The sequence below is a fragment of the Streptomyces sp. NPDC090077 genome, from assembly GCF_044747545.1.
Taxonomy (GTDB): domain Bacteria; phylum Actinomycetota; class Actinomycetes; order Streptomycetales; family Streptomycetaceae; genus Streptomyces.
Genome location: NZ_JBIVEG010000037.1, coordinates 1 through 57,186, shown reverse-complemented (window position 1 = coordinate 57,186; position 57,186 = coordinate 1). Strand labels below are relative to the sequence as shown.

Here is a 57,186-nt window from a genome sequence, read left to right as displayed (position 1 = left end):
GGTCAGGCCGACGATGGTGCCGGAGCGGTGCGCGTTCAGCGGCTGCTCCATCTTCATCGCCTCCAGGACGACGATCAGGTCGCCCTCGTTGACCTGCTGGCCCTCCTCGACCGCGACCTTGACGATCGTGCCCTGCATCGGGGACGCGAGGGTGTCGCCGGAGGCGGCCGGGCCGGACTTCTTGGCGGCGCGGCGCTTCGGCTTGGCGCCGCCCGCGGCGGCCGTGCGGGCCAGGGTCATGCCCAGCGAGGACGGGAGGGAGACCTCCAGGCGCTTGCCGCCGACCTCGACGACGACCGTCTCGCGGCCCGGCTCGTCCTCGGTCTCCTCGGCCGCCGGAGCGGCGAACGGCTTGATCTCGTTGACGAACTCCGTCTCGATCCAGCGGGTGTGGACCTTGAACGGGGTGCCGTCGGTCGGGGCGAAGGCCGGGTCGGAGACGACCGCGCGGTGGAAGGGGATGGCGGTGGCCATGCCCTCCACGTTGAACTCCGCCAGGGCGCGCGCGGCGCGCTGGAGGGCCTGCTCGCGGGTGGCGCCGGTGACGATCAGCTTGGCGAGCAGCGAGTCCCAGGCGGGGCCGATGACCGAGCCGGTCTCCACGCCCGCGTCCAGGCGGACGCCGGGGCCGGTCGGCGGGGCGAAGAGGGTGACGGTGCCGGGGGCGGGCAGGAAGCCGCGGCCCGGGTCCTCGCCGTTGATGCGGAACTCGAAGGAGTGGCCGCGCAGCTCGGGGTCGCCGTAGCCGAGCTCCTCGCCGTCGGCGATGCGGAACATCTCGCGGACCAGGTCGATGCCGGCGACCTCCTCGGTCACCGGGTGCTCGACCTGGAGGCGGGTGTTGACCTCGAGGAAGGAGATGGTGCCGTCGGTGCCGACGAGGAACTCGACGGTGCCCGCGCCGACGTAGCCGGCCTCCTTGAGGATGGCCTTGGACGCGGCGTAGAGCTCGGCGTTCTGGGCTTCCGTCAGGTAGGGGGCCGGGGCCTCCTCGACGAGCTTCTGGTGGCGGCGCTGCAGCGAGCAGTCACGGGTCGAGACGACGACCACGTTGCCGTGCGAGTCCGCGAGGCACTGGGTCTCGACGTGGCGCGGCCGGTCGAGGTAGCGCTCGACGAAGCACTCGCCGCGGCCGAAGGCGGCCACGGCCTCGCGCACGGCGGACTCGTACAGCTCCGGCACCTCTTCGAGGGTGCGGGCGACCTTCAGGCCGCGGCCGCCACCGCCGAAGGCCGCCTTGATGGCGATCGGCAGGCCGTGCTCCTTGGCGAACGCGACGACCTCGTCGGCTCCGGAGACCGGGTCGGGGGTGCCCGCGACGAGCGGGGCCCCGGCGCGCTGGGCGATGTGGCGGGCGGCCACCTTGTCGCCGAGGTCGCGGATGGCCTGCGGCGGCGGGCCGATCCAGGTCAGGCCGGCGTCGAGCACGGCCTGGGCGAAGTCGGCGTTCTCGGAGAGGAAGCCGTATCCGGGGTGGATGGCGTCCGCTCCGGAGTCCGCGGCGGCCTGCAGGACCTTCGCGATGTCGAGGTAGCTGGCTGCCGGGGTGTCACCGCCCAACGCGAAAGCTTCGTCTGCCGCGCGGACGTGCAGGGCGTCCCGGTCCGGATCGGCGTAGACGGCTACGCTCGCGATCCCGGCATCCCGGCAGGCCCGAGCAACGCGGACAGCGATTTCGCCACGGTTGGCGATGAGCACCTTGCGCACGATGGCTCCCTCCTTGAAACAAGCTGAGTTTAGGGACTGCCGACACGGCCTTACGACCCTTCCCCGGTGGTGACCTTGCCCACACGGAGCGTGATTCGAGTGGCCCTTGAGTGCGGTGGCCCTTGTGTCGCCCCAGGTCAGGGTGATCCCCGACTGCACAGTAACCCCGTTGGGAGGGCGAGGTCTCTGTTCGGCGGGTCAGCGGCCCCCGCCGATTCTTTGTGGAGTCCCTACGAACGGCCTATGCATTCTTTGAGTGAGAGCCGTCACGGCCGCCCGCGCGCCGCTTTCCCGTAACGAAGCGGGTCCGGACTCTTGTCCGAAGGTTTACTCGTTAGTAGCCTCCCAGGCGTCGAACACGCTTGTGGCGTGGGAGGGATGGGGGCGTCGTGCTGCGCAGACTCGTGGCGGGGCTGGCCGCGATCGCACTCGTCGCGGAGGCCGCCGTGCTCGTACTCGTCCACGTCGTGCTGGGCCGGGCGACCGAAGCCCAGTCGATGTCCATCGCGGGCGCCGATCCGGATGTCATGGCCATGGCTACCTATGGGATGGGTGCCGCGCTGGGCGCCTTCCTCCTGCTGTGCGCCGTCCTGGCCGCCGTCGCCGCCCTGCGCGACCACCCGCCGGGCCGTGCCGCCCGCGTCCTGCTCGTCGCCGCCGCCGTCACCCACGGGGTGCTCGGCGCCCTCGCCGCGGCACTCGTCGGCTGGGGCGCCTTCGCGGCGACGATGGTGATCCTGTGTCTGCTGGTGCTGACCCTGATGCTCCACGCCCGGCCGGCGGCCGGGCCGGACGGGCGGTCCGGTGGGCGCCTCAGGCCCACAAGTCCGTGATGGACACGTCCAGTTCGCCCAGCAGTGAGCGCAGCAGCGGCAGCGACAGGCCGATCACGTTGCCCGGGTCCCCGTCGATGCCGTCGATGAACGGCGCCGACAGGCCGTCCAGGGTGAACGCCCCGGCCACGTGCAGCGGTTCGCCGCTGGCCACGTACGCCGCCACCTCCGCGTCCGTCGGCTCGCCGAAGCGGACCGTCGTGGAGGCCGTCGCCGAGACCTGACGGCCGGTGGCCGTGTCGATCACGCAGTGGCCCGTACGGAGCACCCCGGCGCGCCCGCGCATCGACGTCCAGCGGGCCGTGGCGTCGGCCGCGTCGGCCGGCTTGCCGAGCGCCTCGCCGTCCAGCTCCAGCACGGAGTCGCAGCCGATCACCAGGGCGCCCGCGGCCTCCTCCAGGCCCGCCACCACGCCCGCCTTGGCCTCGGCCAGGGCCAGCGCCAGGCCGGCCGGTTCGTCGTGGTCCAGGGTGTCCTCGTCGAACCCGCTGACGATCACGTGCGGGGCCATCCCGGCCTGCCGCAGCAGGTTCAGCCGGGCGGGCGAGGCGGAGGCGAGGACGAGCGTGCGTGCGGTCATGGGGGCCATCGTAGGGCCGCCGCCGAGGACCCCTCTAGAACGGGGGCACGCCGAGGACGTACACCGCGACCACCATCGCCAGTACGAGGACCACGAGCATCCGCCGCAGCATCGCCTGGGCGTCGCGCATGTCCTTCGGGGGCTCGTCCTTCGGGTCTGACCAGAGCATGCTCCGATCCTGGACCCGGTACGCCGGTGGCGCCTGAGTACGGGTACTCAGGCGCCACCGTCCGTTCGCGCCATCTTCCGGAACGCGGGGCTCAGCCCCGTCCGGGCCAGTACGTACGGCCCCACGCGCGCGGCCCGGGCAGCATCTGGCGCCGCCGGGCCACCCGGCTCGGCGAAGCCCACTCGTCCGGGACCCGGGGCGCGCCCGACGGGGCCGAGGCCAGCGCCGCCGCGCGCGCTTGGACCACCGCCAGTGCGGCGGCCAGCTCCTCGGGGGTCGGGTTGCCCTTGACGACCTTGATCACCACAGAGTCCTCCTGGAAGGCCTAGAGGGGGATGTTGCCGTGCTTCTTCGGGGGCAGCGACTCCCGCTTCGTACGCAGCTGGCGCAGTCCCTTCACCACCTGGGCGCGGGTCTCGGACGGCATGACCACCGCGTCGACGTAACCGCGCTCGGCGGCCGTGTAGGGGTTGAGCAGGGTGTCCTCGTACTCCGTGATGAGCCGTGCCCTGGTCTCCTCCACCTCCTCCGGAGCGGCCTCCGCGATGGTGCGCCGGTGCAGGATGTTCACCGCGCCCTGCGCGCCCATGACGGCGATCTGGGCGGTCGGCCAGGCCAGGTTCAGGTCCGCGCCGAGGTGCTTGGAGCCCATGACGTCGTAGGCGCCGCCGAAGGCCTTGCGCGTGATGACGGTGATGAGGGGGACGGTGGCCTCGGCGTACGCGTAGATCAGCTTCGCTCCGCGCCGGATGATTCCGTTGTACTCCTGGTCGGTGCCGGGCAGGAAGCCCGGGACGTCGACGAACGTCAGCACCGGGATGTTGAAGGCGTCGCACGTGCGGACGAACCGCGCGGCCTTCTCGGAGGCGTTGATGTCCAGGCAGCCGGCGAACTGCATCGGCTGGTTGGCGACGACGCCCACCGGGTGCCCCTCGACGCGGCCGAAGCCGGTGAGGATGTTCGGGGCGAACAGGGACTGGGTCTCCAGGAACTCCGCGTCGTCGAGCACGTGCTCAATCACAGTGTGCATGTCGTACGGCTGGTTCGCACTGTCCGGGATCAGGACGTCGAGCTCCAGGTCGGCGTCCGAGACCTCGGTGTCCGCCTCCTCCGGGAAGGAGGGCGGCTCGGAGAGGTTGTTCGACGGCAGGTACGCCAGCAGTGACTTGACGTACTCGATCGCGTCCTTCTCGTCACCGGCCATGTGGTGGGCGACGCCGGAGGTGCTGTTGTGGGTGCGGGCGCCGCCCAGCTCCTCGAAGCCGACGTCCTCGCCGGTGACCGTCTTGATGACGTCCGGGCCGGTGATGAACATGTGCGAGGTCTGGTCGACCATGACCGTGAAGTCGGTGATGGCGGGGGAGTACACGGCGCCGCCGGCACAGGGCCCCACGACCAGGCTGATCTGCGGGATCACGCCCGAGGCGTGGACGTTGCGGCGGAAGATCTCGCCGTACATGCCGAGGGCGCTCACGCCCTCCTGGATGCGGGCGCCGCCGGAGTCGTTGATGCCGACGACCGGGCAGCCGGTCTTCAGGGCGAAGTCCATCACCTTGATGATCTTCTGCCCGTAGACCTCGCCGAGGGCCCCGCCGAAGACGGTGAAGTCCTGTGAGAACACGGCCACCGGGCGCCCGTCCACCGTGCCGTAGCCGGTGACGACGCCGTCGCCGTAGGGACGGGTCTTCTCCAGCCCGAAGTTGGTCGACCGGTGCCGGGCGAACTCGTCCAGCTCTACGAAGGACCCCTCGTCCAGCAGCAACGCCACACGCTCACGTGCCGTCAGCTTGCCCTTGGCGTGCTGCTTCTCGACGGCACGCTCGGAACCGGCGTGCGTGGCTTCCTCGACGCGGCGCCGCAGGTCCGCGAGCTTGCCCGCGGTCGTGTGCATGTCGATCGGCTCTGAGGGTTGGGACATCGGGGTCGCGGCTCCCTGTGTGGTGTCAACTGCCTGGTCAATTGATTGACTGCTGCTGGCTACTGGTGCGTAGCGTATCGGCGGGCATGGCGCTCGGCAGTGCGGCGTTTGACACACCTACATTGGGTTGCATGACTCCACAAGATGCTTCAGCCGGAGCGGGCGCGGGCCGCTGGTCGAGCCTGGACCGCCCGCCCCTGAACGCCTCCGCGCTCACGAAGGCGCTCGTCACGCCGGACGGTCTGTGGACCTCCCTGGAGGTCGTCGCCGCCACCGGGTCCACCAACAGCGATCTCGCGGCCCGGGCCGCGGAGCTGCCCGAGGGCGCCGTGCTGGTCGCCGAGGAGCAGACGGCCGGACGCGGGCGGCTGGACCGCAGCTGGGTCGCGCCGGCCCGGTCGGGGCTGTTCTTCTCCGTGCTGTTCAAGCCGGGCGCGGGCGTGCCGCAGGAGCGGTGGGGGTGGCTGCCGCTGCTGGCCGGTGTGGCCGCGGCGGCCGGGCTGTCGCGGGGCGCGGGCGTGGACACCGCGCTCAAGTGGCCGAACGACCTGCTGGTGAACGTGGACGGGGAGGAGCGCAAGGCGGGCGGCATCCTCGCGGAGCGGGTCGCGGACGGGGTCGTCCTCGGGATCGGCCTCAACGTCACCCTGACGGAGGACGAGCTCCCCGTGCCGGCGGCCGGGTCGCTGCTCCTGGCCAAGGCGGCGGTGACCGACCGGGAGCCGCTGCTGAAGGCCGTGCTGCGGTCGCTGGAGGAGTGGTACGGGCGCTGGCGCGACGCGGCCGGCGACCCGGCGGACAGCGGCCTCCAGGAGGCGTACGCGGCCGGCTGCGCGACGCTGGGCCGCCACGTCCGCGCGGACCTGCCGGGCGGGCGCGAACTCACCGGAACGGCCGAAGCGCTCGACGCGGACGGGCGGCTGGTCATCCGCACGGCCGACGACGCCCGCGAGGCGGTGGGCGCCGGGGACGTGGTGCACCTGAGGTCGGTGAGGTAGCACCGGAGGTCCGGGGGCCCACCCCCGGACCTGCACGGCGTTTCCCGCACGTGCGGGGCCGGAACTGGGGGAGTGAGCTACGGCACACCTGCCGTATGGTTTAGGCGATCCCGGTCCTCCCGGTGATCACCCGGTTCGGCAGCGCGCACGGAATGGACAGGAGGCGGCCCTTGACCGTCGACGATTCTCAGTCCAGCGCGTCCGCGTCGCCGTCGGGCGCCGCGTCCGGGTCCGCGTCCGCGTCCGGGTCCGGTTCCGGCGGGAACCCGGGCACCCCGATCGGGCGGGACCAGCACACGCCCTTCCACGAGGTCGACCACGCGGCACAGCCCACGGCCGACCCGCTCGCCATCCGGCTGGAGCAGCTGATCCTGGGCGCCGAGCGGCGCTACACGCCGTTCCAGGCGGCCCGCAGCGCGGGTGTGTCCATGGAGCTGGCCTCGCGGTTCTGGCGGGCCATGGGCTTCGCCGACATCGGCCAGGCCAAGGCCCTGACCGAGGCCGACGTCCTGGCGCTGCGGCGCCTGGCCGGCCTGGTGGAGGCGGGGCTGCTGAGCGAGCCCATGGCGGTGCAGGTGGCCCGGTCCACCGGGCAGACCACCGCCCGGCTGGCCGAATGGCAGATCGATTCCTTCCTGGAAGGGCTGACGGAGCCGCCCGAGCCGGGCATGACCCGCACGGAGGTCACGTACCCGCTGGTCGAGCTGCTGCTGCCGGAGCTGGAGGAGTTCCTCGTCTACGTCTGGCGCCGCCAGCTGGCGGCGGCCACCGGCCGGGTGGTGCAGGTCGCCGACGACGAGGAGATGGTCGACCGGCGCCTCGCGGTGGGCTTCGCGGACCTGGTGGGCTTCACCCGGCTGACGCGGCGGCTGGAGGAGGAGGAACTCGGCGAGCTCGTCGAGGCCTTCGAGACGACGGCGGCCGACCTGGTGGCCGCGCACGGCGGCCGGCTGATCAAGACGCTGGGCGACGAGGTGCTGTACTGCGCCGACGACGCGGCGACCGCGGCCGAGATCGCGCTGCGGCTGATCGAGACCATGGAGGCGGACCCGCAGATGCCGGAGCTGCGCGTCGGCATCGCGTTCGGGACGGTGACGACCCGGATGGGCGACGTCTTCGGGACCACGGTGAACCTGGCCAGCCGGCTGACCTCCATAGCCCCGAAGGACGCGGTGCTGGTCGACGGCGCCATGGCCGAGGAGCTCAGCCGGACGGGCGCCGCGCCGAAGTCCGAGAAGGACGCCGAGAACGAGGAGGGCGGCGGCACGTACCGCTTCGCGCTCCAGCCGATGTGGCAGCGGCCGGTGCGCGGCCTGGGAGTCGTCGAGCCCTGGTCGCTGACGCGGAGGACACCTAAGATCCCCGGGTAACGATCGTTAACCGGGAGGGTGGCAGCATGTCTGAGCAGCGCTTCGGAGAGTTCGTGGCGGTGCGGCGGCACGGCGACGGCGACGTGGTCGCCGAGCTCGTACTGGACCGGCCGAAGGCGATGAACGCCGTCTCCACCGAGATGGCGCGCTCGATCTCCGCCGCGTGCGACGCGCTCGCCGCGGACCCCGGCGTACGGGTCGTCGTCCTGACCTCCACCCACGAGCGCGCGTTCTGCGTCGGCGCGGACCTCAAGGAGCGCAACTCCTTCTCGGACGCCGAGCTGGTGCGCCAGCGGCCCACCACCCGGGGGGCCTACGGGGGCGTGCTGGAGCTGCCGATGCCGACCGTCGCGGCGGTCCACGGCTTCGCGCTGGGCGGCGGCTTCGAGCTGGCGCTGGCCTGCGACGTGATCGTGGCCGACGAGACGGCCGTGGTCGGCCTGCCCGAGGTGTCGGTCGGCGTGATCCCGGGCGGCGGCGGTACGCAGCTGCTGCCGCGGCGCGTCGGTGCGGCACGGGCGGCCGAGCTCATCTTCACCGCCCGCCGGGTGGAGGCGGCCGAGGCGCTGTCCCTGGGCCTGGTCGACGAGGTCGCCGCGGCGGGCGGGGACCGGGAGCGGGCCCTGGAGCTGGCCCTGACGATGGCGGCGAACTCGCCCGTCGGGCTGCGCGCCGCCAAGCGGGCGCTGCGGCTGGGGCACGGGATGGACCTGGCGGCGGGGCTGGAGATCGAGGACGCGGCCTGGCGGACGGTGGCCTTCTCCGGGGACCGGGCGGAGGGCGTGGCGGCCTTCAACGAGAAGCGCAAGCCGAACTGGCCCGGGCAGTAGGAGCGGGCCGCCGGGGTGGCGGCCGGTCACCCCAAACACGCCCAACCATCACCTAATCGGATAAAACTCCCTAGTCTGGGGTGATGGGAGTTGACGGGCGGCTGCGGGCCGTCGTGGCACTCGCGCAGGCCATGGCGGCGGCCGGCACGCCGCGGGACAGCGTCCGGGCGGCCGCGCGCGGGGCCAGGCTGGCGATGGACGGCTCGTTCGCCGCGATCTCGGCCTGGGAGCGTGAGCGCGGGCTGCTGCGGGTCCTGGTGAACGAGGGCGAGCGGCGGGCCGGGGAGGAGGAGTTCCCCGAGGACGAGTCCTACCCCGTGCACGACTTCCCCGAGATCACCGAGTTCCTGCACGAGCGCTGGGTGGGCGGCGGCGGCCCGCACGCCTGGGTCGAGAGCGCCGTCGGCGACCGCCCCGGGCGGCGCGGGGACGCCCTGCGACGGCGCGGGCGCGGCACGTGCGTGGTCGCGCCGGTCGTGCTCAGCGGGCGGGCCTGGGGCGAGCTGTACGTGGCCCGGGACGAGGGGCTGCCGGACTTCGACGAGGGCGACGCGGAGTTCGCCGCGGTGCTGGCGGCGGTGGTGGCGGCCGGGCTCGCGCAGAACGAACGCCTGGAGGAGGCCCGGCGCCTGGCCTTCACGGACCCGCTGACCGGCCTGGCCAACCGCCGGGCCGTGGACATGCGGCTGGACGAGGCGCTGGAGGAGCACCGCCGCACCGGGACGGTGGTCAGCCTCGTGGTGTGCGACCTGAACGGCCTCAAGCGGGTCAACGACACCCTGGGCCACGCGACGGGCGACCGCCTGCTGGAGCGCTTCGGATCGGTGCTGAGCCTGTGCGGGGCGATGCTCCCGGGGGCGCTGGTGGCGCGGCTGGGCGGGGACGAGTTCTGCCTGGTCAGCGCGGGCCCGTCGGCGGACGAGGTGGTCCGGGTCACCGGCGAGGTGTGCGTACGGGCCGCCGAACTGGAGCTGGGCGAGGGCGTGGCGTGCGGGGTCGCCTCCACGGGGGACCCGATCGGGCCGGTGAAGTCCTCGCGGCGCCTCTTCCGCCTCGCGGACGCGGCCCAGTACAAGGCGAAGGCGGCCCGGTCGAAGGAACCGGTGGTAGCCGGCCGCGACACGGCGGTGGTCCGCCTGGCCGACGCCGCAGCCGCCCGCGAGGGCAAGGGCGAGCGCCGGCGGTTCCGGGGGCGGCAGTAGGGGCCGCGCGGGCGCGCCATCTCCCCCGCGAGGGGGTGGGGCGGGTCGGCGGCTGCCCACCCGCCTCCCGGGGTGCGGGTGGGTGCGTACGTGGCACCGCGCCGCGGTGGGGTGACCTGTGGGCGGGGTGGGTCCCGGGCGGTGTCCGGCCTCGCCGGGTCGGGGTATGGGGAGCGCGGGGCGTCACGGCGGGGGCGTGCCGTCGGTGTCCGAGTGCGGCGGGGGTCTGGTTCCGGGGCGGGGGGCGGCAGGGGCGGTAGCCCCTCGGGCGGTCTCAGGGAGGGTTGGGGGCTTCCCGTCAGTCCCATCGTCCTTCCGGTTCGTGCCGGCCTGTCAAGGGCGCTCCCTGCGGTCGCGTCGCTACGCGATCGCCTTCGGCGACCCTTGACCGACCGACCCGAACCGGAAAGCCGAAAGACTGCCGGGAAACCCCCAAAGAAACGGCACGGTCCAGAGGAACAGGGACGGGCCTCTCAGCGATGAGGCGGCAGGGCCGGGCCCGGCCCGCCTGCCATCCGGGCCCGTCCAGCCCTCGCCCAGGGCCAGGGGCGCCGCTACCTGCACCAAAAGTCGATCAGAGCCCGCTACGGAGCACCCAAGCGCGACAGATCGCTACGCGCTCCTCATCTCTCAGCGTCCGGCGACCGCCCTGGGCTGCTACCTACACCAAAAGTCGATCAGAGCAGGCCAGGGATCCGACAGGCGCAACAGATCGCTACGCGCTCCTCTCCTCTCGGCGTCCGGCGGTCCGTCATGGGCTGGTCGCAGGCCGTACGGAAGACCTGCGCGCGCTGTATGTCCTTTGTGCTGGGGTGTGTTGGAGTCGGATAGCCCTTCTGGGCCCAAGGAGGCCGCCGGACGCCGAGACGAGAGGGATACGTAGCGGTCTGATGCGCATGTCGGGTCCCTGCGCTGCTCTGATCGACTTTTGGTGCAGGTATCGGCCCAAGGCGGTCGTCGGGCGCTCAAATCCGAGGAGCGCGTAGCGATCTGACGCGCCCTTCGGCTTCCTGGGCTGATCTGGTCGGCCTCTGGTGCGGGTATCAGCCACAGGCGGTCGCCGGACGCTGAGACGGGGGGAGCGCGTAGCGATCTGCTGCGGGTGGCCGGGCTCTTGGCCCGGCGGCATGGGTACGGGGCCCGGATGCCCGGCGGGCCGGGGCCCGGCCCCTCGCTCGTCGCTGACGGGCCCGTCCCTCTGTCCTCTGCCCGGTGACCGTTTCTTTGGGGGTTTCCCGGCAGTCTTTCGGCTTTCCGGTTCGTGCCGGTCGGTCAAGGGTGGCCGAAGGCCATCGCGTAGCGACGCGACGAAGGAGCGCCCTTGAGGGACCGGTGCGAACCGGAAGGACGATGGACTGACGGGAAGCCCCCTACCTGCTCTGATCCGGTCCAGGGGGATACCGCCCACCCCCGCCCCCCGCCCCGCAACCGGAACCCTGCCGCACTCGGACACCGACGGCACGCCCCCGCCGCCACGCCCCGCGCTCCCCGTACCCCGACCCGGCAAGGCCGGACACCGCCCGAGCCCCACCCCGCCCGCAGGCCCCCCACCGCGGCACGGTGCCACGTACGCACCCACCCGCACCCCGGGAGGCGGGTGGGCAGCCGCCGACCCGCCCCCACCCCCTCGCGGGGGAGATGGCCCGCCCGCGCCCCGGACCGCGTGACACCGACCCGTCGCAAAATGGAGGGGTGACATGAAGGGATTCAGTCCGTAGGGTGCTGAATATGGATATGCACACTGTCGTGGTGGGGACGTCCGGGACCACCGCCGAGGACGTCATCGCCGTCGCCCGCGGCAACGCGCGGATCGAGCTGTCCGCCGAGGCGCTGGAAGCGCTCGGCCGCGCTCGCGAGATCGTCGACGCGCTCGCCGCCAAGCCCGAGCCCGTCTACGGGGTCTCCACCGGCTTCGGGGCGCTCGCCTCCCGGCACATCAGCCCCGAGCTGCGCGCGCAGCTCCAGCGCAACATCGTCCGTTCGCACGCCGCCGGCATGGGCCCGCGCGTGGAGCGGGAAGTCGTCCGCGCCCTGATGTTCCTGCGTCTGAAGACGGTGGCCTCCGGGCACACCGGCGTGCGGCCCTCGGTCGCCCAGACCATGGCCGACCTGCTGAACGCCGGGATCACCCCGGTCGTCCACGAGTACGGCTCCCTCGGCTGCTCGGGCGACCTCGCGCCGCTCTCCCACTGCGCCCTCGCGCTCATGGGCGAGGGTGACGCCGAGGGCCCCGACGGCACCGTCCGCCCGGCCGGCGAGCTGCTCGCGGAGCACGGCATCGAGCCCGTCGAGCTCCGGGAGAAGGAGGGCCTCGCCCTCCTGAACGGCACCGACGGCATGCTCGGCATGCTGGTGATGGCCCTCGCCGACCTCGACACCCTGTACAAGTCCGCCGACATCACCGCCGCGCTGACGCTGGAGGCGCTGCTCGGCACCGAGAAGGTGCTCGCGCCGGAGCTGCACGCCATCCGTCCGCACCCCGGCCAGGGCGCGTCCGCCGCCAACATGGCCGCCGTGCTGAAGGGTTCCGGGCTCACCGGGCACTTCCAGGAGGAGTCCGCCCCGCGCGTGCAGGACGCCTACTCCGTGCGCTGCGCCCCGCAGGTCGCCGGTGCGGGCCGGGACACGATGGCGCACGCCGCCCTCGTGGCCTCCCGCGAGCTGGCCGCGGCCGTCGACAACCCGGTGGTGCTGCCCGACGGCCGGGTGGAGTCGAACGGCAACTTCCACGGCGCGCCCGTGGCGTACGTGCTGGACTTCCTGGCCATCGCCGCCGCGGACCTCGGCTCCATCTCCGAGCGCCGCACGGACCGCCTGCTCGACAAGAACCGCAGCCACGGCCTGCCGCCGTTCCTCGCGGACGACGCCGGCGTCGACTCCGGTCTGATGATCGCCCAGTACACGCAGGCCGCCCTGGTCAGCGAGATGAAGCGGCTCGCCGTGCCGGCCTCCGCCGACTCGATCCCGTCTTCCGCCATGCAGGAGGACCACGTCTCGATGGGCTGGTCGGCGGCGCGCAAGCTGCGTACCGCGGTCGACAACCTGACCCGGATCATCGCCGTCGAGCTGTACGCGGCCACCCGCGCCATCGAGCTGCGTCACGGGCTGACCCCGGCGCCGGCCAGCCAGGCCGCCATCGCGGCGACGCGTGCGGCGGGCGTCGAGGGTCCGGGCCCGGACCGCTTCCTCGCGCCGGACCTGGCCGCCGCCGACGCCTTCGTCCGCGCGGGCGGGCTCGTCGCGGCGGTGGAGCCGGTGACGGGTCCCCTCGCCTGACCCCGGTCGGCAGCGAGCGCGGCAGAAGGGCCGCACCCCGTCCGGGGTGCGGCCCTTCCGCCGTTCCTAGAGGCTGCGGGAGCGGCGTACGGAGAAGGTGACGAAGCCGGCGCCGAGGCCGAGGCAGAGGGTGCCGCCCAGGACGTACGGGGTGGTGTCGACGCTGCCGGTGTCGGCGAGCGAGAGGACGGTGATGCCGGCGGGCCGCTCCTCGGTGACGCCGGCGATGGTGCCGGTGCCCGTACTAGTGCCCGTACCGGTGGCGGCGCCGGTGTCGGCGTCGTCGTCCGTGCCGGAGTCCGTCCCGGAGTCCGAGACGGTTCCGGTGTTGGCGGCGGCGGGCGCGCCCTGGGTGCCCGCGGACGTGCCGGGGGCGGTGGCGTTCGCCGACGGGACGAACCAGAGGGCGGCGAGGAGGGTGGTGGCCCCGAGGGCGGTGAGCAGAGGTCGACGTGCGGACACGGTGCGATCCCCCTTGCGGAAGCAGCGAATTGGCCGTGTGCGCAGATGCTAGTGAAAGGGGCGGGTCGCGGGAAAGTCGAGGCTGTCGCGGGCTTACTCTCCGTCGTATGAACCCTTCTGATGAATCACGATACGTACGGCTTCGGGTGGATTTGGTGCTGGAGGTGACGGACTCCGACGCCCTCATCGGCGCGGCCCTCGCGCACATCAAGGCCGACGAGTTCATGCCGGATGAGGAGCGCGCGCACGCGGAGTCGGCGGTCATGGAGGACGAATCGGAGGCCCTGGCCTACCTCGTCGACCCCACCGACCTGGTCGCGGAGCTGACCGGAGTCGAGCTGGCACAGGCCTCCTGGAGCAGCGAACCGGTCGAATACGACCCCGAGTCCCTGGAGTGGGACCTCGACGAGGAAGATGGTGGTTTCGAAGAAGGGGCCGACAACGCCTGACCGTGGGGTTGCACACATTCGAACGGGATGTGGAACCGAACCGCGTCGTTAACGCGTTGTCAGGACGAGCGGGGGGCGTCGCCCCCTGCCCGGCCCGATCCCGGGATCGCAGCCCGGGGTTTCACGGCAACGATGGAGTGACGTGTGAGGACGTACAGCATGCGGCGGAGAAGGTCCCTGGTGGCCGTGTCCGCCGTGCTCGGTGGCGTACTGATGCTTTCGGCCTGCAATGACGGGGGCGGCGAAAAGTCTCAGGGCAGCTCGGACGCGGGCAAGTCGCAGGCGGAGGTCGACGCGGCGGCGGCAAAGGACGCCTCCAAGGCCCGAATAGCCATCACGCCCAAGGACGGCTCCACCAACGTCCCGCTGAACGACGGGACGAACGTCGCCGTCAGCGACGGCACGCTCACGAAGGTCGAGCTGAAGAGCTCCGACGGTGCGGCCATCACCGGCAAGATCGCCGCCGACGGCAAGAGCTGGAAGCCGGACTCCGCGCTGAAGCGCTCGACGAAGTACGCCCTCGCGGCGACCGCGAAGGACGAGGCCGGGCGCGAGGCGCACGAGAACGCCTCTTTCACCACGCTCTCCCCGGAGAACAGCTTCGTCGGCTCCTTCGTCCCGGAGGAGGGTGAGACGGTCGGCGTGGGCATGCCGGTGTCGATCACCTTCAACAAGCCGATCAAGGACCAGAAGGCCGTCCAGGCGGCCATCAGCGTCTCCTCCAGCAGCGGCCAGGAGGTCGTCGGCCACTGGTTCGGCAACCAGCGCCTGGACTTCCGTCCGGAGCAGTACTGGCAGGCGAACTCCACCGTCACCCTGAAGCTCGCCCTCCAGGGCGTGCAGGGCGCGCCCGGCATCGTCGGCGCGCAGAACAAGACCGTCACCTTCAAGATCGGCCGGAGCCAGGTCTCCACCGTCGACGTGAAGGCGAAGACGATGACGGTGACCCGTGACGGACAGGTCCTCAAGACCATCCCGATCTCGGCCGGTTCTCCCGAGAACCCCACCTACAACGGCCAGATGGTGATCTCCGAGAAGTTCAAGGAGACCCGGATGGACGGCTCGACCGTGGGCTTCACGAACAAGGAGGGCAAGGGCGAGTACGACATCAAGGACGTCCCGCACGCGATGCGGCTGTCCACGTCCGGCACCTTCATCCACGGCAACTACTGGGGTGCCGACTCGATCTTCGGCAAGGTCAACACCAGCCACGGCTGTGTCGGTCTGAACGACGCCAAGGGCGCCAACGACCCGAACCAGCCCGGCGCCTGGTTCTTCGACAACTCGCTCATCGGCGACGTGGTCACCGTGGTGAACTCCCCGGACAAGACCATCAAGCCGGACAACGGCCTCAACGGCTGGAACATGTCGTGGGCCGAGTGGAAGGCGGGCCCGTCGGCCTGACGCCACGGCAGCGGTACGAACGGACGGCGGGGACCCCGGAAGGGGTTCCCGCCGTCCGGCGTTTGCGGGGCCGGCCGTGAACCTCCCGCCCCCCGGAACCGACCGGTCCGGCGGGCGCGCGCCTACAGTCCTGCCATGACGAAGATCAACACGCTGTCCGTGCCGCCCACCGACGCCGAGGTCGATGCCTGGTGGGCCGTGCAGGTCGCCGCCCACGCGGCCGATGCCGCCGCCCTGCCCGCCGTACCCGCACCCTCGCGGACGGAGGCCGTCGGGCGGCTGCGGGTCCCTCCGTCGCGCGGCCGCTTCGTGCACTGGACGGCCGGGGACGGCGAGGGGCAGGCCGCCCTGCTGCTCTTCACCGAGCGGGGCAACACCCACACCGCCTTCCTCGACGAGCTGACCGTACGGCCCGACGCGCGCCGGCGCGGCGTGGGCACGGCCCTGTGGCAGCGGATCCGCCGAGAGCTCCTCGACCAGGGCCGCACCTCCGTCGCCACCGTCACCGACCTCGGCGGCCCCGGACAGGCCTTCGCGGAGTCCCTCGGCTTCGAGAACGTGCTCTCGATGGCCTGGTACGTACGGGAGCTCGGCGAGGACGGCCCGCCGCAGTTCCCCGCCACCCCCGGCTACGAGCTCCACGTCTGGCCGGGCCTGGTGCCCGACGACTGGGCCCCGGCCACCGCCGTCGCCCACGGCGCGATGGAGGACGCCCCGAGCGGGGACAGCGACGAGACCTTCCAGCCGTGGACCGTCGAGCGGGTGCACGGCGCGCAGCGGCTGGTCCTGGACCGGGGCGGGGAGATCGCCCTGGCCGCGGCGGTCACCCCGGCCGGGGAGGTGGCCGCGTACACGGTGCTGGTGCTGCCGGATCCGGCGGGCCCGCGCGCCCTCCAGTACGACACCGTGGTCGTCCCCGCCCACCGGGGCCACGGCCTGGGCCGCGCGGTCAAGCTCCGCATGGAGGCGTACGCGGCCGAGCGGCTGCCGGGGCTGCGGTGGATCGGGACGACGGTGGCCGACGAGAACGCCCCGATGCTGGCGGTGAACGCCTCCCTCGGCTACCGCCGCGAACGCGACGCGGGCCTCTTCCAGCTCAAGCTCTGACCGCGGTGGCCCGGGCGGGCGTCACTCCGCCGCGGCCACGCCGATCGGGCAGGAGACGCCCGTGCCGCCGATGCCGCAGTAGCCGCCGGGGTTCTTGTCGAGGTACTGCTGGTGGTACGGCTCCGCCGGCCAGAAGGGGCGGCCTTCGGCGGGGAGGACGGCGGTGGTGATGTCGCCGTGGCCCGAGGCCGTCAGGACGCGCTGGTAGGCCTCGCGGGAGGCCTCGGCGGCCGCCTGGTGGGCGGGGGAGTGGGTGTAGACGGCCGAGCGGTACTGGGTGCCGACGTCGTTGCCCTGGCGGAAGCCCTGGGTGGGGTCGTGGGACTCCCAGAAGAGCTTGAGGAGGGTGGCGTAGGACACCTGGGCCGGGTCGAAGACCACGCGGACGACCTCGGTGTGGCCGGTCTGGCCGGAGCACACCTCCTCGTACAGCGGGTTTTCGGTGAAGCCGCCCTGGTAGCCGGCCAGGGTGGTCCACACCCCGGGGGTCTGCCAGAACTTGCGCTCGGCGCCCCAGAAGCAGCCCAGGCCGAAGTCGGCGACTTCCAGGCCCTCGGGGTAGGGGCCGGACAGCGGGTTGCCGAGGACGGTGTGGCGCTCGGGCAGGGCGAACGGCGCTTCGGCGCGGCCCTTCAGGGCCTCCTCGCGGGTGGGGAGCTCGGGCGTGCGGCGGTACGAGAACATGGATTCCCTCCTTGTGGGAGGCACAACGGTCGGGGGGGGGGGGGGGGGGGGGGCGCCCCCCCCCCCCCCCCCCCCGACCGCCTGCGCCGCGTCCTACTCGTCCGGCGTGGTCACGTTCACCGCCCAGTCGCGGGCGTACAGGTAGCGCCGCTTCGGCTCCCCGGCGTACGTCCACGGCGCGGCCCCGATGTACCCGTCGACGTGCCGGAACTGCTCGACCGCCTCCGCGTCCCGGTCCTGCCAGAACAGCAGGTAGGCCAGCATGTGCCGCATGCGCGGGGTCCCGGGGTGGTCGTTGCCGGCGGCGGCCAGGTCCGCGAGCGCCGCGTCGGCCGCGGCGACGATCTCCGGCTCCTTGTAGTAGGTCTCCGGCAGGAGGTCGTCCTCGTACGTCTCCTGCTCGAAGTACGCCATCAGGGGGAGCAGGGTCAGCAGGTCGCCCGGCTTGCCGGCGGCCGCCGACTCGCGGGCGAAGGCCATGGCCAGCTCGTGCGAGCCCTGCCACTTGGCGCACCAGTACTGCAGGCCCGCGACGTGCGACCACAGCACCCGCGGGGCGCGTTCGGTGATGCGCGCCCACAGCTCCCGGTAGCGCTCGTGCGAGTAGCCCAGGCCCATGCCGATGGCCTGCTCGACCACGTACGGGGCGGGGTCGGCCGGGTCGGCCAGCTTCTGCGCCTCGTGGGCGTCGGCCTGGGCCTTGGTGAGGAGCTGGTGGAAGAGCCGGAACTGCTCCTGGGTGGTGCGGCTGCCGGACTGGCTGCCGCGCACGTTCCAGGCGACCATCACGCTGGTGTCGGCGTTGACGAGGGCCGCGGTGGGGTCGCCGGGCCGGGCCGCGCGCCAGGCCAGCAGCCAGGCGTCGTCCTCGGCGGCGGCCTCGGCCAGCGGGCGCACCCGCTCCAGCCGCTCCTGCCAGTCCTGTCCGGCGGCCTCGACGTAGGCGGCGGCGGCCTCCCAGTCGCCCGAGCGGACGGCCTCCAGGACGGCGAGGCGCCCGGCCGGGACCGGCGCCGGGTTCTCGGTGTCGAGGTCGGCCTCGGCGACGAAGCCGAGGGCGACGACCTCGGCCGCCTTGCGGGCCGCGGTGTCGGCCTCGACGGCGTCCGTCTGCGCGTTCAGGGTGCCGATCTCGGCCTCCAGGCGCTTGGCCTTGCGGATGAGGTACATCCCGCGCAGGACCCAGCAGGCGACGGCCAGGACCAGGATGCCGATGACGGCGAGTACGGCGGTCACGGGGCGAGCACCAGCTTCCTCAGGAGTTCGGTGTCGGGCAGGTCGGCGACGGCCGCGTCCAGGGCGGGGCCGAGCTCGTCCTCGAAACCGGGTACGGGGTAGGACAGGGCGGCCGAGTCCGACCAGGACAGCTCCCAGCGGGCGGCGCCGCGGGCCAGCAGCTCGACGGTGACGAGCTGGCCGAGGGCCCGCCGGACGACCGGGCGGGCGAACTCGCGGGCGGTGCGGCCGGTCGCGGCCCCGGCCTCCTCGGACTTCGGGAAGCGGTCGGCGATCCGCCAGCGCACCGCCGGGTCGGCGTCGATCGCGTCGAGCACGTCGCCCAGGCCCGGGCCCGCGCCCTCGGCGGTGAGGGCCTCGCGGATGTCCTCCGCGCCCCGGCCGACGTAGGTGGTCATCGACCGGTGGACGAGCTCGTCCCAGTCCACGCGGGTGAGCGCGAGCGCCTCCGGCGTGAGGACGACCTGCTCCAGCGCGGCCAGCGCCTCCTGCGGGGAGGCGAGCAGCTCCAGGGCCGGGCGGGCGCTCTGCCCGGCGCGGCCGTCGTCCGGCAGGGCCTCGATGCGGGCCACGCGCTCGGCGAGCGCCGGGTGGGAGTCGTACGGGGAGGCGGGCTCGGTGGACAGCTCGCGGCGCAGGCCCTCCAGCTCGTCGGAGCGGGCGTCGAGCAGCTGCCGGAGTCCGCCGAAGACCTGGCCGGGGCGCGGCAGCAGGCCGGCGCCGACGCCGAGGGTGGCGTAGGAGCTCATGTAGAAGCCGTGCGCCGAGTCGAGGGCGTTCAGCTCGCGCAGCGCGGAGGCGGCGGAGTCGCGGCCGGCGACGCGGACGGAGGCCAGGTCGGCGGCCAGCTCCTGGCGGCGCGAGGAGGACAGGGTGGCCCGCATGTAGAAGTGGGCGTACCCGGTGTAGATCTTCGCCATCGCGCGGTACGAGAAGCCCGCGCCGTCGGTGTCGATCTCCTTGGCCTTCTTGCCCTTGGCGATCCGCTTCTCGGCGCGCTTCTCCTGCTTGGCGCGCTCCTTGGCCTCGGTGTTGTCCGCGCGGTCGTGGAAGTGCTGGATGGTGCGCACGAGCTGGGCGCGGCCGCGGGCGATCAGCGGGGTGAGGCGGGTGTCGAAGTTGGCGTAGTGGCCCATCTCGTGGGCGAGGACCGCGCGCAGCTGCATCTCGTCCAGGCCCGTCATCAGGGGCAGGCCCAGGTAGAGGCGGCGGGTGCCGGCCACCAGTCCGAGCATCCGGGAGTCCTCGGAGACGGCCGCGTTGACCTCGTCGATCAGCAGGATCTCGTCGGGGGCGCGGGTGCCGACCTCGTCGGCGACCTCGCGCACGGCCCGCCACAGGGCGGGCTCCTGCGCCTCGGTGACGCGGACGCCGGGCATGGGCTCGGCCTTGGGGGTGCGGAGCATGAACATGCCGCGGATGATCGGTATGGCGAGGACCACCGTACCTATGACGACCTTGCCGCCCATGGCGCCGTTGAGCCAGGACACGGCGGCCCAGTCGGCGAGCCCGAGGAGGGCGAGCAGGAAGACGCTGAGCAGGTAGAAGCCTGCGAGCAGGACGAGGGCGCGCAGAGCGCGCAGCGAAGCGCCCATATGGAAGGGGTCCCCCCGAGGGATGGTGCGGCTTTTGACGCGCACATGGTGCAATGTTTACGCGCACCTTACGACCCGGCACCGACAGGCCGGGAGCGGGGGTACCGAAATCCTCAGCGGGGGGCGGGGCGGAGCGGCACGCGCCGCACGCACCCCTCCGCCGCCCGGCCGCGGGTCAGTGCGGCAGCGTCGCCGGGGAACCGCCGTTGGCCTCGTACCCGGCCACCGCCATCGCCCGCGCCACCGCGTACGCGGCCGCCGGCTCCTCCGAGGCCGACCAGGGCAGGGCGCCCACGTACCCGTCGACGTGCCGGACCTGCTCCATGGCCTCCGCCCAGCGGCCCGCGCCCACCAGGAACCACAGCAGCAGGTGCCGTACGTGCGCCAGCATCGGATCGTCCGCCCGCGCCTGGTGCACCGCGTACAGGGCCCCCTCCAGCGCCCGCGAGACGACCGCGGTCTTCCCGAAGTCGCTCACCAGGACCGTGTCCGGCATGTTCTCGTACACCGAGAACAGCGGCAGCGCCGCCAGCAGCGAGCCCTGCGGGGCCCGGGCCGCGGCGGCGTGCGCGAAGGCGTCGGCCTTCTCGCGGGAACCGTGCCACTTCTCGCACCAGTAGTGCAGGGCGGCCAGGTGCGCGCCCATGTGCGCCGGCGCCACGTCGATCACCCGGGCCCACAGCGCGTCGAACTCCGCCTCCGCATACCCGAGCCCCCGCGCGACCGCGAGCTCCGTGATCACCGGGACCGGGTCGCCGGGCGCCAGCAGCGACGCCTTGCGGCAGGCGTCGCGGGCCTCCTCCAGGATGATCCGGTGGTCCTGCGAGCCCACCCCGCCCGAGGACCGCCAGGCCTGCTGCACCAGCAGCTCCGCGTGCACCTGCGCACCCCCCGCGTCCTTCTCCGCCTCCAGCCGCCAGGCCTTCAGCCACTGCGCGCCGGCCCCCGGCCGCTGCGCCAGGTCCAGGGCCGCCGCGCCGCCGAAGGCCTGCACGCGCTGCCAGCGCCGTTCGCCGTCCTTCGGGGTGCCGGCGAGCAGCGCGGACGCGGCCCGCCAGTGGCCGGTGCGCTGGACGTTCTCCAGGGCCTCCATCAAGTCGTGGTCGGGCCCCGGCACCCGGACGTCCAGCTCCTCCTCGCGCGCGAACCCGTAGTCCGCGGGGTCGGCGGCGTCCGGGCTGCCCGGCGCGACCAGCGTCAGGCCACCGCCCCTGCCCCGCCGGAACGAGAAGAACACGGCCAAGGCCACGGCCAGCCCCATCAGGACCCAGATAATCTGCATACCGCCAAGCGAACCAGACCCGGCCGCCGAATGGCGAACGGCCCGCTCCGCCCGCCCGCTCCGCCCGCAGGTCAGCGCACGGTCGGGCCAGGAGAGGACCGGGGCGCTGACGGGGCATAGCATCTGCCTCATGAGCGACGACAGCCACGAGCACCAGAGCTTCGAGACCCGCGCGATCCACGCGGGCAACACGGCGGACCCGCAGACCGGCGCGGTCGTACCGCCCATCTACCAGGTGTCCACCTACAAGCAGGACGGCGTGGGCGGCCTGCGCGGCGGATACGAGTACAGCCGCAGCGCCAATCCGACCCGTACCGCGCTGGAGGAGAACCTCGCGGCGCTGGAGGGCGGCCGCCGCGGCCTCGCCTTCGCGTCCGGGCTCGCCGCCGAGGACTGCCTGCTGCGCACGCTGCTCTCCCCGGGCGACCACGTGGTCATCCCCAACGACGCGTACGGCGGCACGTTCCGCCTCTTCGCGAAGGTCGTCTCCCGCTGGGGCGTGGAGTGGTCGGTGGCCGACACCTCCGACGCGGACTCGGTGCGCGCCGCCCTCACCCCGAAGACCAAGGTCATCTGGGTCGAGACCCCCTCGAACCCGCTGCTGGGCATCACCGACATCGCGATGATCTCCCAGATCGCCCGCGAGGCCGGCGCGAAGCTCGTCGTCGACAACACCTTCGCCTCCCCCTACCTCCAGCAGCCGCTGGCGCTCGGCGCCGACGTGGTCGTGCACTCCCTGACCAAGTACATGGGCGGCCACTCCGACGTCGTCGGCGGCGCCCTGGTCACGGCCGACGAGGCCCTCGGCGAGGAGCTGGCCTACCACCAGAACGCGATGGGCGCGGTCGCCGGGCCCTTCGACTCCTGGATCGTGCTGCGCGGCATCAAGACGCTGGCCGTGCGCATGGACCGGCACGCCGAGAACGCGGCGAAGGTCGTGGAGGCGCTCCAGCGCCACCCGAAGGTCACCAAGGTCCTCTACCCGGGCCTGCCCGAGCACCCGGGCCACGAGATCGCCGCCAAGCAGATGCGCAACTTCGGCGGCATGGTCTCCTTCCAGGTCGCCGGCGGCGAGGAGGAGGCCGTCGCGGTCTGCGCCCGCACCAAGATCTTCACCCTGGCCGAGTCCCTCGGCGGCGTCGAGTCCCTCATCGAGCACCCGGGCCGGATGACCCACGCCTCGGTGGCCGGCTCGGCCCTGGAGGTCCCCGCGGACCTGATCCGCGTCTCCGTCGGCATCGAGAACGCCGACGACCTCGTCGCGGACCTGGTCCAGGCCCTGGGCTAGGACGTACGCACCCCCCTGGAGGGCTACCAGCCCTCCAGGGGCGGCGACACCCCGCTCGGCGGCACCACCCACGGGCGGGTCAGCGCCGCCCACACCGTGAACGCCACCGCCGCCGCCCACAGCAGCGCCCAGCCGAACCGGCGCAGGGCCCGCCGACGGCGCAGCAGCCGCCTGCCGTGCGCCCGCGCCGCCGCCGCGAGGCCGGCCGGGACCGCCGGGTGCGGGCCGTCGAGCAGCTGCCTGACCTGCGTCTCCTTGCGGTCCAGGGGGCTCATGCCGCCTCCGTCGCAGCGTGCGAGCGCAGGATCGCCACCGCCCGGTTGCAGACCGCCTCGACCCGTTCCGGCGGCAGCCCCAGCTGCGCGGCCGTGACCTCCTCGGCGACGCCCTCGTAGATCCGCATCACCAGCACCAGCCGCTCCAGCGGGCCCAGCGGGGCGAGGACCCCGCCGCCCGCCGGCAGCCGGCGGGCGGCGCGGGCGTACGCGGAGCACAGTTCGGCGCGGGTGTGGTCGTACGGGTCGTCGTCGCGCAGCCGCGCCCAGTGCGCGTACGTACGGGCCAGCGCGCCCGCGAGGATCCGCCGGGCGGCTGGGGCCGCGTCCGGGGGCTCGGCCGTCAGCAGCGCGGCGACGTGCAGCAGCCGCCCCGCCGCGCCCGCGACGAAGGCCTCGAACTCCGCATCACGCCCCGAACGCCGGTCCACAGCACACATGGTGGGGCCGGTGCCACCACCCCGGTCAAGGGGTCGGACACGGCCGGATCCGGCGCGTCGGCGTCCGCCGGGTCAGGAGGCCGGGCCGCCCTCGGACACAGCGGCCATCAGCTCCGACAGCGAGCCGTTGAAACGGGTCAGCAGCGTGGTGAACACCTCGCGCTCCTCCTCCGCCCAGCCCTCCGTCACCCGGGCCATCAGCTCGCGCCGCGAGGAGCGGACCTCCTCCAGGCGGGCCAGCCCGCGCGGGGACAGCGCGAGCACCACCGCCCGCCCGTCCTCGGGGTGCGAGGTCCGCTTGACCAGGCCGCTGTCGACGAGCGGGGCGACCTGGCGGGTCACGGTGGAGGAGTCGATGCCCATCCCGCCCGCGAGCGCCTTCACCCCCATCGGGCCCTCCAGGTCGAGCCGGTTGAGCAGCAGGTACGCGGCCCGGTCCATCGAGTTGCGGGCCTGGCCGACACCGCCCAGGCGGGTCTGCTCGGCACGGCGGGCGAAGACGGCCACCTGGTGCTGGAGCGCGTCGAGGAGTCCGGCTCCGGCGGGCGCTTCGGCCGCCGTGGGCAGGTCGGAACTGGCCGGGATCGAGGGCATGGCCGTGGGCTCTCTTCGCATGGGGCCGACAGGGATGGGGGACAGAGTACGCGGCCGTGCGGCGCCTCGTACGCCGCGTTTGACAACTGATACGCCCCGTCGCGGAGACCGCCGCAGGAGTGTCCCGCATGGCGAGATTTCGCCGGTTGTGTGCCCCTTGTGCGCCCCTTGCCAGGGCCCCGCACGGCCCCGGCGCCCCGGCCGACCCGCCCCGGCGCACCCCGCCCGGCCCCCTGACCGGCGCCGTCCGTCCCTGAGCCGGGGCCCCCGAGGGCTGCGAGACTGGCCGCATGAACTACCGCGTGCCCGTGCCCGTTCCGCAGGTCATCCTCGACGACGTCCGGGGAGCCCAGAAGATGCTGTCGGGCGTGTCCCGGGTGACGCCGATGGAGGGCAGCCGCCACCTGTCGGCCCTCACGGGCGCCCCCGTCCACTTCAAGTGCGAGAACCTCCAGCGCACGGGCTCCTTCAAGCTCCGCGGGGCGTACGTGCGCATCGCCGGCCTGCGCCCCGAACAGCGCGCCGCCGGGGTCGTCGCCGCCAGCGCCGGCAACCACGCCCAGGGCGTGGCCCTGGCCTCCTCCCTGCTCGGCGTCCGCTCCACCGTGTTCATGCCGGTCGGGGCCCCGCTGCCGAAGGTGGCCGCCACCCGGGAGTACGGCGCCGAGGTGCGCCTGCACGGCCAGGTCGTCGACGAGACCCTCGCCGCCGCCCAGGAGTACGCCGACCGCACCGGGGCGGTGTTCATCCACCCCTTCGACCACCGCGACATCATCGCCGGCCAGGGCACGGTGGGCCTGGAGATCCTGGAGCAGTGCCCCGAGGTGCGCACCATCCTCGTCGGCATCGGCGGCGGCGGGCTCGCCGCCGGCGTCGCGGTCGCGGTCAAGGCGCTGCGCCCCGACGTCAAGGTGATCGGGGTGCAGGCGGCGGGCGCCGCCGCGTACCCGCCCTCGCTGCGGGTCGGGCACCCCGTGTCGATCGAGAACCCGAACACGATGGCGGACGGCATCAAGGTCGGCCGCCCCGGGGACGTCCCCTTCGCGATCATCGGGGAGCTGCTGGACGACGTGCGGACCGTGTCCGAGGACGCCCTGTCCAGCGCCCTGCTGCTCTGCCTGGAGCGGGCCAAGCTGGTCGTGGAGCCGGCCGGGTGCAGCACGGTGGCGGCCCTGCTGAGCGAGCCGGAGCTGTACGGGAACGGCCCGGTGGTCGCCGTGCTGTCGGGCGGCAACGTCGACCCGCTGCTGCTCCAGCGGATCCTGCGGCACGGCATGGCGGCGGCGGGCCGCTACCTGTCGCTGCGGCTGCGGGTCGCGGACCGGCCGGGCGCCCTGGCGGGGCTGCTGGCGGTGCTGTCGACGGTGGACGCCAACGTGCTGGACGTCAGCCACCTGCGCACCGATCCGCGGCTCGGGCTGACCGAGGTGGAGGTGGAGCTGCAGCTGGAGACGAAGGGGCCCGAGCACTGCGCGGAGGTCGCCCGCTCCCTGCACGCGGCGGGCTATCAGGTCATGGACTGACGCGGGGCCCGCGTGCCGCGCGTGACCGGTGGGGCTCGCCCTGCGCGAAAGCCGTGGCGGAACGCGATATGACGCGATACGGTGCCCGTGCACCGGGCGACGGCTGCCCGGCCCCCCTAGGCTTTGCCTAGGAATGTCCAGAATCTGCCGGCCCCATCGCTCAGGGAGTACCCCTATGCCAGGCGCCATATACGCCGAAGGACTCGTCAAGACCTTCGGCGACGTACGGGCACTGGACGGCGTGGACCTCGACGTCCCCGAAGGAACCGTCCTGGGCCTGCTCGGCCCGAACGGCGCGGGCAAGACCACGACCGTACGCGTCCTGACCACCCTCCTCCAGCCCGACAGCGGCCGCGCCGTCGTCGCCGGGATCGACGTGCTCAAGCACCCCAACGAGGTCCGCCGCTCCATCGGCCTCTCCGGCCAGTTCGCCGCCGTCGACGAATACCTCACCGGCCGCGAGAACCTCCAGATGGTCGGCCAGCTCTACCAGATGAACGCCAGGGCGGCGAAGACCCGGGCCGCCGAGCTCCTGGAACGCTTCAACCTCGCCGACGCCGCCGACCGCACCGCGAAGACCTACTCCGGCGGCATGCGCAGGCGCCTCGACCTCGCGGCCGCCCTCGTCGTCCGCCCGCCCGTGATGTTCATGGACGAACCCACCACCGGCCTCGACCCGCGCAACCGCCAGGCCCTGTGGGACGTCATCGAGGAACTCGTCGCCGGCGGCACCACCCTGCTGCTGACCACCCAGTACCTGGAGGAGGCCGACCGCCTCGCCCACGACATCTGCGTGGTCGACCACGGCAAGGTCATCGCCCGCGGCACCTCCGACGAGCTCAAGGCGCAGACCGGCGGCGAACGCGTCGAGGTCGTCGTCCACGACCGCGGCCACATGGCCACCGCCCGGGAGGTCCTCTCCGGCTTCGGCAAGGGCGAGACCACCGTCGAGGACCACACCCGCAAGCTCACCGTCCCGGTCGCGGGCGGCGCCCGCCTGCTCGCCGAGGTCATCCGCGAGCTGGACGCCCGGGGCATCGAGATCGACGACATCGGCCTGCGCCGTCCCACCCTCGACGACGTCTTCATCTCCCTCACCGGCCACGCGACCCAGCTGACCACCGAGGAGAACGGCACCCCCGGGCCCGCCCGCAGCCCCGAGGAGGCGGCAAAGTGACCATCACCTCCCCGAACCCCGACTCCGGCCTCGCAGCCCCCCGCCCCAGCGGCGGCATCACCCAGGGCGCCAGGGACTCCCTGGTCATCGCCCGCAGGAACCTGATCCGCCTGACCAGGATTCCGGAGATGGTCGTCTTCGGGCTGGTGCAGCCAATCATGTTCGTCGTGCTGTTCAGCTACGTCTTCGGCGGCTCGATGATGATTGGCGGCTCGACCAGTGCCGCCGCCTACCGCGAGTTCCTGATGGCTGGCATCTTCGCCCAGACCGTCACCTTCGCCACCGCCGGCGCCGGCGCCGGCATCGCCGACGACATGCACAAGGGCTTGATCGACCGGTTCCGCTCCCTGCCCATGGCCCGCGGAGCGGTCCTCACCGGCCGTACCCTCGCCGACCTCGTGCAGACCGCGCTGACCATGGTGGTGCTCGCCGTCGTCGCCCTGCTCGTCGGCTGGCGCACCCACACCAGCCCCGGGGAGGTCCTCGCCGGCTTCGCCCTGCTGCTCCTGCTCGGCTACGCCTTCTCCTGGATCGGCGCCCTGATCGGCCTGTCGGTGCGCACCCCGGAGGCGGCCACCTCGGGCGGGCTGATCTGGCTCTTCCCCGTCACGTTCATCTCGAACGCCTTCGTCCCGACCGAGAACATGGCGAGCTGGCTTCAGCCGATCGCCGAATGGAACCCCTTCAGCGCGACCGTTCAAGCGGCCCGCGAGCTCTTCGGCAACCCCGGAGTGTCTCCGTCCGACGCCTGGCCGATGGCCCACCCGGTCTGGGCCTCGCTCCTCTGGTCAGCCCTGATCATCGTGGTCTTCCGGACCCTCGCCGTCCGCAAGTACCGCCGCGCGGCCAGCTGACCCGTCAGGGTTACAGCGGTCGGAATCGACAGTGCGCTCGATGGGCCGGGCGTAGCCTCCGCAACAGCAGTGAACCCCCGCGGCGTTGGGTCGTCGTGGGGGTTCAGGCCGTTGGTAGCGGCCTTCAGCGCCGTTGGTAGCGGCGTTCGCCAGTCGTGGAGGGACTGACATGGGTGAGGGTACAACTGCGCGCGCTCGTCGGCATGTGGCTGACGGGGTGGTTCGGATCGCGATCTATCTGCGCGTTTCCACGGCGCAGCAACTCGACGGGTACGGCCTGCACGCACAGGAGGCGCAGTGCCGAGCCTGGATCGGGCATGCGATGCGCGGTGTGGAGCACCGGATCGTCGATGTCCACGTAGACGGTGGCGTCTCGGGCAAGTCGCCCAAGCGTGACGGTCTGGACCGTCTCACCCGCGATGTGGTGGCCGACAGGATCGACCTCGTCGTACTCGCCTGTCTCGACCGCATCGGCCGCACGGTGAAGGACATCCACCGCTGGGTCTACGACATCACCGCCAAGGGCGTCCGTCTGGCCACCGGAGACGGCCGGATCGACAGTGAGGACGACAAGTTCGGCAGCCAGCTGTCCCTCCTCGCCCACCTGGCCGAGACGGAGCACGCCCTCATCATGGAGCGGACGAGGGGCGGCCGCATGCAGAAGGTCGCGGCGGGTGGCTGGCCCCTGGGCGAGCCGCCTTTCGGGGTCATGCTCGACCCGGACGGCAGCCCGGTGCTCAATCCGGCCGAGATCGAGCAGATCGAAGAGTTCGCAAGGTTCATGATCGACGCACCCGCGCCCGTGTCCCGGGAGGAGGCGGCTCGCCATCTCAACGCCCTCGGCTACCGCACGCGCCGGGGCAGGGAGTGGGAGGGAGGCAATCTCGTCGCCCGCGTCCTCAACGGTCTGAAGGGGTACGTCGAGTTCGTCTTCGCCGGCGAGAACGAGGACGGCGAGCAGATCAGCACCTCCTTCCGCATCGACGTTCCGAGGACTCTGCCCCGCGAGCGAGCCGAGGCCCTCCAGGCCGTCCTCGCCCGGAGTTCCCGTACCAAGGCCGAGCACGGCAAATACCTGCTGTCGAACCGCCTGATCAGTGTGTGCGGAGTGCATCGGACCGGAGCGGCCACTCCGGATCACGGTCGCTACTACCGGTGCATGGCGGGGAAGCAGGGCAACGCGGTCGGCGAGCGGCACGAGGACTGCTGGGAGATCCCGGTCGACGCGGTCGAAGCCGCGGTCCGCACCGAGGTCGAGGGCTTCCTGTCGGACAAGGAGGGGGTGCACGCGCTGATCGAGGAGAGTCTGGGATCCGGCCCGTACCGCGCGGAGACCTACCGCCACCGCCTGATCGAACTGGACGAGCTGATCGAGAAGGAGCGGGTCGGCGGCAAGCGCAAGGCGGCCCTCCTCCTGGCTTGCGTCGAGAACGGAGACAAGAGCGACGCCCAGCTCGTTGCGGAGGTGGAATCCGGGCTGAAGCAGCACGAGACCCGTCTCGTCACGGAACGCAAGAGGGTCGCCGAATGGCTGTGCGAGGTCGAGAGGGAGCAGGGGCGGGCGAAGGAGATCCTGACCGTCCTCGAAACCACCCCGGGCGCCCGTCTGGGCGATCTCACGTTCGAACAGCAGGTCGCCCTTCTCGATCTGCTCGACGTCCGGGTCCAGATCACCGGCAAAGGGGAGCCGCGGCACAAAGGGCTGACCGACCCGATCGCCGAGTGGCACCGTGAGACCGGTGTGCCCATCCCGAACGCGATCACCGACGAACAGTGGGCAGCGGTCGAGCCGATCCTCTCGGGCAACCGCCAGTGGAAGAACGTGCGCGGCGGGTTCGAGGTGATGCTCGACAAGCTGCGCACCGGGCGGGCCTGGAACGACTACAGCGGGTGCGAGGCCATCGAGGGCCGGAGTTACGGCGCTCTCTACCGACGCGTGACGCATTGGTTCGAGTCCGGGGAGTACCAGCGGGCCCTGGATGCCCTGGCGCCCTATGCGGGAGTTTCCGCGCCCCCCGCATACGTCCTGCCGCCGATGGAGGTCACCCGGGCGGACGTACGCGCGAGCCCCCGCCGGACCCGGTCCGGCGGGGGCTCGCGCACGGGTGTGCGTAGCGGGGTGATCAGCCGTTGAAGGGCTTGACGGCCAGGATCCTGACCGTGGCCTTCTTGCCGTTCGGCAGCTCGTACTGGGCGTCGTCGCCGACCTTCTTGCCGTTCACGCCGGCGCCCAGCGGGGACTGCGGCGAGTAGGTCTCGAAGTCGCTGGACGCGTACTCGCGGGAGGCCAGCAGGAACTCCAGGGTGTCGTCCTCGTCGCCGTCGAAGGCGATGGTGACGAGCGTGCCCGGCGCGACCACGCCCTCGGAGGCGGGGGCCGTGCCGACCTTGGCGTTCTCCAGGAGCTGCGTGAGCTGGCGCACGCGCAGCTCCTGCTTGCCCTGCTCCTCCTTGGCCGCGTGGTAGCCGCCGTTCTCGCGCAGGTCGCCCTCCTCGCGGGCAGCCGCGATCTTCATGGCGATCTCCGTGCGGGCGGGACCAGAGAGGTAGTCCAGCTCGGCCTTCAGCTGGTCGTACGCCGCCTGGGTCAGCCAGGTGACGCTCTCGCTCGTCTGGGTCACGGGTGCTCCTCGTCGGTACAGGGGACTACAAAGCCGCCAGCGGCGGGCGAAACCACGAGCCTAACAATTCGGGAAGAAAAGGGGGAGGACACCATGTGTATGAAGTGTGTCATTGGGTCCGGGGCGGACGCGCTTCCTCCCAGACGGTGCTGGTCCCGAAGTACGTGTCGTACAGCTCCTGCACCGCCAGCAGGCTCTCCGGGGGCAGCTCGCCGAGCCGGATCCGCTCCAGATGGCGGAAGTACTCGAACCGCTCCACGCCCGGGGTGATGACCACCAGCATCTCGGCGCTCTCCCCGGGCGCGGCGGCGAAGGCGTGCTGCTGGCCCGGCGGCACGACGACCAGGTCACCGGCCTCGGCGGTGACCACCTTGTCGCCGGCCAGCAGCTGGGCCGTTCCGTCGATCACGTAGAACATCTCGGCGGAGTCGCCGTGGTGGTGCGGCCGGGCGCCGTCGGCACCCTCGCCCAGGCTCACGCGCATGGTGGACAGGAAGCGGCCCGTGGTTGAGCTGTCGGCCAGCAGCCGCAGGGAGGAGTCCGTTCCGTAGTGGATCTCCTCCGCTCCGGCGGCGCGGACGACCACGGAGTCGTCGAAATCCGGGATGAACAGTGACATGGCGACTCCTGGGGCTGCTGGTGCACGGTGGGCGTGACATCCCAGTCGATACCCCGTCCGGGGCGGGCCGTGCACGCCCCGGACGGCCGTCTGTCAGCTGTCACATCGTCGGGCGCTCGAAGTCGGTCAGGACGCAGCCGTCGACCTGGGCCTTCCGGACCTGGGACCGCGCGGGCGCGCTGAAGGCGGGTTCGCAGTCCAGGCGCAGGAAGCCCAGCTTGTAGAGCTCCTTGCGGACGGCCGGGTTGTTGCTCTCCACGGCGACGTTCGTGCCGACCATCAGCTTGCTCTGGGTGAGGTTCCGCTGCTGCCCCACCTCGGCGAGCTGCGCCGCCTTCGACCTGGTCTGGAGGGTCTTCATGTCGGAGACGAGGTCCAGCCAGTTCAGGTTGTGCGCGCGCGTCGCACCGCCGAGCTTCCCGCAGACCGCCCGCTGCCTGACGCCCCAGGCGCTGCTGCCGTCGCGGCCGACGACCGGCAGGTAGTCGATCGACTGGATGTGTTCGTCGGTGACCGCCATCTCCGTGCAGTCGACCGCCTTCGGGCTGACGAGCTTGCGGAGCTCCTCGATGCTGCCCGCGCTCGCGAGGGCCGGGCCCTGCACGGGGCTGCCCTTGCCGTCCCGGGCGTTGACGAAGTCGGTCAGCACGCAGCCGTCGACCAGGGCCTTCTCCTTCTTGTAGCCCTCCGGCACGGTGAAGTCCGGGTTGCAGACCAGCACGCGCAGGTCGGACTTGGCGAGGGCCAGGGCGGTCGCGGTCTTCCGTGCGGAGACCGTGAAGGTCTTGGTGGAGAAGACCGGCTCGTAGAGGCCGGCGTCCCAGTAGCCCTCGTCCAGCCGCTTCGTGATGTGGTCCTTGTAGGCCTGCTGGTGGACCTTCATGTCCGAGACCATGGAAATGACGATCTCGTCCTGTTCCTTGGTGTCCGAGCAGATGCCGCGCTCGGTGACGGACCAGGCGCCGACGGGCGCGTACCCGGCGAGATCCACGCGGTCGGCCGGGCCGGTGCTCAGGTTCTCGCAGGAGGTGTACTTCTGTACGTACGCCTGCGCCTCGGCGAGCGTGGCCGGTGCGGCGGCGGTGGGGGAGGCGGAGGCCTGGGCGGAGGCTCCGGCGGTCGCGGTCGGGCTCGCGGAGGGGCTCGCTGCGGGCGGGCCCGCCTTGGCGGGGTCCTCGCAGGCGGTGGCGAGGGTGGTGAGCGCCGCGAGGGTGGCGGTCGCGGCGAATATCCGCTGGAGGCGCATGGAAGTCTTCCGTCGGGCTGGACAGGGCGCGGGGGTGGCATGTCCATGCTAGGCGGGGGTGATCGCCCTGATCAGACGGCGCGCCGGGCGCCCCGGGCTCCGGGGTGTCAGCCCTTGCCGCCCGCCGGCTGGCAGCCGACCAGCTCCACCATCGTGGCGCGGCCCGTGGTCTTCAGGGTGACCATCTCGTCCACCCGCTTCGCGTTCTGCGCGAACGTGAAGTCCGCGCGGCCCACCTCGCCGTGCTGCTCGTCCTGCGAGCTCAGGGTGCACACGCCGGTGACCGAGGCCTCCTTGCGGACCTCCAGGTGCACCTTGATCTCGCTGTCGGAGACGATCTGGAACTTGATCACCTCGGCGCTGACGCTCTGCCCGCCGACGTAGTCCCAGCCGATCCAGCCGACCACGGCCAGCAGTCCGACGCCGAGGACCGAACCGACGATCTTCAGCTTCCGGTCCGCGCGCTCGTCCGCCGACCGGCCGTAGCGGCCCTCGGGGAGGCCTTCGCGCACCGCGCTCATGATCGATTCCTCTCGTCGGGGAGGGGTGGGGCACCCAGGAATTTTCCAACCCCCGATTCGGTCAATATAGAGGCTGACCGTCGCGCCGAATCACAGAGGATCCTGTCTTGACCGAGCAGCTTCGACTGATGGCCGTCCACGCCCACCCCGACGACGAGTCGAGCAAGGGCGCGGCCACCATGGCCAAGTACGTGTCCGAGGGAGTGCCGGTGCTCGTGGTCACCTGCACCGGCGGCGAGCGCGGCTCCGTGCTGAACCCCAAGCTCCAGGGCGACAAGTACATCGAGGAGAACATCCACGAGGTGCGCGCCAAGGAGATGGACGAGGCGCGCGAGATCCTCGGCGTCGGCCAGGAATGGCTCGGCTACGTCGACTCCGGCCTCCCCGAGGGCGACCCGCTGCCCCCGCTCCCCGAGGGCTGCTTCGCCCTCGCGGACGTGGAGGAGGCCGCCGGCGAGCTGGTGAAGAAGATCCGCGCCTTCAAGCCGCAGGTCATCACCACCTACGACGAGAACGGCGGCTACCCGCACCCCGACCACATCATGACCCACAAGATCACGATGGTGGCCTTCGACGGCGCGGCCGACACCGACAAGTTCCCCGAGGCCGAGTACGGGGCCGCGTACCAGCCGCAGAAGCTCTACTACAACCAGGGCTTCAACAAGCCGCGCACCGTCGCCCTCCACGAGGCCCTCCTCGCCCGCGGCCTGGAGTCCCCCTACGGCGAGTGGCTGGAGCGGTGGAAGGAGTTCGAGCGCAAGGAGCGGACCCTGACCACCCACGTCCCCTGCTCGGACTTCTTCGAGATCCGTGACAAGGCCCTCATCGCCCACGCCACGCAGATCGACCCGGACGGCGGCTGGTTCCGCGTTCCCATGGAGGTCCAGAAGGAGGTCTGGCCCACCGAGGAGTACGAGCTCGCCAAGTCCCTCGTCGACACCTCCCTCCCCGAGTCCGACCTCTTCGCGGGCATCCGGGAGAATGCGTAGTTATGAGCGCTACGCAGGCAGCAATCACCCAGTTCCTTCCGCTGGCCGCCGACACCTTCGACAAGAACAAGGTGACGCCCGGCCTCCTGGGCTTCGTCGTGTTCGCCGCACTCGCCCTCGGCGTGTGGGGCCTGATGAAGTCGATGAGCAAGCACATGGGCCGCGTCAATTTCGAGGAAGCCCCCGCCCAGGCCGCCCCCGCCCCGGCGGCGGCGGACGGTTCCAAGGCGTAGCCCCACCCCGCGACCCGGCGCGCGAGCGCCGTCCCGCCCGGCACGACCGGGGCGCGACGGCGCTCCCGCGCACGCCGCGACGCACCGTACGGGCCCCGCACCCTGGGTGCGGGGCCCGTACGGACCGGCGTGCGGGTGATCCGGGACGGCGGCTGCGCCGCACGACCGGTGCGCCCGGGGTTCCCGTACCGCCCGGCTAGGGCATCGGTACGCCCATGACCTCCCGCGCCCGGAGGTTCGGGACCAGGCCCAGGCGCCACGCCTGCCAGCCCTCCGCCGGGTCCACCCCGCGCGCCAGGACCACCCCGTAGGTCTCCAGGCAGTCCTCCAGCCGGCCGTCCCGCGACGGGTGCGGTGCCGCCGCCAGCCGGGCCAGCTCCGCCCGCGCCTCCTCCACCGCCGAATCGCCCGCGCCCGCGTACGGCAGCATCGTGCAGCGCAGGAACCGCGCCCAGTCCTCCCCGCGCCGGTCCCCGTACGACACGAACAGCCGCACCGCGTCCTCGCACAGCCCGACCGCCTGCGGCACCCGGCCGTTCCCCGCGTCGATCACCGCCAGCTCCACACAGGTCCACCCCTCCCCGTGCGCCAGCCCGATCCGCCGGAAGTCCGCCCGCGCGTCCACCAGCAGCTGCCGCGCGAAACCCGAGTTGCGCAGGTTCCCCGTCTGCGCCGCCCGCTGGTCCCGCGTCGCCCGCCCCGAGTGGTAGCGGGCGTGCGCCAGCCCGTACACGTCCCGCATCCGCGAGAACATCGTCCGGGCCCGCTCCAGCTCCCGCACCGCCCGGTCCCGCTCACCGTCCTCCTCCAGCGCCTGCCCCAGGTAGTACAGCGTCCAGGCCTCCCCGCGCGCGTCCTCCGCCAGCCGGTGCCGGGCCAGTGCGTCCCGAAGCCGCTCCAGCGCCACCTCCGGATCCCCGTCCACCACCCGGGCCCGCCCCAGCTGCGTCAGCGCCCACGCCTGCCCCCGGTCGTCCCGCGTCCGCCCGTACAGGTCCAGCGCCAGCCGCAGCTCCTCCTCGGCCCGCGCCACCTCGCCCGTCCGCAGGTACACCTGCCCCAGCTGGAAGTGCGCCCACGCCTCACCGTGCACGCTCTCGCTCTCCCGGTGCAGCTCCAGGGACCGCTCCAGCAGCGCCACCGCCTCGCCCAGCCGCGCCCGGTCCCGCTCCACCGCGCCGAGCGCGTGCAGCGCCCACGCCCGGTCGCCCGCCAGCTCCTCCGGCTCCTGGAGCACCAGTGCCTCCCGGATCCGCGCCGCCGCCTCCGGCAGGTTGCCCTGGTGGTGCAGCGTGATCCCGAGCGACACCAGCGCCATCCCCGCACCCGCCTCCTGCTGGGCCTCCCGGTACTGGTCCACCAGGGAGGTCAGCGTCGTGCGCGACTTGTCCAGCTCGCCCAGCTGGCGCGCCGCGATGCCCGTGCGCCACTGCACCGAACGGTTCAGCCGCCCCTGGTCCACCGCCCGCGTCAGCTCGTTGATCTCGCCGAGCCGGTACAGGTCCCCGCGCAGCAGGCAGAAGTCGCACAACGCCCCCAGCAGGTCCAGCACCGCCTGCTGGTCCACCCCCTCCGACTGCCGCAGCGCCGCCGTGATGAAGCTCGACTCGTCGTCCAGCCAGCGCAGCGCCGCGTCCAGGGAGGCGAAGCCGTGTCCGCCGACCGCACTCGATTTCAAAGCGGCGTTCGCCCGCGTCGACATCTTCCCGTCGACCATCCGGATCACCGAGTCCGCGAGCTGCGCGTAGTCCCGGATCAGCCGCTCGTGCGCGGCCGCCGCCTGCGCCCGGTCCTCGTCCGCCGCCAGCCGCGCCGCCGCGTACGCGCGCACCGCGTCGTGCATCCGGTACCGCTCCCCGCGTACGAGGTCCAGCAGGCCCGCGCGCGCCAGCTCGCCCAGCAGCCGCCCGGCCTCCACCCGGTCCGCACCGGCCAGCGCCGCCGCCGCGGCCGCCCCCAGCGAGGCCCGCCCCGCCAGCGTGAGGCGCCGCAACAGCCGCCGGCGCTCCTCCGGCAGCCGGGCGTACGCCAGCTCCAGGGCGTGCTCCAGCCCCCCGCCCCCACCACCGTCCGAGGCCCGCGCCGACCCCAGCGGAGCCAGCACCCGCAGCGCCAGCGGCAGCCCCGCCGCCAGCTCCAGCAGCCCGTCCAGCGCCGGCCCCTCCGGCGCGGCCTCGCCCGCCGCCCGCGCCCCGGCGCGCAGCACCTCGGCCGCCTCCTCCCGGGGGAGCCGCACCACCGGCAGCCGGTGCACCCACGCCCCCAGGTCCGCGGGCAGCTCCAGCGGCTCCCGGGCCGTGACCAGCACCAGGCCCTCCGAGCGCTCCGGCACCAGCGCCCGCACCTGCTCCGCGTCCACCACGTCGTCCAGCACCACCGTCACCGGGAACCCCTGGAGGTGCTGGTGGTACAGCTCCGTCAGCCGGCGCACCTGGGACTCCGCCGACGCCCCCTCGCGGAACAGCAGCTGCTCGCGCGGGGCCCCGAGCCGGTTCAGCAGGTGCAGCAGCGCCTCCCGCGTCGACAGCGGCGCCTCGCCCGCACCCGTGGCCCCGCCGCGCAGGTCCACCGCGCACGCCCCGCGGAACTGGTCCCGCAGCGCGTGCGCCGCCCGCAGCGCCAGCGCCGTACGGCCCGCCCCCGGCTCGCCGTGCAGCACCACGACCACCGGCCGGGTCTCCGTGCTGGCCCGGGCCGCCTGCACCCACTGCGCGATCCGGGTCAGCTCCGCGCGCCGCCCCGTGAACAGCGCGTCCGCGTCCGGGAGCTGCCCGAACGACTGCTCCAGCATGCTGCGCCGCCGGGCCTCCGCGCTGCGGTCGCCCCCGCGCACCTTCGGCGCCGCACCGGTGCCGTTGACCGGCTTCCCGATGCTCCCGTTGCTCCCGTTGGCGACGCGCCCGCGCACGGGACCCCGTACCGAGGCCGCCGCCACCGCCCGCTCCTGCTCCAGGAACGGGCGGATCCCGCGCACCTCCAGGGCCGTCAGCCACTGCAGCCGCAGCTGCTCCGGCCCGCCGGGCCGGCCCGCGGCCCCGGCCCGCCGGTTCGCCGCGGGCACGTGCAGGGCCGTCACCTTGGCCACCGTCGCCGCCGCCCCCGCGACGCCCACGACGATGCCCGCGCTGAACGCCGTCCCCGCGTCCACGCCGAAGGCCAGGTCCGCCCCCACGGCGGCGGCCGCGGCGACGCCCGTCACGAACAGCGAGGTCCCGGTGCTGCCCCGGCGGAAGGCGTCCCCGAGCGACTGCGCCCCGGCGGCGGCCTCGTCCAGCGCCGCGACGTACGCCGCGTACTCCTCGCCCGCTGCCGCCGCGATCCCGTCCAGCGCCTCCCGCCCGCGTGCGAGCAGCGCCTCGGGATCCCCCGCGCCCGCCCGCCGGACCTCCTCCTCGACGGCCCGGGCCAGCACCCGTTCGGCCTCGACACGATGGCTGTCCCGCATCGGCATCCTCCTCGGAGAGCTCCGGAAACGTGCGCCAAGTGTCCTGCGGGACAGTCCGGAGCGCGAGGAATCTGAGCTATTTCAGAGGGAGTTGGGGGCTCGACGGACATCCGCGTGCATATATGTACGCCCCGGGGCGGTCCGGGGCGGTCCGGCGGTCCGGCGGTCCGGGGCTCAGGAACCCAGCACCCGGTCCCGCCAGCGGACGAACAGCCCCTCCGCGTCCCCGGTGTAGGACCACGGCACCCGCGTCGCCCGGTTCTCCAGCAGCGCGAACACCGGTCCCGCGTCCGCCTCCATGCCCGCGTGCACCAGACCGTGCGCCAGGTGGTTCAGGTCCGCCACGTCCTGCGCGTACACCGCAGTCCGCCCCCCGATCCACTTCTCCAGCGCCTCCCGCAGGTCCCACTGCGCCCGCCCGCCGCTCCAGTGCGTGGCCAGCCCGACCGCCGAACGCCCCTGCTCCTGCTGCGCGTACCGGAACTGCTCCGCCCGCGCCACCTGCGGCAACACCACCAGCGGCGAGCCGACCGGCGCGTAGACGGCCGTGTCCCAGGCGAAGTTGTACGCCTCCCCGTGCGAACCGTGCCAGCGCGCCGACAGGTAGCGCAGCGCCTGGTGGTGGCCCTCCCGGTGGAACGGGTCCCGGGCCCGCAGCTCCCGCCACCAGTGCCCCAGGTGCGGATCACCGCCCTCGTACAGCCGGGCCAGCGCCACCAGCGACACGTACGGATGCGGGTCCTCGGGAGCCAGCCCGGCCGCCCGCAGGCAGAGCCCGGAGGCCCGCTCCAGAGCGTCGGGCGCCGGCAGTGCCCCGCCGCGCGCCACCGCGAACAGCCGCATCACCTCGGTCTCCGCGCGCAGCACCGCCGCGTCCGGGTCCGCGGGGTCCGACGCGGCCCACACGTCCACCGTGTGCCGGTCCGCCGCCGCGTCCGCCAGCAGCCGGATGCGGTGCGCCCGCCGGTCCCAGTCCCCGCGCGGATGCTGCGCGAGCAGGTCCCGGGCGCCCTCCCAGCGGCCCATCGCCATGTCCTGGCAGCCTTCTTCCAGGGCCCGGTCACCGAACGCCGGATCGTAGTCCGGGGCCCCGGACCGCCGGCGGCGCAGCCACGCTGACATGCGTACTCCTCGATAGGGGGCCGGTGCGTCAGAAGTCGCTGAGGACGCCGTCCCGGCGGCGCATCGCCCCGGCGGCACCGGCGGCCGCACCGGCGTCCCCGTACAGCTCGCCCCCGACGGCCATCCGGCCGGGATCCAGCGGCCGGGGGCTGAAGTACGGCAGGTCCCGCAGCCAGGCCGCGAACATCGGCACCAGCCCCAGGGCCAGCGCCCCCAGCCCGATGGCCAGCGCACTGCCCGTCAGCTCCGGCAGCGACACCACGAAGACCCAGCCCATGAACACCGCCCCGGCCAGCGGCCACAGCCCGCCGAAGACCAGGTTCCCGGCCGACCGGAACAGCACCTTGCGGTACGCGACCACCGCGGACAGGCCCGCCAGGGCGTAGTAGAAGGCGATGTGCAGCCCGATGCCGCTCACCGCGTCGCGCAGGAACCGCGCACCCGAACCGGCCGTGGCCGCGGCCACCACCACCAGCAGCGCCACGCCGGCCATCCATCCGGTGGCCACCGCCGGGGTGCCCCACGCGCGGTGGATCCGCCCGAACACGCGCGGCACGGTCCCGTCGCGGCCCATCGCGAACAGCGTCCGCGTCGCCTGCAGCAGGGCCGTCTCCAGCGTGGCGACGGTGGACAGCACGACCGCCAGCACCAGCAGCCGGCCGCCCCAGCCGGGCCAGACGGCCTCGCCCAGCTCGGACAGGAAGCCGTCGGGGTTCCTGCGCACCGCGTCCACGCCGATGAGCCGGACGGTGGCGACGGTGAAGAGCGAGAACACCGTGAACGAGACCACCACCGCGATCAGCCCGCCCAGCCCGAAGCCCCGACGGCCGCCCCGCGTCTCCTCGTTGAGGTTGCTCTCCACGTCCCAGCCCGCGTACATGACCCCGGCGACCAGTGCCCCGGCGACGAAGCCGTGGGCGGTGTCGAAGTGCCCGAAGCCGAACCAGGACGCCGAGAACTCCGTCTTGGGCCGGTCGGTGGCGAGTGCCGCGACGGCGAAGGACAGCAGCAGCGCGAGCTGCGTGCCGGTGATGATCCGGCGCGCGTACGGGCCGATCCGCGCCCCGAGCGCCACGACGCCCGCCATGAGGACGAACAGCCCCGCGCCCACCGCCGTGGCCGGGCCGGTGCGGCCGGACAGGGCGGGGTCGACCAGGGCGAGCGCGGCGGCGCCGGCGGGCAGGGTGGCGGAGACCAGGAACACGGTCGCGGACACCACGAGGGCCCAGCCGCTCAGGAACCCGAGGAAGGGGTGCAGCGCCCGCGCCACCCACGCGTAGCTGGCCCCGGCGTTGACGTCGAGGCGCCCGAGCCGGCGGAAGGCCAGCGCGATCCCGATGGTCGGCAGTGCGCAGTACAGCAGCACGGCGGGACCGGCGAGGCCCACGGTGGCGACGAGTACGGGAACCGTCGCGGCGACGGTGTACGCGGGCCCGCACCCGCCGACGGCCATGACGACGGAGTCGAACGTCCCGAACGTCCCGGCCCGCAGCTCCCCCGCACCACCGTTCCCGGTCCTCCTGCCCAAAGCGCTGCCCCTTCCGGCCGTGTCACAGGGGGCCGATCTTGCCGACGTCGAAGTGGAGATACAACCCCTACTCTTCGGTTTCTTTTGTCAACGCAACGCTGAAGAACGGAAACCGACGTCCACATCCTGGACTGCTACGGATTTCGTTGTCTCGCGGAGATGTCGGACGGGCTCGCCCCGGGGGCTAGATTGGCCCCATGTCGAACCGCCTCGCGAACGAGACCTCGCCGTACCTGCTCCAGCACGCCGACAATCCGGTCGACTGGTGGCCCTGGTCGCCGGAGGCGTTCGCGGAGGCGCGGGAGCGTGACGTGCCGGTGCTGCTCAGCGTCGGATATTCGAGCTGCCATTGGTGCCACGTCATGGCCGGCGAATCGTTCGAGGACGAGCTGGCGGCCGCCTACATGAACGAACACTTCGTCAACGTCAAGGTCGACCGCGAGGAACGCCCCGACATCGACGCCGTCTACATGGAGGCCGTGCAGGCGGCGACCGGGCAGGGCGGGTGGCCCATGACCGTGTTCCTCACGCCCGGTGCCGAGCCCTTCTACTTCGGGACCTACTTCCCGCCCGAGCCCCGGCACGGGATGCCCTCCTTCATGCAGGTGCTCGAAGGCGTGCGCACCGCCTGGGTGGGGCGGCGGGAGGAGGTCGCCGAGGTGGCGCAGCGGATCGTGCGGGATCTCGCCGGGCGGCAGCTGGACTACGGGAAGGCCGGGACGCCGGGGCCCGAGGAGCTGGGGCAGGCGCTGCTCGGGCTGACGCGGGAGTACGACGCCGCGCGGGGCGGCTTCGGCGGGGCGCCGAAGTTCCCGCCGTCCATGGTGTTGGAGTTCCTGCTGCGCCACCATGCCCGGACCGGGTCCGAGGGGGCCCTGCAGATGGCCGCCGACACCTGTGAGGCGATGGCCCGGGGCGGGATCTACGACCAGCTCGGCGGCGGGTTCGCGCGGTACTCCGTGGACCGGGACTGGGTCGTGCCGCACTTCGAGAAGATGCTCTACGACAACGCGCTGCTGTGCCGGGTCTACGCCCACCTCTGGCGGGCCACCGGCTCGGACCTGGCGCGGCGCGTCGCGCTGGAGACCGCCGACTTCATGGTGCGGGAGCTGCGGACGGAGCAGGGCGGGTTCGCCTCCGCGCTCGACGCCGACAGCGAAGAGCCGTTGAGCGGCCGGCACGTCGAGGGGGCGTACTACGCCTGGACCCCCGCACAGCTGGCCGAGGTGCTGGGGGAGGAGGACGGGGCGCTCGCCGCCGCGTACTTCGGGGTCACCGAGGAGGGGACCTTCGAGCACGGCAAGTCGGTGCTGCAACTGCCGCAGGACGGGCCCGTGGTGGAAGCCGGGAAGGTGGCCTCCGTCAAGGAGCGGCTGCTCGCGGCGCGGGGCGCGCGGCCCGCGCCCGGGCGGGACGACAAGGTCGTCGCCGCCTGGAACGGGCTGGCCGTCGCGGCGCTCGCCGAGTGCGGGGCCTTCTTCGAGCGGCCGGACCTGGTCGAGCGGGCCATCGAGGCCGCCGACCTGCTCGTCAGGGTGCACATGGACGGGATGGCCCGGCTGGCGCGGACGAGCAAGGACGGGCGGGTCGGGGCCAACGCCGGGGTGCTGGAGGACTACGGCGACGTCGCCGAGGGGTTCATGGTGCTGGCGTCCGTCACCGGGGAGGGGGTGTGGCTGGAGTTCGCCGGGTTCCTCGTCGACCTCGTCCTGGCCCGGTTCACCGCCGAGGACGGCTCGCTCTACGACACCGCGCACGACGCCGAGCAGCTGATCCGCCGGCCCCAGGACCCGACCGACACCGCGGCCCCCTCGGGCTGGACGGCGGCTGCCGGCGCGCTGCTGTCGTACGCTGCGCACACCGGTTCGGAGCCGCACCGGGAGGCGGCGGAGCGGGCGCTCGGGGTGGTGCACGCCCTCGGGCCGCGCGCCCCGCGGTTCATCGGGCACGGCCTGGCCGTGGCGGAGGCGCTGGTCGACGGGCCGCGCGAGGTGGCCGTCGTGGGGCATCCGGAGGATCCGGCGACGGCCGCGCTGCACCGGACGGCGTTGCTGGCGACGGCTCCCGGGGCGGTGGTGGCGGTCGGGCTGCCGCGCAAGGGCGACGGGAGCGGAGGGGAGTTCCCCCTTCTGGCCGAGCGCACACTGGTGCGCGACCTTCCGACGGCGTATGTGTGCCGGCACTTCGTCTGCGCGCTGCCTACGACCGAACCGGTCTCACTGGCTGAGCAGTTGGGTGTGGTTCATCCGTGATTGTGGCAGAGTAGCGTCAATTCCGCTTGCTCAAGAGCCACTTGGAAACGTGGTTTTTATTCGAGCGGCGCCTGAGTTTCATTTTCACTGTCTAGTCTCGTGTCTTCGGGATTGACGAGACGGCGCACTGGGGGGTGCGCGCACGTGGGGGATGCGGAGGCGGCAGGCCGGGGGGCCGGGCCGTCTCCGGGGGGTTTTCGATCGCCGCCTGGGGTTGCGGCTCGGCTGTGGGGGACAGTTTGCTCACCTCTGTCTTTATTGCCGCCATTTCGCTGGCGCTCTTCTGGATGGCCGCGTTCACGCTGTGGTGGCAGATGCACGCCTGGCGGACGCCCGAGACGCTCGCCTCGACCCGCTTCGACAGCCCCGACGGCGGGGGCCGGCTGGCCTTCTCGCTGCTGCTGCCCGCCCGCCACGAGCAGGCGGTCCTGGAGCACACCATCGACCGGCTCCTCGAATCGAGCCACGCCGACTACGAGATCATCGTCATCGTCGGCCACGACGACCCCGAGACGGCCGCCGTTGCCGAGCGCGCCGCCGTCCGGGCGCCCGAGCGGGTGCGGGTCGTCGTCGACCACAACGAGACCAAGAACAAGCCGAAGGCCCTCAACACCGCCCTCCCGCACTGCCGGGGCGACATCGTCGGGGTCTTCGACGCCGAGGACCAGGTCCACCCCGAGCTGCTCACCCACGTCGACCACGCCTTCCGCTCCACCGGCGCGGACGTGGTCCAGGGCGGGGTGCAGCTGATCAACTTCCACTCCAGCTGGTACAGCCTGCGCAACTGTCTGGAGTACTTCTTCTGGTTCCGCTCCCGCCTGCACCTGCACGCCGAGAAGGGCTTCATCCCGCTGGGCGGCAACACCGTCTTCGTGCGCACCGCCGTGCTGCGCGAGGCGGGCGGCTGGGACCAGAACTGCCTCGCCGAGGACTGCGACCTGGGCGTGCGGCTGTCGTCGGTGGGCAAGAAGGTGGTCGTCGCCTACGACTCCGACATGGTCACCCGCGAGGAGACCCCGGGCTCGCTGATGAGCCTGCTCAAGCAGCGGACCCGCTGGAACCAGGGCTTCCTCCAGGTCTACCGGAAGAAGGACTGGCAGCAGCTGCCCGGCCGGGGACAGCGCTGGCTGGCCCGCTACACCCTGATGACCCCGTTCATGCAGGCGGCCACCGGGGTGATCATCCCGGTCAACTGCGCGGTGGCGGTCTTCCTCGACGTGCCCGTGGGCATCGCGATCATCACCTTCCTCCCCATGATCACGGCGATGGTGACGTTCGTCTTCGAGATCGTCGGCCTGCACGACTTCGGCCGCCAGTACGGCCTGCGCGTGCGGTTCACGCACTACCTCAAGCTCATCGCGGGCGGCCCCTTCTACCAGGTGCTGCTCGCGGGCGCCGCGATCCGCGCGGTCTGGCGCGAGCAGCGCGGCCGCAACGAGTGGGAGCTCACCAGCCACACCGGCGCCCACCTGACCTCCGCCACGTCCGGGGCCTCCGCCGGCCCCGCGGCCTCCGCCACGCCGATCCGAGAGGACAGCCTCCAGTGACCGCCACCCTGCCCACGGCCACTGATCCCCAGCCGGCTGACACCACCGCCACCGCCCAGCTGCTGCCCGTGCGCCGGCCGCCCGGCTCCGGCGGCGCCGGTCCCGCGGCCCCCGCGGGCGGCGACGGCCCCGGGCTGCGCCAGCCCGCGTTCACCCGCCCGATGGTGCGCTTCCGCTCCTCCCGCCCGGACCTGCTGCTCTGCGGTGTGATCCTGCTGGCGATCGTCCTCGTACAGGGCTGGAACATCACCAACTTCCCGACCCTGAGCGACGACGAGGGCACGTACCTCGCCCAGGCGTGGGCCGTCCAGCAGGGTGACGGACTGGCCCACTACACGTACTGGTACGACCATCCGCCGCTGGGCTGGATACAGGTGGCGGGCCTGACGTACCTGCCCGCCCTGTTCGTGCCGGAGTCGATGACGGTCGCGCCGATGCGCTTCTCGATGCTGGCCGTCTCCGCCGCGAGCGCGGTGCTGATGTACGTACTGGCCCGCCGGCTGTGGCTGCCGCGCTGGGCGGCGGGGCTGGCGATGGGGCTCTTCGGCCTGTCGCCGCTGGCCGTGGTCCTCCAGCGGGAGATCTTCCTCGACAACCTCGCCGTGATGTGGATGCTGCTGGCCTTCTGCCTCGCCGCGTCCCCCAGCCGCCACCTGTGGCACCACTTCGGCTCGGGCCTGGCCGCCGCCACCGGCGTCCTGACCAAGGAGACGATGCTGGTGGTGCTCCCGGCGCTGCTGGTGACGATGTGGCGCCACAGCCACCGCGACACCCGCAAGTTCGCCGTGACCGGGGCGATCACCGCCTGCGCGATGATAGGCCTCTCGTACCCGCTGTACGCCCTGCTCAACAACGAGCTGCTGCCCGGCGCCGGGCACGTCTCCCTGATCGACGGCATCACCTACCAGATGAGCCGCCCCGGCTCCGGCTTCATCCTCGAAGCCGGCACCGGTTCCAACGGGGTCTTCCGGTCGTGGCTGTACTACGACGCCGTCCTGCCGCTGGGCGGCCTGGCCGGCGCCGTGCTGCTGCTGGCCACCCACCGCTGGTCGGTGACCGCCCGCGCGCTCGCCGGGCCGGCCCTGGCCGTCGTGATCCTGGCCGTGGTCGCGATGCGGCCCTCCGGCTACCTCCCCGCGATGTACGTCATCCAGGCGCTGCCGTTCCTCGCCCTGGTCCTCGCCGGGGGCGCGGCCAGCATCACGCACGCCGTGCTGCGCCGCCGCCGTGCGCCGGGCGAGCGCCGGGGCGTGGTGCACGCGCGCCGCGCGCTGGTCGGCGTACTCGCCGTCGCGGCCGCCGTGTTCGTCCTGCCGCGCTGGTACGAGGGCAACCGCACCGCCCTCACCGTCGACGCCAACGCCCCCTACCGGCAGGCGGCGGCCTGGCTCGGCCGTGAGGTGGCCGACCCGGTGAACACCCGCGTCCTCGTCGACGACGCGCTCTGGCTCGACGCTGTTCACCACGGTTTTGCACCCGGGGACGGGGCCATCTGGTTCTACAAGGCGGACCTCGACCCGGCCGTCACCAAGACCCTGCCGCGGGGGTGGCGGGACATCGACTACGTGGTGTCCTCGCCCACCGTGCGTCGCGACGCGGCGGACCTGCCCACCGTGAAGGCTGCTCTGGAGCACTCGACCGCGGTCGCCGTCTTCGGTACGGGCGAGGACCGTATCGAGATCCGCCGGACCGACCGCGAGAGTGGGAGATGAACCACGATGAGCGAGGACCTGTGGCCCCCGCATGCCCTGGATGATCCGGAAGCCGACGCTCCGCCGGCGCCGGCCGGCGGTGGCGTCACCCTGATCGTCCCGACCTTCAACGAATCCGCGAACGTGGCGGAGCTCCTCGGCCGGCTCCGCACGGCCGTCGGCGACCGGGAGCACTTCGAGGTGCTGTTCGTCGACGACTCCACCGACGACACCCCCGCCGCGATCGAGAAGGCGGCCGCCGACTGCCCCTTCCCGGTCTCCGTACTGCACCGCGACAGCCCGGACGGCGGCCTCGGCGGGGCCGTCGTCGCCGGGATCGACCGGGTCGGCTCCGACTGGATCGTCGTCATGGACGCCGACCTCCAGCACCCGCCCCACCTGGTCCCCGAACTCGTCGGCGAGGGCGAGCGCACCGGCGCCGACCTCGTCGTCGCCTCCCGCTACCTGCCCGGCGGCAGCCGCGCCGGCCTCGCCGGCGGCTACCGCGTCGCCGTCTCGCGCAGCGCGACCTGGCTGGCCAAGGGGCTCTTCCCGCGCGCCCTGCGCGGCATCAGCGACCCGATGAGCGGCTTCTTCGCGATCCGCCGCACGACGGTGGCGGGCGCGGTGCTCCAGCCGCTCGGCTACAAGATCCTGCTGGAGCTGACCGTGCGCTGCCGCCCCGAGCGGCGCGCCGAGGTCCCCTTCGTCTTCGAGGACCGCTTCGCCGGGGAGTCCAAGTCCACCGCCCGGGAAGGGCTGCGCTTCCTGACGCACCTCGCGGCCCTGCGCTCGGCGAGCCCGCTGGCCCGCATGATCGGCTTCGGGCTGATCGGGCTCTCCGGCTTCGTGCCCAACCTGCTCGCGCTCTGGCTGCTCACCCACGCCGGGATGCAGTACCTCGCCGCCGAGGTGCTCGCCAACCAGGCCGGGGTCCTGTGGAACTTCCTGTTCATCGAGACGCTGCTCTTCCGCGACCGGCGCCGCCACCGGCACTGGGCGGACCGCCTCGGCCGCTTCGCCCTCCTCGCCAACGCCGACCTGCTGCTGCGCATCCCGGTCATCGCGCTGTTCGTGGGCCGCTTCGGCATGGACGTGCTGCCCGCCACCGCCCTCGCGCTGGTCACCACGTTCGTCCTGCGCTTCGCGGCGACCGAAGCGCTCGTCTATCTGCCGCGCGGGCCACGTGCGGAGCGCACCACCAGGAGTTGAGCCGTACCGAAAGGACCCGTGTATGCGTAGGAAGATCCGACGGGGGACGGGGCGCCGGGCCGCCCTGGTCGCCGTCGGCGCGATGACCGCCAGCCTGCTCATGACCGCACCCCAGCAGGCCACGGCCGGTGCGCCGAACCTGCTGACCAACCCCGGCTTCGAGACGGCGGGTCCGGCCGGTTCCGACATGCCCGCCTGCTGGTCGAAGTCGGGCTGGGGCGACAACGACTTCACCTTCGCCACCGTCGCCGACTCGCACAGCGGCACCAAGGCGATGAAGGTCTCGGTGACCCGCCGGGTCAGCGGCGACCGCAAGGCCCTGGTCACCGAGAACGCGGCCTGCGCGCCGACCGTGGTGCCGGGGAAGCAGTACGACCTGTCCGCCTGGTACAAGTCGGACACCCCGGACGTGTCGGTGACGGTGTTCCGCCACGACACCACCGCCGGCTGGCAGTACTGGACCGACCTGCAGAACCCGCCGGTCAGTGCCGCGTGGGCGCGTACGGAGGTCCGTACGCCCGCCGTCCCGCCGAACACCGACCAGATCGCGTGGGGCCTGTCCGTCTACGGCGTGGGCAACCTGACCACGGACGACTACGTGCTGGAGGAGGTGGGCGCGGTCCCGCCGCAGCCGGCCTGCACGGGTACGGCGGAGCAGTGCGCCAAGGGCAAGTGGGAGGTGATGGGCACCCAGAACCCGGTGCGTTCGATGCACGCGGTGGTCCTGAAGAACGGCAAGGTGCTGCTGATCGCCGGCTCCGGCAACGACATCTCCCAGTTCAACGCGGGGACCTTCACCTCGGCCGTCTACGACCCGGTGGCGGGCACCGCCAAGACGATCCCGACGCCGGTGGACATGTTCTGCTCGGGGCACGTGCAGCTGGCCGACGGCCGGGTGCTGGTGATGAGCGGCAACAAGGGCTATCCGTCCGCCGACGGGAAGATCGGCTACCAGGGGCTGAAGGACAGCTACGTCTTCGACCCGGCGACCGAGACGTACACGAAGACCAACGACATGAACGGCGGCCACTGGTACCCGTCCGCCACCATCCTCGGCAACGGTGACGTGATCTCCTTCGGCGGGCTGAAGGAGGACTCCACGGGCAACGTCACGGCGGAGAAGTTCTCGGCGGCGCAGAACAAGTGGCTCCCGATGAACGAGGTCAACCAGACCTGGTCGTACTGGGGCCTGTACCCGTCGATGATCCTCATGCAGGACGGCCGGCTCTTCTACTCCGGCAGCCACACCTTCGGCAACGGCACGCCCGGCTCGGGCGCCTCGGTCTACGACTACGACGCCAACACCATCACGGACGTGCCCGGCCTGCGGAAGAAGGACGAGCGGGACGAGTCGGCGAGCGTCCTGCTGCCCCCGGCCCAGGACCAGCGGGTGCTGACCGTCGGCGGCGGCAACAACGAGACCAACCCGGCGGCGAACCGGCTCACCGACATCATCGACCTGAAGAAGCCGAGCCCCGCCTACACCGCGGGCCCCGACCTCCCGCAGGGCCTCGTCGACACCGGTACGGGCAAGCGCCCGCAGACCGGCGCCGAGGGCAAGATGTACGTCTCCGCGGTGCTGCTGCCCGACGGCAAGGTGCTGGAGACCGGCGGCGGCCTCCACGACCGGGCCGACCCGGTCTTCGAGGCCTCGTTCTTCGACCCGGCGAGCAACACCTACCAGGCGGGCCTGGCCACCGACCCGATCCCGCGGACCTACCACTCGGGGTCGTTCCTGCTGCCCGACGGCCGCGTGATGTCGGTCGGCGACAACCCGGGCAACGGCACGTACAACCACGCGGTGTCCATCTACACCCCGCCCTACCTGTTCAAGGGGCCGCGCCCGAAGCTCACCTCGGTGATCGACACGGAGTGGGTGTACGGGGACACGCAGCGGATCACGGTGGACCGGCCGATCGCCAAGGCGGAGCTGATCCGCCCGGCGGCGGTCACCCACTCCTCGGACCCGAACCAGCGGTTCGTGGACCTGCCGATGACGGTGATCGACAACAAGACCATCGACCTCAACGTGACGAGCAACCCCAACCTGGCGCCGCCCGGCTGGTACATGCTCTTCGGGGTCGACGCGAACGGCGTCCCGTCGGTGGCGACCTGGGTCCACCTGGGCGGGGCCCCCGCCCTGGCGGCCGCGGCGAAGGCGGAGGGCAAGGAGCTGCCCTCCCCGCACGAGCACACCTTCGCCGACAAGCTCGCCCCGCCGAAGGCCAATCCCGCGCAGCGGGACTCGGCCCCGGTCGCCCCCACGGTGGCGGGCTGCGACCGGCACTACGGGACGGCCAGCATCTGCGTACCGGGCACCTTCCCGGCGGAGGTGAAGAAGACGACCAAGGACCGCTGCGAGTGGCTGGCGGCCCACCAGTTCCCGAAGCGGATGAAGGTCAACGGCAGCGACCCGCTGCGACTGGACCCGGACCGGGACGGCTACGCCTGCTGAACCGGGGGCCGGCCGGGTCCTCCGTCACCGCGCACGCGGCGGCGGGGACCCGGCCGGCCCCGCCCGCACGGACGCCCCCGGCTACGCGTGCCGGTACGCGGCCAGCGAGATGCCGACGTAGTGGGCCACGAAGGCCGCGAGCGTCAGGGAGTGGAAGACCTCGTGGAAGCCGAAGACGCGGGGGGAGGGGTTGGGGCGCTTCATCCCGTAGATGACCCCGCCCACGCTGTAGAGCAGACCGCCGACGATCACCAGGACCAGGACGGCGATGCCGCCGGTCCGCATGAAGTCGGGCAGGAAGAACACGGCAGCCCACCCCATCGCGATGTAGCAGGGGGTGTACAGCCAGCGAGGGGCGCCGACCCAGAAGACGCGGAAGGCGATGCCCGCCGCGGCCGCGATCCACACCGCCCACAGCAGGGGCTTGCCCGTGGAGTCGGGCAGCAGCAGGACCGCGAGCGGGGTGTAGGTGCCCGCGATGATCAGGAAGATGTTCGCGTGGTCGAGCCGCCGCAGGACGGCCTCCCCGCGCGGGCCCCACGTACCGCGGTGGTAGACGGCGCTGACGCCGAAGAGCAGGCAGGCCGTGAGGACGTACACACCGCAGGCGACGCGGGCCCTCGTCGAGTCGGTGAAGGCCATCAGCACCAGCCCGGCGATCACCACGGCGGGGAACATCCCGGTGTGGAGCCAGCCGCGCATCAGCGGCTTGGCCTCCGGACCTGCCGGTACGACCGGTGCGGCCGGCACGGCGGCGGCGTCTGAAGTCATGGTCCACATGCTACCTACGGGTCCGTAGGTTTCTGTTAGTCCTCTTTACGGAAGATTGACGGACGTGGCGATGCTCACGTGAGAGGCCCCCTGGACATATGCGCACATCCACCGGATGATCAGATGAGTGCGGTCGGCACCGGATGAGCGGAGCGCGAAGCGTCCGGGTCGCAGCCCCCACGGGGCATACACCAAACAAACCCCTCAACAAGGAGCAATCGTGGCGCGCGACAACGCGGCTCCCACTTCCGTCCCGACGACCCACCGGGAGCTCGTCTCCTGGGTGGAGGAGATCGCAGCCCTGACCCAGCCGGACCGCATCGTCTGGTGCGACGGCTCCGAGGCCGAGTACGAGCGCCTGTGCGAGGAGCTCGTCGCCAAGGGCACGTTCAAGAAGCTCGACGAGACCAAGCGCCCGAACTCGTACTACGCCGCCTCCGACCCCTCCGACGTCGCGCGCGTCGAGGACCGCACCTTCATCTGCTCCGAGAAGGAGGAGGACGCGGGCCCGACCAACCACTGGAAGGCCCCCTCCGAGATGAGGGAGATCTTCGCGGGAGAGCAGGGCGTCTTCCGCGGCTCCATGAAGGGCCGGACGATGTACGTCGTCCCGTTCTGCATGGGCCCCCTCGGCTCCGACCTCTCCGCGATCGGCGTCGAGATCACCGACTCCGCCTACGTCGCGGTCGCCATGCGCACCATGACCCGCATGGGCAAGCCCGTCCTCGACGAGCTCGGCACCGACGGCTTCTTCGTCAAGGCCGTCCACACCCTCGGCGCTCCGCTCGCCGAGGGCGAGGCCGACGTGCCGTGGCCCTGCAACACCACCAAGTACATCTCGCACTTCCCCGAGGACCGCGAGATCTGGTCCTTCGGCTCCGGCTACGGCGGCAACGCCCTGCTCGGCAAGAAGTGCTACGCCCTGCGCATCGCCTCCGTCATGGCCCGCGACGAGGGCTGGCTCGCCGAGCACATGCTCATCCTCAAGCTGACCCCGCCGGCCGGCGAGGGCGAGGCCAAGTACGTCGCCGCGGCCTTCCCGTCCGCCTGCGGCAAGACCAACCTCGCCATGCTGGAGCCCACCATCCCCGGCTGGACGGTCGAGACCATCGGCGACGACATCGCCTGGATGCGCTTCGGCGAGGACGGCCGCCTCTACGCGATCAACCCCGAAGCCGGCTTCTTCGGCGTCGCCCCCGGCACCGGCGCGCACACCAACGCCAACGCCATGAAGACCATGTACGCCAACACCGTCTTCACCAACGTCGCGCTCACCCCCGACGGCGGCGACGTGTGGTGGGAGGGCATGACCGAAGAGGCGCCCGCGCACCTCATCGACTGGAAGGGCAACGCCTGGACCCCGGAGTCCGGGACCCCGGCCGCCCACCCCAACGCCCGCTTCGCCGTCCCGGCCGCCCAGTGCCCGACGATCGCCCCCGAGTGGGAGGACCCCAAGGGCGTCCCGGTCTCCGCGATCCTCTTCGGCGGCCGCCGCGCCTCCGCCGTCCCGCTGGTCACCGAGTCCTTCGACTGGAACCACGGCGTCTTCATCGGCTCGAACATCGCCTCCGAGAAGACCGCCGCCGCCGAGGGCAAGGTCGGCGAACTGCGCCGCGACCCCTTCGCGATGCTCCCGTTCTGCGGCTACAACATGGGCGACTACATGGCCCACTGGGTCAAGGTCGCCGCCGACAAGGACCAGACGAAGCTCCCGAAGATCTACTACGTGAACTGGTTCCGCAAGAACGACGCGGGCAAGTTCGTGTGGCCCGGCTTCGGCGAGAACAGCCGCGTCCTGAAGTGGATCGTCGGCCGCCTCGACGGCACCGCCGAGGGCGTCGAGACCCCCATCGGCGTCCTGCCGACCAAGGCCGCCCTCGACCTCGACGGCCTCGACATCGCCGACGCGGACCTCGACTTCCTCCTCACCGTCGACAAGGAGGTCTGGCGCGAGGAGGCCGCCCTGGTCCCCGAGCACCTGAACACCTACGGCGACCACACCCCCAAGGAGCTGTGGGACCAGTACCACGCGCTCGTCGAGCGCCTGGGCTGACCGCCGCCGCCACCGCGGGCCCGGCACGACCGGGCCCGCCCGCCCTGATCACGACAGGGCAGCCCTGACACGACAGGGCACACGAACGTGGGAGTCCCCGACCAAGGTGCTCCCACCGCTGTGGGAATCCCCGACCAAGGCTTTCCCATCGCAGCACACGCCTGACTGGCCGACGGGCCGGCGCCACTGTCCCGGCCGCCGCCCGCCTCAGGAGCGTCCGCGCTCCTCCAGATAGGCCGTGTGCGTCTGCTGACGGCGGGCCTCCCTGTCCTGGAGGTCCGCCGTCAGGCGTTCCGCCTCCTCCGACAGCACCGACAGCTGCCGCTCCAGGTGCCGCTCCGGGGACTCCCCGCCCGGCGTCAGCCGCGTCCACCAGCGGGTCCGGTTGTACGTGTCCACGCACTCCGGCACGTCCAGCCGGACCGCCCGCGCCAGCGCGTGCACCGCATCCGGCTCCGCGGCCAGCACCTGCGCCGGCCAGCCCGGGTCCAGCAGCGCCGCGTACACGTCCAGCAGCTCGCTCAGCTTCCCCTCCGCCGCCGGCGGCAGCTCCACCTCCGCCACGTACTCCCGCAGCCGGCCCAGGTCCTCCCGTACGGCGTCCAGCTGCTCCGAGGGCCGCTCGAAGGGCGGCGGCGGCGTCCGCTCCGGCGGGGCCACCAGCGCGCCCGCCCCGTACAGCCCCGCCACCACCACCGGCCAGTACGCGCCGGCCACCCCGGCCACCGTCAGGCCCAGCCCGAGGAGCCCGCAGGCACTGCCCCACAGGTTCTTCTTCGACTCCAGGTACGCGAGCGCCCTACTGGTAACCACGGATCTCCTCGAAGGCCCCGTCCAGCGAGCCGTTGCCGTCGGTCGCGTCGAAGAGCCGGCCACCGGTCAGCTCCGTGATGTGCGTCAGCTCCTTGCGGTCCGAATCACCGAACAGCACCGCGAAGACCGGCGTCCGCTTCTGCCCCTCCGGCAGCCCGGCGTAGAACGAGTCGAAGTCCTTCACCTTGTCCCCGCTCTGCCCGTCCGTCATCAGCACGATCGAGGTGAACGCGTCCGCGTTGCCCTGCCCCAGGTGCTGGTACGCGGCCTTCAGACTCGCGTACACGGCCGTACCGCCCTCCGGGCGCAGCGCCTTCACGTCACCCCGGATCGCGTCCAGGGCCGGCCCCGGATTGCCCGGCTCCACGACGTGCGTCAGCACCTGCTTCACCTTGTCGCCGAACGGCAGCAGCGTCACCTCCTCACGGTCCCGGAACCGCTGCCCGGTCCCCGAACTCCCGCTCCCCGTCAGATCGGTGAGCGCCGAGCGCAGCCGCCCGATCCGGTCCGCCTCCGCCATCGAGCCCGAGGTGTCCAGCACGTACACCGTCCGCGAGGGCCGGCGCAGCTCGTTCTCGTACGAGGCCAGCAGCCCGTCCGCCACCGACCGGGAGCCCGGGAACGGCAGCTCGCGGCGCACCGACGGGTCCAGCCCGGCCGCCGGGGCCACCCCGGCCGCCACCGGCCGCCGGAACGTCTTCTCCGTGATCGCCTTCTGCGCCGCGTCGCCCCGCAGGTACTCCGTCAGCAGCCGGCCCGACTCCCGCGCCCCGGCCGGGGACGAGGTCAGCAGCGTCAGCGGGTAGTGCGCGGTGACCACGCCGTCCTTCGGCCGGATCACCTTCAGCGGGGACTTCGCCCGGTCGTTCATCGACAGCAGTACCGACTCGTAGTTGACCAGCGCGTCCACGTCGTCCCGCTTGGCGTACGCCGTCACGAGCCAGCCCGAGGAGCCGGAGGTCAGCTTCTGCCCCTTGAAGAACTCCTTCAGCCGCGGCCGGGCCTTCTGCACGTCCGCGTCGGTCAGCGCCGACTGCGCGCCCGACAGGCCCGAGGCCACCGAGACCAGGGTGGAGAACCCGGAGTTCGAGCGCACCGGGTCCGTCATCCCGTACGTCAGCTTCCCGGCCGCCACCGCCTCCTCGACCGCCGACCAGGTCACCTCCTCGGGCTTCCAGCCGAGGCGGGCCAGCGCCTCCGGCTTGACGCCGACCGCGACCGGCGAGGACATCACCGGGGTCTCGTTGGCGAGCTTCGCCGCCGCCTCGGGCCGCAGCCGCAGGTAGTCGTTGGAGGACAGCCAGACGGCGTCGTACGTGCCGTCCGCCTTGCCCGAGGCGACCTGCTCGGCCGCGTCCAGCGTCCCCGACCAGGTGAAGTCCACGGAGACCCCGGTGGCCGCCTTGGCGTCCTTCAGGACCGGGGCCATGTCGGAGAGCTCGCTGGAGGCCAGCACCCGCAGCCGGCCCTCCTTGTACTCCTGGGGCTTGCCGCCGTTGCCGCCGTTGCCGCCCGAGGACGAGGAGGAGGTGGGCGCGGGGTCGTCCGAGGTGCAGGCCGCGGCGCCCAGCAGGGTCGCGGCCAGCACCACCGTCGCGGCCAGGCGCCTGCGGAGCCGGGCGGTCATCGGCCTCATTGGCTTCATGGGTCCCATCGGCCTCATCGGCTTCATCGGCTTCATCGGTCCCGTCGGTCCCGTCGGCTTCATCGGTCCCCGCCTTCCAGGGAGTTCGCGGTGCGGGTGCGGGCCAGGTGGGCCGAGGCCGCCTGGAGCTCGCCCGTCAGGGACTCCACCGTCGCCGCCATGTTCTCCGTCGCCTGCACCTTGAAGGTGTCGATGGCGTCGAGGGTCTTGTAGATCTGAGCGAAGGCCGTACGGAGGGTCTCCGCCCCGACCGCCGGGTCGGCGGCGATCCGCTGGATCTCCCCGCTCTGGGTCGCCAGCATCTCCGCGTTGCCGCGGATCAGCTCCTCGGTGGTGCCGCGCAGGGCGCCGACCTGCTCGGCGACCTTGCGCTGGTGGTCGAGGGCCGAGGCCAGCATCACCGCGATGCGCAGCGCCGAGACGGTGGTGGTGGCCGCCCGGTCGACGCCCTTGACGAGCTCCTCGTTGTTGCGCCGGACCACGTCCATCGCCAGGTAGCCCTGCGCGCACACGGCCAGCTGGGTCAGCAGGTCCTGGTGCTTCTGCCGGACGGGGAACAGCACGTCGGCGCGGAGCACGTCCGCCCGGGCCGGGTCGGTCCGTTCGGCCTCGCCGATCCGCTCCTCGACGGCCGCGTCCAGGGCCTCGGTGAGCACCGCGTACTCCTGGAGCCTGCCCATCGTCTCCCATAGCCGGGCCCGCTCGGTGTGCAGGGCGGCGTTGTCGCGGCGCAGCTCGTCCTGGCCGCCGCGCAGCGCCCCGACGATCCGGTCCAGGGTCGCCTGGGAGGAGGCGTACTTCGCCACGTGGTCGCGGAACCTGTTGCCGCCCGGCAGCTTCGCCAGCAGCCTGCGGGCCCCCTTGGCGGGCGCGTCCCGCGGGTCGAGGTCCTCGACGGTGCGGCGCAGCTCCACCAGCGACCCCGCCACCCGGGCCTGGGCGTCGCCGCCGCCGTCCGCGCCGAGGGAGCGCACGGCCCGCTCCAGCATCCGGTTGGACTGGCCGGCGGCGGTGCGCATCTCGGCGGCGCCGAGGGTGGTGATGTCGCCGATGTGCTGCGCGAACTCCGGGGAGCGGACGTCGATGCCGGCGAGCTTGCCGACGTACTCGCCGGCCCGGCGGGCCATCTCCTCCTGGACGCCGTCCTGGAGCGGGACGAGGCCCGAGGCCTGCTCGCGGCGGACGGCGGGGACCGGCTCGGGCGCGGTCAGCACGAGCGGACCGTCCTCGGGCGGTGTCAGTGGTGCCGGTGTCGATGTCACGACGTGCCCCCCTGTCCCTTGGCGCGGCCTGCCAGCGCCGTCAGGACCTTCACGGTCGGAGCGCCGACCTGGCGGATGCCGGTCAGCTCCGGGTTGAGGTACCCGGCGTACTGGGTGGTGGCCGCGGTGAACTCGGCGGTGCCCTCCTGGGGGCGGAAGCCGTGCCGCACGGCCAGCTCGCGCAGCTTCTTGTCGGTGGCGAGGAGCGTGCCGAGGTCCTTGGCCTTCTCGCCGAGCGGTACGAAGGTGTGCGGGGAGTTGACGGTGGTGTCCGGGTACAGCACGACCATGCTCGCGGCCTCCCCGGTGGCCTGCTTCTGCAGCAGCAGCGCGGCGACCTGGGCCTCGTAGGCGAGGACCAGCGGTTCGCCGCTGCCGCTGATGAAGGAGCGGAAGGGGCCGTCGGTGCTGGGCTCCAGGGAGCCCTGGACGGAGATCAGCTTCCGGAGCAGGGGGGCGGTGCGCTCGATGCCGGCGTCGTCGGAGACGACCGTCTTGCCGTTGGCCACGTTGGAGGTGGCCCCGATGAACAGGGCGCCGGAGTTGGAGGTGGTGGGGTCCGAGGTCTTCACGAAGACCGTTCCGGACAGTTCGGTGTGCGAGGCCGAGCCGGGCAGCTGCTGCCAGGTGCGGTCCTCGCCGGCGGCCTTGAGGAAGGGGTCCATCAGGAGGGTGCCGGTGTTCTTGCCGTTCATCCTGACGAGACCGTTGTCGGCGAGGACGCGCGCGGCGTTGGCGCGGGCGATGACCACGAGGGGGGAGAAGAAGGGCTTCGCGCTCTGCGCGCCCTTCACCCCGGCCTTCGCGGCGATCTCGTCGGCGGGCTCACTGCTGCTGGGGAAGGCGAAGTCGTACTCCTTGAGGGCCAGCTGGTCCATGGCCCAGGAGCCCGAGGACTCGGTCTTCACGGTGTAGCCCTTGGCTGCAAGGGCCTTGACGACGTCTGGATCGCGGAAGAACTCGGACTTCTCCGACCCGATGACGCCACGCACGGTCTTCGTTGCCGTGCCCTCCGGTGTTCCGGTTCCCCCGAGGACGATGACGGCGATCACGCCGCCCACCAGGAGGACCGCCAGAGCGATTCCAAGGATGCGTCTCACGGCTGCAGCCTGCTCACGGAAACCCACATTCCGCGCGGCGTTGGGTGAACGCGGGGTGTCCAGACGGTCCCGCTTCGAAATGCTGTGTGGGTGGGCGGGTGCTGGTGGGCGGGGGCGGGCGGCGGGAGGATCGGGGCATGGGCAGTGGCACGGGCATGGGCGTGGGCGTGGGCATGGGCGTGAACGGCTTGAAGTGGCAGGGCTGGGTGGTGGGCATGCTGGGCCTGTCCTGCCTGCTCGTGTTCGCCCCGCTGGGGCTGTACGTGTGGGCCAGCGGCGGCCCCGCCGAACCCGTGGCCGCCCCGCCCGAGGTACGGGTCACCGCGTGCCGGATCGACCCGCCGAGCCGGCGGGCGGTGGCGGTCCTGGAGGCCCGGGGCGAGGGCTCGTACGTCGCCACGGTCCTGTTCCGCGACCGGAACCCGGCGATCGCGGACGCCCGCGAAGCCCGCACCCTGGTCCGCCTCCCGGGCCTGACCCCGGACACCCCCGCCGCCCACGCGGAGGCCGTCGGCCCGGTGTGGGCGGCGGGGGCGGGGGTGTGGTGCGGGGTGGTGGGGGTGGCGGGGGAGACGGGGGAGGGGTGAGGCTCCGGAGGCGGGCCCGCTATCTCCCCCTCGACCCCCTGGGGTCGGGCGGTGGCTGCCCACCCGCCTCCCTGTCTGCGGGCCGGGGGCCGGGTGAGCGGTGTACCCCCGGGCGGTCTCAGAGCTGGTTGGGGGCTTCCCGTCAGTCCCATCGTCCTTCCGTGTCGTGCCGGCCTGTCAAGGGCGCTCCTTCGTCGCGTCGCTACGCGATGGCCTTCGGC

The 57,186-nt window shown here is 72.6% G+C and carries 48 protein-coding genes (1 of these 48 only partly in view); 23 read left to right on the top strand and 25 right to left on the bottom strand.

What is annotated here, in order from left to right:
- Positions 1 to 1,707: the 5' portion of an acetyl/propionyl/methylcrotonyl-CoA carboxylase subunit alpha gene (locus ACIPW5_RS35480; RefSeq protein ID WP_401254199.1), read on the bottom strand. It extends 57 nt beyond the left edge of the window; the window shows 1,707 of its 1,764 coding nt (coding positions 1–1,707); it begins with the start codon at positions 1,705 to 1,707; its stop codon lies beyond the left edge, outside the window.
- A gap of 389 nt (positions 1,708 to 2,096) precedes the next feature.
- Here ACIPW5_RS35480 and ACIPW5_RS35475 point away from each other — a divergent pair, with 389 nt between their 5' ends.
- Entirely contained in the window at positions 2,097 to 2,540 is a 444-nt protein-coding gene (locus ACIPW5_RS35475) for a hypothetical protein (RefSeq protein ID WP_401254197.1), read from the top strand.
- Here ACIPW5_RS35475 and ACIPW5_RS35470 read toward each other — a convergent pair.
- The 4 genes from ACIPW5_RS35470 to ACIPW5_RS35455 all read right to left on the bottom strand — a co-directional run bounded on the left by ACIPW5_RS35470 (position 2,521) and on the right by ACIPW5_RS35455 (position 5,207).
- Positions 2,521 to 3,129, bottom strand: coding sequence for a Maf family protein (locus ACIPW5_RS35470; RefSeq protein WP_401254194.1), 609 nt, complete (start codon positions 3,127 to 3,129; stop codon positions 2,521 to 2,523). The two genes, ACIPW5_RS35475 and ACIPW5_RS35470, sit on opposite strands and share 20 nt — an antisense overlap.
- Positions 3,130 to 3,154: 25 nt before the next feature.
- Positions 3,155 to 3,289: a morphogenic membrane protein MmpB gene (mmpB, locus tag ACIPW5_RS35465; protein ID WP_401254192.1), complete on the bottom strand. Its 135-nt coding sequence runs from the start codon at positions 3,287 to 3,289 to the stop codon at positions 3,155 to 3,157.
- Positions 3,290 to 3,380: 91 nt separating this feature from the next.
- Positions 3,381 to 3,593, bottom strand: a complete 213-nt coding sequence (locus ACIPW5_RS35460; protein WP_125599251.1) for an acyl-CoA carboxylase epsilon subunit — start codon at positions 3,591 to 3,593, stop codon at positions 3,381 to 3,383.
- Positions 3,594 to 3,614: 21 nt separating this feature from the next.
- On the bottom strand, positions 3,615 to 5,207 hold the full coding sequence (locus ACIPW5_RS35455) for an acyl-CoA carboxylase subunit beta (protein WP_401254189.1): 1,593 nt from the start codon (positions 5,205 to 5,207) through the stop codon (positions 3,615 to 3,617).
- 131 nt (positions 5,208 to 5,338) lie between these two features.
- On the opposite strand from ACIPW5_RS35455, the gene ACIPW5_RS35450 reads away from it, so the two are divergent.
- From ACIPW5_RS35450 to hutH, 5 genes are all read left to right on the top strand, one after another.
- On the top strand, positions 5,339 to 6,205 hold the full coding sequence (locus ACIPW5_RS35450) for a biotin--[acetyl-CoA-carboxylase] ligase (protein ID WP_401254186.1): 867 nt from the start codon (positions 5,339 to 5,341) through the stop codon (positions 6,203 to 6,205).
- Between the two features lie 278 nt (positions 6,206 to 6,483).
- On the top strand, positions 6,484 to 7,575 hold the full coding sequence (locus ACIPW5_RS35445) for an adenylate/guanylate cyclase domain-containing protein (RefSeq protein ID WP_401254216.1): 1,092 nt from the start codon (positions 6,484 to 6,486) through the stop codon (positions 7,573 to 7,575).
- Positions 7,576 to 7,601: 26 nt separating this feature from the next.
- Positions 7,602 to 8,405: an enoyl-CoA hydratase/isomerase family protein gene (locus ACIPW5_RS35440; protein WP_401254183.1), complete on the top strand. Its 804-nt coding sequence runs from the start codon at positions 7,602 to 7,604 to the stop codon at positions 8,403 to 8,405.
- 83 nt (positions 8,406 to 8,488) lie between these two features.
- Entirely contained in the window at positions 8,489 to 9,607 is a 1,119-nt protein-coding gene (locus tag ACIPW5_RS35435; protein ID WP_401254181.1) for a GGDEF domain-containing protein, read from the top strand.
- A gap of 1,734 nt (positions 9,608 to 11,341) precedes the next feature.
- A complete protein-coding gene (hutH, locus tag ACIPW5_RS35430) occupies positions 11,342 to 12,883 on the top strand; it encodes a histidine ammonia-lyase (protein ID WP_401254213.1) in 1,542 nt (513 codons plus the stop codon).
- 66 nt (positions 12,884 to 12,949) lie between these two features.
- Here hutH and ACIPW5_RS35425 read toward each other — a convergent pair whose 3' ends face one another.
- Positions 12,950 to 13,345, bottom strand: a complete 396-nt coding sequence (locus ACIPW5_RS35425; protein WP_401254178.1) for a hypothetical protein — start codon at positions 13,343 to 13,345, stop codon at positions 12,950 to 12,952.
- A gap of 164 nt (positions 13,346 to 13,509) precedes the next feature.
- Between ACIPW5_RS35425 and ACIPW5_RS35420 the strand changes: the two genes are divergently transcribed.
- From ACIPW5_RS35420 to ACIPW5_RS35410, 3 genes are all read left to right on the top strand, one after another.
- Positions 13,510 to 13,794 (top strand): hypothetical protein, encoded by a 285-nt coding sequence (locus tag ACIPW5_RS35420; protein ID WP_401254175.1) that lies wholly within the window; start codon positions 13,510 to 13,512, stop codon positions 13,792 to 13,794.
- A 159-nt stretch (positions 13,795 to 13,953) separates the two neighbouring features.
- Positions 13,954 to 15,198: an Ig-like domain-containing protein gene (locus ACIPW5_RS35415; protein WP_401254172.1), complete on the top strand. Its 1,245-nt coding sequence runs from the start codon at positions 13,954 to 13,956 to the stop codon at positions 15,196 to 15,198.
- Positions 15,199 to 15,333: 135 nt separating this feature from the next.
- Positions 15,334 to 16,305 carry a GNAT family N-acetyltransferase gene (locus ACIPW5_RS35410; protein WP_401254169.1) on the top strand — a complete coding sequence of 324 codons (972 nt, stop codon included), beginning with the start codon at positions 15,334 to 15,336 and terminating at the stop codon, positions 16,303 to 16,305.
- Between the two features lie 21 nt (positions 16,306 to 16,326).
- Here ACIPW5_RS35410 and msrA read toward each other — a convergent pair whose 3' ends face one another.
- The 4 genes from msrA to ACIPW5_RS35390 form a co-directional block, all read right to left on the bottom strand.
- Positions 16,327 to 16,989 (bottom strand): peptide-methionine (S)-S-oxide reductase MsrA, encoded by a 663-nt coding sequence (msrA, locus tag ACIPW5_RS35405; RefSeq protein WP_401254166.1) that lies wholly within the window; start codon positions 16,987 to 16,989, stop codon positions 16,327 to 16,329.
- A gap of 93 nt (positions 16,990 to 17,082) precedes the next feature.
- Positions 17,083 to 18,225: a hypothetical protein gene (locus ACIPW5_RS35400; RefSeq protein ID WP_401254163.1), complete on the bottom strand. Its 1,143-nt coding sequence runs from the start codon at positions 18,223 to 18,225 to the stop codon at positions 17,083 to 17,085.
- Positions 18,222 to 19,820, bottom strand: coding sequence for a M48 family metalloprotease (locus ACIPW5_RS35395; RefSeq protein ID WP_401254160.1), 1,599 nt, complete (start codon positions 19,818 to 19,820; stop codon positions 18,222 to 18,224). The genes ACIPW5_RS35400 and ACIPW5_RS35395 overlap by 4 nt, the downstream gene beginning before the upstream one ends.
- Positions 19,821 to 19,995: 175 nt before the next feature.
- Positions 19,996 to 21,102: a hypothetical protein gene (locus ACIPW5_RS35390; protein ID WP_401254157.1), complete on the bottom strand. Its 1,107-nt coding sequence runs from the start codon at positions 21,100 to 21,102 to the stop codon at positions 19,996 to 19,998.
- Positions 21,103 to 21,232: 130 nt separating this feature from the next.
- Between ACIPW5_RS35390 and ACIPW5_RS35385 the strand changes: the two genes are divergently transcribed.
- Positions 21,233 to 22,390, top strand: coding sequence for a cystathionine gamma-synthase (locus ACIPW5_RS35385; RefSeq protein ID WP_401254155.1), 1,158 nt, complete (start codon positions 21,233 to 21,235; stop codon positions 22,388 to 22,390).
- A 23-nt stretch (positions 22,391 to 22,413) separates the two neighbouring features.
- Here ACIPW5_RS35385 and ACIPW5_RS35380 read toward each other — a convergent pair whose 3' ends face one another.
- From ACIPW5_RS35380 to ACIPW5_RS35370, 3 genes are all read right to left on the bottom strand, one after another.
- Positions 22,414 to 22,665 (bottom strand): hypothetical protein, encoded by a 252-nt coding sequence (locus tag ACIPW5_RS35380; RefSeq protein ID WP_401254152.1) that lies wholly within the window; start codon positions 22,663 to 22,665, stop codon positions 22,414 to 22,416.
- Complete coding sequence (locus tag ACIPW5_RS35375) at positions 22,662 to 23,105, bottom strand: RNA polymerase (protein ID WP_401254149.1); 444 nt, start codon at positions 23,103 to 23,105, stop codon at positions 22,662 to 22,664. Before ACIPW5_RS35375 ends, ACIPW5_RS35380 begins: the two co-directional genes overlap by 4 nt.
- A gap of 72 nt (positions 23,106 to 23,177) precedes the next feature.
- The gene (locus ACIPW5_RS35370) at positions 23,178 to 23,699 is read right to left on the bottom strand and encodes a MarR family winged helix-turn-helix transcriptional regulator (protein WP_401254146.1); all 522 of its coding nucleotides are present in this window, start codon (positions 23,697 to 23,699) and stop codon (positions 23,178 to 23,180) included.
- Positions 23,700 to 23,989: 290 nt separating this feature from the next.
- Between ACIPW5_RS35370 and ilvA the strand changes: the two genes are divergently transcribed.
- The 4 genes from ilvA to ACIPW5_RS35350 all read left to right on the top strand — a co-directional run bounded on the left by ilvA (position 23,990) and on the right by ACIPW5_RS35350 (position 29,387).
- A complete protein-coding gene (gene ilvA, locus ACIPW5_RS35365; RefSeq protein ID WP_401254143.1) occupies positions 23,990 to 25,222 on the top strand; it encodes a threonine ammonia-lyase in 1,233 nt (410 codons plus the stop codon).
- 175 nt (positions 25,223 to 25,397) lie between these two features.
- Positions 25,398 to 26,399: an ATP-binding cassette domain-containing protein gene (locus tag ACIPW5_RS35360; protein ID WP_401254140.1), complete on the top strand. Its 1,002-nt coding sequence runs from the start codon at positions 25,398 to 25,400 to the stop codon at positions 26,397 to 26,399.
- Entirely contained in the window at positions 26,396 to 27,253 is an 858-nt protein-coding gene (locus ACIPW5_RS35355) for an ABC transporter permease (protein WP_401254137.1), read from the top strand. The genes ACIPW5_RS35360 and ACIPW5_RS35355 overlap by 4 nt, the downstream gene beginning before the upstream one ends.
- A 205-nt stretch (positions 27,254 to 27,458) precedes the next feature.
- Positions 27,459 to 29,387: a recombinase family protein gene (locus ACIPW5_RS35350; protein ID WP_401254134.1), complete on the top strand. Its 1,929-nt coding sequence runs from the start codon at positions 27,459 to 27,461 to the stop codon at positions 29,385 to 29,387.
- Here ACIPW5_RS35350 and greA read toward each other — a convergent pair.
- From greA to ACIPW5_RS35330, 4 genes are all read right to left on the bottom strand, one after another.
- Positions 29,377 to 29,874, bottom strand: a complete 498-nt coding sequence (gene greA / locus ACIPW5_RS35345) for a transcription elongation factor GreA (protein ID WP_401254131.1) — start codon at positions 29,872 to 29,874, stop codon at positions 29,377 to 29,379. The genes ACIPW5_RS35350 and greA overlap by 11 nt on opposite strands.
- A gap of 109 nt (positions 29,875 to 29,983) precedes the next feature.
- Entirely contained in the window at positions 29,984 to 30,493 is a 510-nt protein-coding gene (locus ACIPW5_RS35340) for a cupin domain-containing protein (RefSeq protein WP_401254128.1), read from the bottom strand.
- 100 nt (positions 30,494 to 30,593) lie between these two features.
- Positions 30,594 to 31,739, bottom strand: a complete 1,146-nt coding sequence (locus tag ACIPW5_RS35335; protein WP_401254125.1) for a hypothetical protein — start codon at positions 31,737 to 31,739, stop codon at positions 30,594 to 30,596.
- Positions 31,740 to 31,846: 107 nt separating this feature from the next.
- A complete protein-coding gene (locus ACIPW5_RS35330) occupies positions 31,847 to 32,260 on the bottom strand; it encodes a DUF4307 domain-containing protein (RefSeq protein ID WP_401254122.1) in 414 nt (137 codons plus the stop codon).
- Between the two features lie 107 nt (positions 32,261 to 32,367).
- Here ACIPW5_RS35330 and mca point away from each other — a divergent pair, with 107 nt between their 5' ends.
- A complete protein-coding gene (gene mca, locus ACIPW5_RS35325) occupies positions 32,368 to 33,249 on the top strand; it encodes a mycothiol conjugate amidase Mca (RefSeq protein ID WP_401254119.1) in 882 nt (293 codons plus the stop codon).
- A 2-nt stretch (positions 33,250 to 33,251) separates the two neighbouring features.
- Entirely contained in the window at positions 33,252 to 33,482 is a 231-nt protein-coding gene (locus ACIPW5_RS35320; protein ID WP_401254116.1) for a hypothetical protein, read from the top strand.
- A 196-nt stretch (positions 33,483 to 33,678) separates the two neighbouring features.
- Here ACIPW5_RS35320 and ACIPW5_RS35315 read toward each other — a convergent pair whose 3' ends face one another.
- From ACIPW5_RS35315 to ACIPW5_RS35305, 3 genes are all read right to left on the bottom strand, one after another.
- Positions 33,679 to 36,927, bottom strand: coding sequence for a tetratricopeptide repeat protein (locus tag ACIPW5_RS35315; protein ID WP_401254113.1), 3,249 nt, complete (start codon positions 36,925 to 36,927; stop codon positions 33,679 to 33,681).
- A 174-nt stretch (positions 36,928 to 37,101) separates the two neighbouring features.
- Positions 37,102 to 38,049 (bottom strand): hypothetical protein, encoded by a 948-nt coding sequence (locus ACIPW5_RS35310; RefSeq protein ID WP_401254110.1) that lies wholly within the window; start codon positions 38,047 to 38,049, stop codon positions 37,102 to 37,104.
- Between the two features lie 28 nt (positions 38,050 to 38,077).
- Complete coding sequence (locus ACIPW5_RS35305; RefSeq protein WP_401254107.1) at positions 38,078 to 39,577, bottom strand: APC family permease; 1,500 nt, start codon at positions 39,575 to 39,577, stop codon at positions 38,078 to 38,080.
- A 197-nt stretch (positions 39,578 to 39,774) separates the two neighbouring features.
- On the opposite strand from ACIPW5_RS35305, the gene ACIPW5_RS35300 reads away from it, so the two are divergent.
- The 5 genes from ACIPW5_RS35300 to ACIPW5_RS35280 all read left to right on the top strand — a co-directional run bounded on the left by ACIPW5_RS35300 (position 39,775) and on the right by ACIPW5_RS35280 (position 48,734).
- Positions 39,775 to 41,829, top strand: coding sequence for a thioredoxin domain-containing protein (locus tag ACIPW5_RS35300; RefSeq protein WP_401254105.1), 2,055 nt, complete (start codon positions 39,775 to 39,777; stop codon positions 41,827 to 41,829).
- A 239-nt stretch (positions 41,830 to 42,068) separates the two neighbouring features.
- Complete coding sequence (locus ACIPW5_RS35295; RefSeq protein ID WP_401254102.1) at positions 42,069 to 43,376, top strand: glycosyltransferase; 1,308 nt, start codon at positions 42,069 to 42,071, stop codon at positions 43,374 to 43,376.
- Positions 43,373 to 45,088 (top strand): ArnT family glycosyltransferase, encoded by a 1,716-nt coding sequence (locus ACIPW5_RS35290; protein ID WP_401254099.1) that lies wholly within the window; start codon positions 43,373 to 43,375, stop codon positions 45,086 to 45,088. The genes ACIPW5_RS35295 and ACIPW5_RS35290 overlap by 4 nt, the downstream gene beginning before the upstream one ends.
- A 6-nt stretch (positions 45,089 to 45,094) precedes the next feature.
- Complete coding sequence (locus ACIPW5_RS35285; protein ID WP_401254096.1) at positions 45,095 to 46,279, top strand: glycosyltransferase; 1,185 nt, start codon at positions 45,095 to 45,097, stop codon at positions 46,277 to 46,279.
- Positions 46,280 to 46,301: 22 nt separating this feature from the next.
- A complete protein-coding gene (locus tag ACIPW5_RS35280; protein ID WP_401254093.1) occupies positions 46,302 to 48,734 on the top strand; it encodes a galactose oxidase-like domain-containing protein in 2,433 nt (810 codons plus the stop codon).
- Between the two features lie 81 nt (positions 48,735 to 48,815).
- On the opposite strand, the gene ACIPW5_RS35275 is transcribed toward ACIPW5_RS35280, so the two are convergent.
- The gene (locus ACIPW5_RS35275; RefSeq protein WP_401254090.1) at positions 48,816 to 49,505 is read right to left on the bottom strand and encodes a hemolysin III family protein; all 690 of its coding nucleotides are present in this window, start codon (positions 49,503 to 49,505) and stop codon (positions 48,816 to 48,818) included.
- Positions 49,506 to 49,725: 220 nt separating this feature from the next.
- On the opposite strand from ACIPW5_RS35275, the gene ACIPW5_RS35270 reads away from it, so the two are divergent.
- Positions 49,726 to 51,558 carry a phosphoenolpyruvate carboxykinase (GTP) gene (locus ACIPW5_RS35270; protein WP_401254087.1) on the top strand — a complete coding sequence of 611 codons (1,833 nt, stop codon included), beginning with the start codon at positions 49,726 to 49,728 and terminating at the stop codon, positions 51,556 to 51,558.
- A 207-nt stretch (positions 51,559 to 51,765) separates the two neighbouring features.
- Here ACIPW5_RS35270 and ACIPW5_RS35265 read toward each other — a convergent pair whose 3' ends face one another.
- From ACIPW5_RS35265 to ACIPW5_RS35250, 4 genes are all read right to left on the bottom strand, one after another.
- Positions 51,766 to 52,371, bottom strand: a complete 606-nt coding sequence (locus tag ACIPW5_RS35265; protein ID WP_401254084.1) for a hypothetical protein — start codon at positions 52,369 to 52,371, stop codon at positions 51,766 to 51,768.
- Positions 52,358 to 54,007: a substrate-binding domain-containing protein gene (locus ACIPW5_RS35260; protein ID WP_401254210.1), complete on the bottom strand. Its 1,650-nt coding sequence runs from the start codon at positions 54,005 to 54,007 to the stop codon at positions 52,358 to 52,360. The genes ACIPW5_RS35265 and ACIPW5_RS35260 overlap by 14 nt, the downstream gene beginning before the upstream one ends.
- 68 nt (positions 54,008 to 54,075) lie before the next feature.
- A complete protein-coding gene (locus ACIPW5_RS35255) occupies positions 54,076 to 55,278 on the bottom strand; it encodes a toxic anion resistance protein (RefSeq protein ID WP_401254082.1) in 1,203 nt (400 codons plus the stop codon).
- The gene (locus ACIPW5_RS35250; RefSeq protein WP_401254079.1) at positions 55,275 to 56,378 is read right to left on the bottom strand and encodes a hypothetical protein; all 1,104 of its coding nucleotides are present in this window, start codon (positions 56,376 to 56,378) and stop codon (positions 55,275 to 55,277) included. Before ACIPW5_RS35250 ends, ACIPW5_RS35255 begins: the two co-directional genes overlap by 4 nt.
- A gap of 137 nt (positions 56,379 to 56,515) precedes the next feature.
- Between ACIPW5_RS35250 and ACIPW5_RS35245 the strand changes: the two genes are divergently transcribed.
- The gene (locus ACIPW5_RS35245; protein WP_401254076.1) at positions 56,516 to 56,965 is read left to right on the top strand and encodes a hypothetical protein; all 450 of its coding nucleotides are present in this window, start codon (positions 56,516 to 56,518) and stop codon (positions 56,963 to 56,965) included.
- Positions 56,966 to 57,186 lie beyond the last annotated feature (221 nt).

Coding starts and splice junctions, on each gene's coding strand:
- ACIPW5_RS35470 (WP_401254194.1), bottom strand. CDS start 3,129: ATGGCCCCCATGACCGCACGCACGCTCGTCCTCGCCTCCGCCTCGCCC.
- mmpB (WP_401254192.1), bottom strand. CDS start 3,289: ATGCTCTGGTCAGACCCGAAGGACGAGCCCCCGAAGGACATGCGCGAC.
- ACIPW5_RS35455 (WP_401254189.1), bottom strand. CDS start 5,207: ATGTCCCAACCCTCAGAGCCGATCGACATGCACACGACCGCGGGCAAG.
- ACIPW5_RS35450 (WP_401254186.1), top strand. CDS start 5,339: ATGACTCCACAAGATGCTTCAGCCGGAGCGGGCGCGGGCCGCTGGTCG.
- ACIPW5_RS35440 (WP_401254183.1), top strand. CDS start 7,602: ATGTCTGAGCAGCGCTTCGGAGAGTTCGTGGCGGTGCGGCGGCACGGC.
- ACIPW5_RS35435 (WP_401254181.1), top strand. CDS start 8,489: ATGGGAGTTGACGGGCGGCTGCGGGCCGTCGTGGCACTCGCGCAGGCC.
- hutH (WP_401254213.1), top strand. CDS start 11,342: ATGCACACTGTCGTGGTGGGGACGTCCGGGACCACCGCCGAGGACGTC.
- ACIPW5_RS35415 (WP_401254172.1), top strand. CDS start 13,954: ATGCGGCGGAGAAGGTCCCTGGTGGCCGTGTCCGCCGTGCTCGGTGGC.
- ACIPW5_RS35410 (WP_401254169.1), top strand. CDS start 15,334: ATGACGAAGATCAACACGCTGTCCGTGCCGCCCACCGACGCCGAGGTC.
- msrA (WP_401254166.1), bottom strand. CDS start 16,989: ATGTTCTCGTACCGCCGCACGCCCGAGCTCCCCACCCGCGAGGAGGCC.
- ACIPW5_RS35395 (WP_401254160.1), bottom strand. CDS start 19,820: ATGGGCGCTTCGCTGCGCGCTCTGCGCGCCCTCGTCCTGCTCGCAGGC.
- ACIPW5_RS35390 (WP_401254157.1), bottom strand. CDS start 21,102: ATGCAGATTATCTGGGTCCTGATGGGGCTGGCCGTGGCCTTGGCCGTG.
- ACIPW5_RS35385 (WP_401254155.1), top strand. CDS start 21,233: ATGAGCGACGACAGCCACGAGCACCAGAGCTTCGAGACCCGCGCGATC.
- ACIPW5_RS35380 (WP_401254152.1), bottom strand. CDS start 22,665: ATGAGCCCCCTGGACCGCAAGGAGACGCAGGTCAGGCAGCTGCTCGAC.
- ACIPW5_RS35375 (WP_401254149.1), bottom strand. CDS start 23,105: ATGTGTGCTGTGGACCGGCGTTCGGGGCGTGATGCGGAGTTCGAGGCC.
- ACIPW5_RS35370 (WP_401254146.1), bottom strand. CDS start 23,699: ATGCCCTCGATCCCGGCCAGTTCCGACCTGCCCACGGCGGCCGAAGCG.
- ilvA (WP_401254143.1), top strand. CDS start 23,990: ATGAACTACCGCGTGCCCGTGCCCGTTCCGCAGGTCATCCTCGACGAC.
- ACIPW5_RS35360 (WP_401254140.1), top strand. CDS start 25,398: ATGCCAGGCGCCATATACGCCGAAGGACTCGTCAAGACCTTCGGCGAC.
- ACIPW5_RS35340 (WP_401254128.1), bottom strand. CDS start 30,493: ATGTCACTGTTCATCCCGGATTTCGACGACTCCGTGGTCGTCCGCGCC.
- ACIPW5_RS35335 (WP_401254125.1), bottom strand. CDS start 31,739: ATGCGCCTCCAGCGGATATTCGCCGCGACCGCCACCCTCGCGGCGCTC.
- ACIPW5_RS35330 (WP_401254122.1), bottom strand. CDS start 32,260: ATGAGCGCGGTGCGCGAAGGCCTCCCCGAGGGCCGCTACGGCCGGTCG.
- ACIPW5_RS35320 (WP_401254116.1), top strand. CDS start 33,252: ATGAGCGCTACGCAGGCAGCAATCACCCAGTTCCTTCCGCTGGCCGCC.
- ACIPW5_RS35315 (WP_401254113.1), bottom strand. CDS start 36,927: ATGCGGGACAGCCATCGTGTCGAGGCCGAACGGGTGCTGGCCCGGGCC.
- ACIPW5_RS35310 (WP_401254110.1), bottom strand. CDS start 38,049: ATGTCAGCGTGGCTGCGCCGCCGGCGGTCCGGGGCCCCGGACTACGAT.
- ACIPW5_RS35300 (WP_401254105.1), top strand. CDS start 39,775: ATGTCGAACCGCCTCGCGAACGAGACCTCGCCGTACCTGCTCCAGCAC.
- ACIPW5_RS35285 (WP_401254096.1), top strand. CDS start 45,095: ATGAGCGAGGACCTGTGGCCCCCGCATGCCCTGGATGATCCGGAAGCC.
- ACIPW5_RS35280 (WP_401254093.1), top strand. CDS start 46,302: ATGCGTAGGAAGATCCGACGGGGGACGGGGCGCCGGGCCGCCCTGGTC.
- ACIPW5_RS35275 (WP_401254090.1), bottom strand. CDS start 49,505: ATGACTTCAGACGCCGCCGCCGTGCCGGCCGCACCGGTCGTACCGGCA.
- ACIPW5_RS35260 (WP_401254210.1), bottom strand. CDS start 54,007: ATGAGGCCGATGACCGCCCGGCTCCGCAGGCGCCTGGCCGCGACGGTG.
- ACIPW5_RS35245 (WP_401254076.1), top strand. CDS start 56,516: ATGGGCAGTGGCACGGGCATGGGCGTGGGCGTGGGCATGGGCGTGAAC.